Consider the following 57,671-nt stretch of genomic DNA (forward strand, 5'->3'; position numbering starts at 1 on the left):
GCAACATCTTCATCATCATATTTTGAAATGGAATTACATCCGGCTAAAAGAATCAAACAGCTAAGAAACAAAACACCTGCAAACTTCCTCATTGACTCCACCCCTTTTAGAACATTCCCCATTTATACACAAACAACTACTTGTCGTTTAAACGTCCCCTTTTTCGCTACACAACGATCAATAATCTTAAATCCCGCTTCTGCAATCATATGATCCAATGGCGCAATCGTCACGACAACCAATCTCGACGTAATCCGTCTAGCATTTTTCAAAATGTCTAGTTGTCCTTCATCGGTAATATGTGTAAATAGATTATAAGGCATGTCGATAATCGCCGCATCATATGTATCTGTCACTTCGGCAATAGGCCCTTTTACAACTTCCCCCTCCAACCCGAAATGAGCGAGGTTCTTCCGGGAGCCAAGACAGACAAGAGGGTTGATATCTCTGCCGACGATGTCGATTCCCATTGAGCGTGCCTCTACCAAAACAGTTCCGATTCCGCAGCACGGATCGATTGCGCGAACCCCTTCTGGATGCGGAACAGCAATATTAGTGACGGCTCTAGCAACTCGTGTGCTCAGTGCAGTGGAATACATATGCGGTTTTTTCATATGATAGCGCCAAATCGGTTCGCTTTCCTGAAGAATTCCAAAATGCCATATCCCTTCTAGCAAGACGATTCCAAAGTTCACTTCGGGCTCCAGTAATTCTGCTTCCCCTTGAATCGCTTCACCGATTTGCCGCACCATGCTGCGCCTTTCTGGTTGGCGTAGTTTAGCAGTCGTATCGAGGGCTATCGAGTTTAGGCAAGTCACCTTAAATGTTTTATGGGTTACAAATTCAGCTGCTTGCCTTATTAATTCGTCTATATCGTTTCCGGAAAACAGAACTTCGAGACGCTCCTTCATGAATGGGCTTCTGCTCGGATCGATTTTTACGTTGCTTCTGATGACGTTTGACGGACTGTCATACCCGAAAAAAGCTCTCATTTCCAAACGACAAAGATCATGCTCGTCCATTTGCCGGACGTATGTGTAGATGAATTCCTGAGTTTCCACTTCGAATGCGTGCTTCAATTTGCTGCCTCAATCGCTTCAAGCAATTTGAAGATGAATTGATAGGCAAGATCTATTGTATCTGTTAAAGGCATTTCTTTTTGGAAACCTTCCAAGTTATCGAGCGGTACATTGATGTCCCATAGACCGTCCTTGTCGGAAAACATCGCACTAAATGTTTTCGAGCCGACGTTCGCTTCTACATAATCTTTCAGAAAAGATCCCCACTTCTTTTGCACTTTTAATCCGAATAGGATCGTGTGCGTCTCAAAAACATCATCCATTTCGAAGGCGATTCCATCGACGCCGATCGTTTCGAAAGCATCCGATTCTACATACAAAAACTCTTCGGGATTTTTGGAGAAATAAGAGGCGGGCTTACTCATGAACGACTCGTTTTCTTCCTTAATTACTTCCTCAGTCTCTTTTAAGCATCTTTCAATGACTGGGAAACTCCATTCTTTATCTTTAATATCCTTTTGATCAGTAATCAGTCCTTGTTTGACGGCGTATTCCTTCTCAATCGGGAAGAGGGGAACGGACGCATTTTCCGCCACTTGCTTTGCAATTTTCTCTTTCAACATAAAAGACACTCCTTTTCATTCACCAGTATACCTCAATTCATGCTCCCCATGCCTGTTATTCATGAGTTGAAAATACCAGATTTCATTGCAATTGAATGGTAAATTTATTATAATACAATGTATTGAATAAAAATACATTAGTGAGGTTGATTATACATGAAGCTTTGGGGAGGACGTTTTACAAGTCGTGCAGATGAAATAATGGAGCAGTTCAACACATCGCTACCTGTTGATTATAGATTATACAAAGAAGATATCGCAGGGAGCTTGGCGCATGTAACGATGCTTGTCCACACAGATTTGCTGACACCTGAGGAAGGGGAATTGCTCGTTCAAGGGCTGAAATCTATCGAGCATGATATCGACAGTGGCAAGCTTGTCATTGAAGGGGACTACGAGGATATCCACTCCTTCGTCGAGATGCACTTGACGGAAAGAATCGGAGAAACGGGGAAGAAACTACATACCGCACGAAGCCGGAATGACCAAGTGGCGGTCGATATGCGACTGTATGCAAAGAATAAAGCGGTCGAAGTAATGGACGGGCTCCAGGGGCTGATCGATTCGTTGCATGCAAAAGCAAAAGCGAATAATGTCATCATGCCTGGCTACACACATTTGCAACGTGCACAAGTCGTCACATTTGGACATCATTTAGGCGCTTATGAGCAAATGTTCAAGCGTGATAAAAAACGTATCGCCAATGCACTCGAGCTGCTCGATGAAAATCCGTTAGGCTGCGGTGCACTTGCCGGAACGACGCATGCGATTGATCGCGAGATTACGACGTCTCTATTAGGATTCTCGAAACCGGTCGATAATTTCCTCGACGGTGTGAGCGACAGGGATTATATGCTAGAACTCATGTCCGACTTCTCCATTATCATGATGCATATGAGCCGTTTAAGCGAAGAGCTCATTTTATGGAGCAGCCAAGAATTCAAATTCATTACGATGGCAGATGCGTACTCGACAGGGAGCAGCATCATGCCGCAGAAAAAGAATCCGGATGCTGCGGAATTGATTCGTGGGAAAACGGGGAGAGTGTACGGTTCCTTATTTGCTTTATTAACGACATTGAAAGGGTTGCCGCTTACGTATAACAAAGACATGCAGGAAGATAAAGAGCAGTTTTTCGACGCGCTCGACACAGTGTTGGATTGCATGGAAATCATGTCAAAAATGATCGATACATTACACGTGAATGCGGACAATATGAAAGCAGCGATTAAAGCCGGTTTCCTGAATGCAACGGAAGTGGCCGATTATTTAGTAGCGAAAGGCACACCGTTCCGCGATGCTCATGAAATCGTCGGGAAGATCATCATTTATTGCGAAGCGGAGAAGAAGGCAATCGAAGATTTGACAGTAAAAGAACTGTCAACGTTCAGTGATAAGATTTCGGATGATATTTACGACTATATCGATTACGAAAACATTTTGACAAAAGGGAATAAGGGGTTAATGAAGGAAATTTGAGAATGAAGTTGGTGTGAATTTGTAAGGAATGCTTCCGCGCCCAAAGTGAGGCGTTCCGCGCCCAAAGCAAGGCTGACTGCTCTCAAAATAATTCATTCCAAGCAAATAACATTCTAAAGCCAGAGGAAAATGCCTCTGGCTTTCTTTATGAATGATAAATTCTATAATCAATCGTCAAAAATGGTATCGAAAAAATCCACATTTCATGCTTTGCCATCAACGAACCATCTACCTCTTCCCGAACGACAAAGTTTTCCTCAAGCGGCAGTCTAAAATACTTTCCTAGCTTTGAAGACAAATAAATTCCTGCATCTGATGCCGAATCGGTTTTCTTGCTCGTCAGTTGTAAGTCTTCTCCTTGTTCAATCAACTCCAAAACGCCGGTCATTGTTGAAAAAGGTAAGGGCAGTGCGATATTCATGAACTCCTTGTCAGTACTCGATCGATGGTGCGAATAAAGGGCAATGAATGCATAGCTATTTTCCACCTTTCGGATCCATGCGCGGACGGCAGGTCTTCCATCTACCTCAGTGTCAAGCGTAATAATGTCACCTGTCATTTCGACCTCTCTTTGATGGATCGGCAAATTGATCTGCTCCGTTTTCCTGCTGATAAATGAATAAAGAAAAGCAAATGGCATAAACCATTTACGCCAACGAACAGTGGCATACAACCGGTATTCTATCGTGTTCTCATAAAAATCAATTATTCGAGGAGATACCTCGCGAATCCCATAATGTTTCATGTCATCGACAAGTCCACTATGTCTGCCTGATATGCCAAGCTCATCAACACGCTGTTTACCTTTTATCCGACTGATTGGAAAACTAGGTTCTTCGTAAACGGAAGCAGGAATGGACAAAGACCATCCAACAATACCGATTAACGCAAAGACGATGCAATTCAAAATGCCATGAAAGCGGAGCATAAAGTCGATCGTAACGGAAGTGAGCCCAAAGCCATTCCCGAGTACATACAGGACAGAGAACAAAATCGTCACACCTAAAGATGAGAATGAAATGCCAACGAGCCATTTTTGGAGCCTGTTCGGGAAGCGAGTTCGCCAGGCAAGCGAAATTATTCCAGCCAATCCGACGATGTATAAGATGACCGAAAACAACTCAATCCAACGTGAAAATGTAATGCCGATTGCAACAACCATCGGCGCAGCCAATAATAGGACGCTATAAATCGAATAGGAACGCGGTTTATTGAGCCTGCCAAGAAGTCCAATAAAGACAGGCAATAGAAATGCAGAGTAATGGAAGTGAATCGCCGTAAGCCACGTCAATAACGGGGTGAAGCCAGTATCGATATCCGCAACATAGGCAAAATACCAACCACCGCCGAGCGCTATGTACATTAACCCGAGATCAATTGAAAATTCTTCGATATTTGTAAACCCTCGTTGTAAAAACCGGGACAAACCGTTTAGCGCAATTACTACTGTGAACGCGTAATAAATAAATGCCGGATAGGCGGCCCATTCAGGTGAAAATAGTTGGACGCTTGCAACTGAAATATAAGCAGGAATCGCCAAGTATAAATAGTATTTAGCTAACCAATCTGTACGGCGCATTACGAAACGCAAAGCAATCGGTACATAGGCTATCTGTGCAACGGTGAGCATTAAGAAAGGCCATGGATGTTTGCTGAAAACAGCGATAATCAAAAATAATAAAAAGTGAATAAGTACAAATTTACGCATCCTCGACAAACTCCCCTTCGTAGGAAAACAGATGCCCTATTAATGGATTCCGGACAGTCACATGTATACGATAGACGGCTTTTGCCTCATCAAAACGTTCTGTCACCGTTGCTAAACCATGGAAAAGTTTCAGCAGCGGCACTTCAATTTTCCCGAGAACAAGGCGTTGATTCAATGAATGAATTGTCAGTGAGCCATCTTCCGGCACATCGAAAGCCAAGTCTGAATAAACCAAAGGAGGCTCCCCGAGATAGTCTTTAATGACACCGCGTGTCTCATCCAAACTCATCAACGCATTGAAAAAACGTTTCTTATTTCCAAAATGAAAAATGCGTTCCCAATGAATTTGACTCTCGCCATTTATCCCAAGCCGAGACGTATTTTTAATTGAAAAAGGAATATTCTTACCCCGTTCTGGAAACAGCAGCTTCCAGTTGACACCAAGCCGGAAAAGGGGATAGAGCCATTTAGGTCCGCCTTTGATTTCCCTCATGATACCTGTTGCTTTAAATGAACTATCAACGTCAAGGGCATAACGCTTTTGTAACATCGGATGTAAACGATTAAAGTCATTGCCAAGCACTTTTTTATAAATAGACAACTTGCTCACCTTTTCCTTTTGCAACTTTTAGCCGTCGGTACGTCATCGCTACTAAAATACCCGATGAGTGATAGGACAAACAAAGATAGATTGAACGTCAAAGGGTTGAAAGGATGGATGGCCGCTTCGGGAGCAGCAATAAGCGCTTCAATAGTGAGCAATGGAAAAACGACTAGCTGTAGGGCAAATAAATGTTTTTTCTTCTTATAAACAAGCCAAAGAGCACCGAACAGCATTTCGACGATTCCGATGCCATTTATGATTGCTGTTACTTGAGAATCGTCTATGGGAAGTGCTCCAGCTAACATCCGCCCCTCTTCAGGGTGCCTGCCGATGATTTTTGGAATGAGTCCATGATAGAGCCAGATGAATGCAAACAAGATCATAAGCCCATATGTCGTGAAAAACCGTAAGTATTGGGAACGCGGAGCCTCACCTTTTTCTAGCCATCTTTTCAGCACATCGAAGCTGATGGCGGTACTCCAGCCAATGAGCGGGCGGAAGATGAACGCATCGAACACTTTTCCGAACGAACCGAAATTTGCTTCGTAATCATATTGAGTCAGGAATTTTGTCCCCCTTTGGAGGGGTGCATATTTCCAATACCCTTTTCCTTCCTTGATCGGCGAAATCCATTGCTTTGTTCCAAAGTGGAGGGAAGATGAACGGGTACCATCTTCTTTATTAATTGTCCCCGTACTTTTCCCCCAGCCTTCCACTGTAAAGAGGGGAGGGACGCTCCGTTTGTATGTAAACTTCTGTGGCTCATCGTCTTTTTTCGGCAAATAAGTAATGGAGGAAAACCGTAAGTCCCATTGCGAATGTAAGTCCGGGTCTTGTGAAGCATTCCAAACTTCATCAACACTAGCATCAATCTCAATTTCGACATAAATCGGCTTCTTTTTCAAATGGCTTCACCTCATTAGTAAGACGATTTTGAAAAAAGAATGTTTCGTAACAAAAAAAAGGAGCCGCTAAGCTCCTTTTTTTATCCCATTATATGATAGCCACCATCAACGTAAATAATTTCACCGGTTACTCCGCTTGAAAGATCGCTTAACATCGCAATTGACATTTTCGCGACTTCTTCGTTTGTAATATTGCGTTTCAGAGGGGCTTTTTCTTCGATTTGCCCTAAAATCGTATTGAAGGAAGGTACGCCTTTCGCAGAAAGAGTGCGGACAGCACCCGCAGAAATCGCATTGACACGGATTGCATCTTTTCCTAGATCATTTGCTAAGTAGCGGACGGAAGCTTCAAGTGCAGCTTTCGCCACTCCCATGACGTTATAGCCATCGAGAACACGTTCAGCGCCTAAGTAAGTCATCGTAATGATCGATCCGCCTTCTGTCATGAACCGACGTGCTTCTCTTGCTGTTGCTACTAATGAATACGAGCTCGAATCTTGTGCGAATGCATAGCCGCTTCTCGTCGTTTCCACAAATTCATTTTTCAAATCTTCCGCATGCGCAAATGCGATTGAATGGACAATCCCGTGGATTGTTCCAAACTTTTCACCGATCAATGTAAATGCATTACGGATGCTCTCGTCTTCATTGACATCACATTGAACAATCATCTTCGGCTCAAGTCCGTTGCTTTCCAATGCTTTTTCAAGCTTCGCTAGTGACCGTTCCTTACGATACGTGAAAATAACGTTCGCCCCGACGTCAAAAAGGGACTTCGCTACTCCCCATGCAATACTGCGCTCATTTGCTACACCCATAACAACTATGTTTTTGCCTTTCAGCTTCAATAAATCTTCCATAGTAACCTCCTCCATCGGTAGAAAACTATTACCTTATATTAGTACCTGATAATAAACCAATTATAGCACACTCTGCTGTAATTCAAAACTCCAATTCCTCGGCGTAGAATTAAATCCATGTAACTATTTATAAAAATGCAGTTGACTTTATATTTATACATACGTATACTACTTTTAACGACAAAAGGGGTGGAGACATGAAGATAGGAATCATCGGTGCTTCCGGATATGGTGGACTTGAATTGATCCGCTTGCTACATAATCACCCGGAAGTGGAGCAAATCGATTTATACACATCATCTGACGAAGGGACATTGTTTTCTACCAAGTTTCCGCACTTGAAAAACTTGTATGATCAACCTCTTCTCAAAATCGATCCAGGTCAATTGCTTGGCTATGATGTATTATTTGCTAGCACACCAGCAGGGGTGACGAGCCGTTTATTGCCGCAGCTCCTCGGGGAAGGACCGAAGCTAATCGATTTGTCTGGAGATTTCCGGTTGAAGAATGCTGGTGAATACGAAACGTGGTATAAGAAAACACCTGCTCCTGAGGATGCATTGATTCAAAGTGCTTACGGTTTAACGGAGTGGAATTCTGAGACAATCAAAAATGCTCAGCTCATCGCCAATCCTGGCTGCTATCCGACCGCTGCGCTTCTCCCTATATTGCCATTGATCAAAGAAGGCCTCATTGATGCATCACAACTGATAATCGATGCGAAAAGCGGAGTGTCGGGGGCAGGGAATACGCCTGGACCGATGACGCATTTCAGTGAAACGAATGAAAACTTCTCGATATATAAAATCAATGAGCATCAGCACATCCCTGAAATTGAGCAAGGTATTCACCTATTTGGAGGTCAACAAACAACAGTGACCTTTACGACACATCTTGTGCCCATGACGAGAGGGATTATGGCGACGAGCTACGCGCCAGTCAATGCTGGCGTTACGGAAACAAATCTTGTTGATTGTTTACAAGACTATTATTCAACACATTCCTTTGTGAGGATTATGAATGAAGCGACGAAATTTTGCACGAAACAAGTGTCCGGCACGAACTATTGTGATATCCATGTAAAAGTCGATCCACGGACGAATCGGGCGACGATTGTTTCTGTTATTGATAACTTGGTGAAAGGGGCTGCCGGGCAGGCGGTCCAAAATATGAATGTGCAATTCGGGTTGGATGAAACGACTGGTTTGACCCAAGTGCCATTATTCATTTAAAGGAGGAATTGGTATGGCGGTAGCTGTTCAGCAATTGAAACGTATTTCAGGGAATAATATTGCAACACCTAAAGGGTTTAAAGCGGTAGGCATCCACTGCGGATTGAAGCATAAGAAATACGATTTGGCGGTATTGCTCAGTGAAGTTCCCGCAAGCGTGGCGGGCGTTTTCACGACGAACGCCATCCAAGCAGCTCCTCTAGTTGTGACGAAGGATGTTGTGAAAAAGACCGGTCAAATGCAGGCGGTCATCATCAATTCCGGCAACGCCAACGCTGTGACAGGGAAGCAAGGCATGCTTGACGCGCTCACGATGCAGGAGAAAACAGCTCAAAAATTCGGCATTGCACCTAATTTGGTCGGCGTCGCGTCAACTGGAGTCATTGGGGAAAAATTGAATATGGAACCTGTGCTTAAAGGGATCGAAAACTTAAACCCTACAAGTACATTGGAAGGATCTATCCAATTTTCTCAAGCGATTTTGACGACAGATACAGTTACGAAAAATACCGCCTACCGTGTGGAAGTCGATGGCAAGGAAATTACGATTGCAGGAACTGCCAAAGGTTCGGGAATGATCGAACCGAATATGGCAACGATGCTCGGCTTCATAACGACAGACGCCAAAGTCGACACTGGACATTTGCAAGATGCATTGAAAACTGTGACCGATTTGACTTTCAATTCCATAACAGTCGATGGAGATACTTCGACTAATGATATGGTCCTCGTCCTAGCGAACGGAATGGCAGAAAATGAACCTTTATGTCCGGATCATCCTGACTGGGGTGTATTCATGCAAGCGTTGCATGCCGTTGCACAAGACCTTGCAAAGATGATTGCAAAGGATGGCGAAGGGGCTACGAAACTTGTTGAAGTTGAAGTGAGCGGGGCAGTCACAGACGAGGAAGCTAGAAAAATTGCGAAGACGGTTGTCGGATCTCCCCTCGTTAAAACGGCGATTTTCGGTTGCGACGCAAACTGGGGTAGGATTATTGCGGCAGTTGGATATAGTGGGGCGTCCATCGATCCTCTAGGAATCTCGATTAAAATTGGGGATACAACTGTTGTAAAAGATGGCGAGCCAGTTGGCTTTTCAGAAGAGGAACTGCTTCTTTATTTAAAACAGCCCGAAGTGAAAATTTTCGTCGAGCTGAATAAAGGAAGCGGTCAAGGAATAGCATGGGGGTGCGATTTGACATATGACTACGTCCAAATCAATGCTTCATACAGATCGTAATCGAATTGTCATTAAACTCGGGGGCAGTATGCTCGAAGGGTTGAAAAGCGCTTTTTTTAAGGAACTCCACAAATTACAAAGTGAAGGCAATGACATTGTCATCGTCCATGGAGGGGGTCCTTCCATCAATGCGGCACTAGTGAAGAACTCCATTGATTCCACTATCGATAATGGTATACGAGTGACTTGTGAAAAGGCAATTTCGGTCGTGAGAGATGTATTAATTGGGGAAGTTAACCCATTGCTCGTCCATCAGCTAAACCGTGAAGGCATCGAGGCAATTGGTCTAAGCGGTTTCGATGGTAAACTAATGACGTGTACACTACTCGATGAAAATAGATACGGTTTCGTTGGTGATATCCAGGCTGTGAATGAATGCTTGCTAGAGAAATTGATAGCTGCAGGTGTGGTTCCTGTCGTATCTTGCATTGGAGCAACTGAAGTTGGAGAACCACTCAATATAAATGCAGATACAGTCGCAAGTAAGATTGCACTCGCGATTCATGCGACTAGCCTCATCTTTGTAACGGATACACCTGGCATCAAGATTGAAAATGAAGTTAAAACGGCCGTCTCTCCGGTTGAAATTGCGAATTGGATTGAAGCTGGCGATATTTATGGTGGAATGATTCCGAAAGTGAATGCCGCTATGGACTGCCTCGATGCAGGGGTCCCTTCCGTCCAAATCGTTGATCAGCATTTGGGAGGCACGACGATCGGATTTGAGGAGGTATTCAGTTGAGTTCTTTATTCAACAATTATGCAAGACGACCCGTGCATCTTGTAAAAGGCAAAGGTACAGTCGTAGAAGATGAGAACGGCAAACAATATCTTGATTTTACAAGCGGCATTGCTGTCGTCAGTCTCGGGCATGCGCATCCTGCAATCGTCAAGGCCATCCAGCTTCAAAGCGAAAAGCTTTGGCATGTTTCGAATTTATTCGAAAGTCCGGAGCAGGAGAAGCTTGCAGCAACTCTAACGAAAGACACTCATTTTTCCCATAGTTTCTTTTGCAACAGCGGAGCGGAAGCGAATGAAGCAGCGATTAAACTCGCAAGGAAACATACGAGCAAATCGACCATTATTACATTCAGTCAATCGTTTCATGGCCGGACATTTGGAGCGATGGCAGCGACGGGTCAAGATAAAATTAAGCAAGGTTTCGGCCCAATGCTCGCAACGTTCAAGACGGTTCCGTTCAATGATCCGGAAGCATTGGAAGCTGCGATTGATAATGATGTAGCGGCCATCATGCTTGAAGTGATCCAAGGCGAGGGGGGAATCCACGCTGTCACTCCCGAGTTCGCATCAGTCATTACAGACATTTGCAAGTCGAAAGGAATTCTATGCATCGTCGATGAAGTGCAAACAGGCATCGGAAGAACAGGCACTCGTTACGCATACGAACAGACTGGATTGCAACCGGACATTATGACTCTTGCCAAAGGATTGGGAGGAGGATTTCCTATCGGAGCGATGCTCGGAACAGCCGATTTATTCGACTCATTCGGACCTGGATCACATGGCACAACATTTGGAGGAAATCCGCTTGCGGTAGCGGTTGCTAAAACTGTTGTAGATCATGTTTTTGAGGAAGAGTTTTTGAAGGAAGTCAGTTCAAAGTCTGAAGCTTTGAGTCAAAAGTTGAAGAAGACCTTGCCAAGCGACAAGTTTGACATCCGTGGCGAAGGACTCCTCATCGGCATAGATTGCAAGGAAGACGTTACGCCTTACGTTCGCCAAGCGGAAGAAGCAGGATTGCTCGTCGTTCAAGCAGGTACCGATGTCATCCGATTGCTTCCTCCATTAACTGTAACTGAACAGGAAATCGATCAAGCGGTTGATATCTTGACTTCGATTTTGCTCTCGCCAATCACTATATAAATACGAATAAATAAACAAAAGCGGATCTCTATAACTGATGAGATCCGTTTTGTCATACTAATAATGAAACTATTTCCAATGATCTCCGTCTCATTCATTGAAAACTCGAAATGAGGAGAGAGAATATGAAAAAATTCGGAGCGGTAGCATTAACAGTATTCTTGGCAGGAAGCGTATGGTCCCCATATGCTGTTCTGGCGAACGATAAGGTCACTCAAGTGGAAAGCGAAAAAGTGCAGGATCCTTCCGAATTTGTAAGAGCTGCAGGGGTGATTACAAGTATCGAAAATAAGGAAAATGAACGGATGGTTACTGTTGAAAACGATCAAGAGCTAATTACCATTTTCCGCATTCACGATGAAACACTGCTTTTCAACAGCGGAACAGCTAACAAAATGAAACAAGGTGAGTTGAAAGAGGGGATGAAAGTCGAGGCTTATTACGATAAAAATAAGCCGATGATTTTAATCTATCCGGCTCAAATCACTCCAGAGTTGTTCATCGTCATTGATGAAGAAAAGCCAGGCAGTGTGAAAGTCGGTAAATTCGATGATGACTTCCTCAGCTTGGACAAAGAATTAAAACTTAACATTGGTGATGATACCGCGTTATTGAACCAACAAGGCGAGGAAATTGAATTGGAGGATTTGAAAGGAAAAGAGCTTGTCGTGTTTTACTCGATGACAACGAAAAGCTTGCCTCCAAAAACTTCTCCAACGAAAATCATCGCATTAGATCCATTGACGGATGAGGGAACGGTTGAAGAGGAAGATAATCACCAAATTCCTGAGACAGTGCTAGACATCATTGAAAACGATCATTATATGAAAGATGGCGTCAAGATGATTCCATTACGAAAAGTGTCAGAGGAGCTCGGTTACTTCGTACTTTCCCAGCCAAAAACGAATGGTGCACTTCTTACTAAAGGGAACCTCTCCATTACAATTTCCCGTGGAGAAAAGAGTTATGAAATTAATAAGAGTGTCCAACATTTCATCATTGCACCAGAGTTGATCGGTGGCAATAAAACGTATGTATCCGAGGAATTACTCGAAACACTTCTTGGTAATCAATAATAGTACTATCCCCGGGAGCTACTTAGAAAAAGTAGTATTCCGGGTTTTTTGTCACTATTTCAATTAGTCAAAACATCCAAGGGATTGAGATAATGGACATAACGTTCTAATAAATTATGGAAGGTGGATGGCTATGTTCATTCCAAAGTATTTTAAGGTCTCTAGTGTTGACGAAGTGTGGGACTTTATACAAGAAAACTCGTTTGGCATCCTTATCACAACAGAAAAAGGAAAACCGATTGCTACTCATTTGCCTTTGCAGCTAATGAAAGAAGGAGAGACTTACTTTCTAACGGGGCATATGGCGAATGCGAACCCGCAATGGAAAACGTTAGAGGATGAGAATGTCCTTGTGATCTTTCAAGGTCCACACGCCTATATTTCATCCTCATGGTATGACCATGAAAATGTACCAACTTGGAATTACCAAGCAGTGCACGTATATGGAGCAGCTTCTGTTCTGAGTGAGGAAGAGTTGGAAAAAGATCTTGCATTCTTATTGCAAAAATACGAGCATCATCGAGAGGGTGCGGTTTTATGGGAAACGCTATCTACTCAAACGAAAAAACAAATAAAAGGGATTGTTGGTTTCAAAATTAAGGTCCAAGAAGTTCAAGCTGCCTATAAATTAAGCCAAAATCGAAATGACGAAGACTATAACAACATAATCGATAAGCTGAATGAGGAAGAAGACTGCAATTCGCGTCAAATGGCGAAAGTGATGAAGAACAGGAAGTCATAGAAAAAGCTGCCCAATTTAGCAGGCAGCTTTAATTTTGATTATGATAATCGTTCTTTAAAATCCTCATAACCAAATTCTTTTATGATTTTAGGGCCATTCTCCACAGTATTTAATACAATCGCCGGCAATTCCATCCCGTTGAAAGTGTTATTCTTCACCATGGAATAATGGGCCATGTCACCGAAGACAAGCTTATCGCCAGGCTTTAACGGCTGATCGAATGAGTAATCGCCGATAACGTCACCTGCAAGGCATGTGGGTCCTCCTAATCGGTACGTGAGGGTCTTCTCATTCGGCATGCCTGCATTAGCAATTTCAGGGCGGTATGGCATTTCCAGCACGTCAGGCATATGGCAGGAAGCCGATGTATCCAAAATAGCGATTGGCATGCCGTTATGCATCGTATCGAGCACGGTCGAAACAAGGAAACCAGTGTTCAATGCAATCGCTTCACCCGGTTCTAAATAAACTTGAAGTCCATATTTGTTCTTCATGAACATAATCGAGTCAATTAGTGAGTCAAGATCATAATCGGGACGGGTAATATGATGGCCGCCGCCAAAATTGATCCACTTCATGTTTTTCAAATACTTGCCGAACTTTTCATCGACGACTTGAATCGTCCGAGCCAGTGTATCAGAGTTCTGCTCGCACATCGTATGGAAATGTAAACCGCTAATCCCTTCCAGCTCATCTGGTTCAAAATTCTCTAGCGTCACTCCAAAGCGTGAAAAAGTGTAGCAAGGATTATACATATCAACTTCAATTTCCGAGTATTCGGGATTAATCCGAATGCCGCATTCAATTTGCTTCGGATAGCTTTTCACTCTGTCCCTGAATCGTCTCCATTGATCGAACGAGTTGAATACGAGGTGGTCGGAATAGGACATGATCTCTTCAAAATCATTTTCTGAGAATGCCGGAGAGTACGTATGGACTTCTTTCCCCATTTCTTCAAAACCTAATTTAGCTTCCAATAATCCGCTCGATGTGACTCCGTCCAAGTATTGGCCAATCAACGGATAAACTGAAAACATCGAAAACCCTTTTTGGGCTAGTAAAATTTTGCAGTCTGTCCGGTCGATTACCGATTTCAGCACTTCCAAGTTTTTAATTAACAGCCCTTCATCGACTACATAGGAAGGGGAGGGGACTGCGTTCGGATCGAAATTTAACTTCATTTGTCGCATACCTCCTATCAATCGATCAGCTCTGGGTTGAAATCTTCTTGCCAAGGCAGACCGTATTCGTTCAATGCTTCCATGAATGGATCCGGATTAAACTCCTCGACGTTGTATACGCCAGGCTTTTTCCATTCACCTTTCAGTAAGAGCATCGCACCGATCATCGCTGGTACGCCAGTCGTATAGGAAATCGCTTGGGAACCGACTTCGCGGTAGCACTCTTGATGGTCGGATACGTTATAGACGTAATAAGTCTTCTCTTTGCCATCTTTCGTACCCTGGAAAATACAACCGATGTTCGTTTTTCCTTTTGTGCGCGGTCCAAGGGAAGCAGGGTCAGGAAGAACCGCCTTCAGGAATTGCAATGGCACGATTTCCTGTCCTTCGAAATTGATCGGCTCGATGGATGTCATGCCTACATTTTCGAGCACTTTCAAATGAGTCAAATATTTTTCGGAGAATGTCATCCAGAAACGGATTTTCTTTATGCCTTTAATGTTCTGTGCAAGCGACTCCAACTCTTCGTGATAGAGAAGGTATACATCTTTTGGACCGATTTCAGGCAAATCGTAAACGCGTTTTTCGGAAAGTGGTGGTGTTTCGATGAACTCTCCATTTTCCCAGTAGCGGCCGTTTGCCGTGATTTCACGGATGTTGATCTCTGGGTTGAAGTTTGTCGCGAAAGGATAACCATGGTCACCCGCATTGGCGTCCACAATATCAATCTGATGGATTTCATCGAAATAATGCTTCTGCGCATAAGCGGAGAAGACGCCTGTGACGCCTGGATCGAAGCCGCAGCCTAGGATTGCAGTAAGTCCTGCTTCTTCGAATTTCTCACGGTATGCCCATTGCCATTTATATTCAAACTTCGCCGTGTCGAGCGGCTCATAGTTTGCTGTATCTAAATAGTGGACACCTGTTGCAAGGCAAGCATCCATGATTGTCAAGTCTTGGTAAGGTAACGCGACGTTGATGACGATATCAGGCTTGAAGCTGTTGATCAGTTCAACCAATTCATCCACATTGTCCGCATCGACTTGCGCAGTTTGGATTTTCGTCCGGCCTCCGTCAAGCTTTTCCTTTAACGCATCACATTTCGATTTCGTACGACTCGCGATGCAAATTTCTTCAAACACATCTGGAACTTGTACACATTTATGCACAACTACACTTGCTACTCCACCTGCTCCGATAATTAACCCTTTACCCAATCAAAACACCACCCATTAATATTTTTGTATCCTACTTTTAATTATGAATTGCCAATAAAAGCTCTCTAAGAACTTTACAAGCAACTGCTGTCGATACACCGCTTTGATCATAAATAGGTGACAGCTCATTGACGTCACAGCCGACAATATTGAGATCGCTCACTGTCAATATTGCTTGCAATAATTCTAAGAAACTCACGCCGCCAGCTTCAGGTGTGCCAGTGCCAGGGAAGACGGATGGATCTAACACATCCAAATCGATCGTCAAATATACCGGTTTCCCTTGTAATCTTTCAACGACTTCTTCAAGTCCATTAAAGTCGAATTTATTCGTGAAGACTCGATCTTTGCCCCATTCAAACTCGCTCCGGTCACCCGAGCGAATGCCGAATTGGAAGATACGGTCATCACCAAGAATATCCCATACACGATGGATGACTGTCGCATGTGACAGTTTTTCATCGAGATAATGGTCACGCAAATCTGCATGGGCGTCGAATTGGATAATGTGTAAATCGGGGAATTGATCTGCGACTGCCCGAACAGACCCGAGTGTAACCAAATGCTCACCGCCAATCATACAAGGGATCTTGCCGGCTTGGACGATTTTTTTGGTATACTCCGTAATTTGTCCTAAAGCCCTTTCCGTATTTCCGAAACTCAACTCGAGGTCTCCTCCGTCATAAACGGAGATGTCTTCCAAATCTTTATCCTGATAAGGACTGTACGTCTCGATTCCGAATGATTCACCGCGCATCACTTTACTTGCGAATCTTGTGCCCGGACGATATGAAGTCGTCGAATCAAAAGGAGCGCCGAAAACGACGATACCCGATTCTTCATATTCATTGTCACATCCGATGAACGTCTCGATATTTTTATTCAGCATCTTTCAATTGCTCCTTTACGTAGTTCGGCAATGCAAATGAGCCGACGTGGATGTCGGTGTTATAATACTTTGTTTGCAATCCGAGCTGATTCCAAGCATCCGCATTCAAATCTTTGATTGGATCGTATTTTTTAGATGCGAAACCGAATAGCCAGTGTCCTGAGGGATACGTCGGTATATGCAATTGGTACACACGGCAAATAGGGAAGAACCCCATGATCCGCTTATGTGCCCGTTGCATGCCGAGTGCGTCCTCCTCGTAGAAAGGGCTCTCATGCTGATTGACAAGTATTCCTTCATCATTTAGGGCCTTATAGCAATTGCCGTAAAATTCTCTCGTGAACAAGCCCTCTCCCGGTCCAAATGGATCCGTCGAATCGACGATGATCAAATCGTATTCATCATTTCTGGAGCGCACGAATTTCAATCCGTCCTCAAAATGAAGATGGACACGAGGGTCATCAAGCTTGCTTGCGGTTTGAGGGAGGTATTTCCGACATACATCAACGACCATCTCGTCAATTTCAACCATATCAATATGCTCGATTGAATCATATTTCGTCAGTTCACGAATTGTGCCGCCATCCCCGGCCCCAATGACGAGCACTTTCTTAATGTTGGGATTGGTAGCCATCGGTACGTGAGTAATCATGTCATGATAAATGAATTCATCTTTCTCCGTAACCATGACTAAGCCATCCAAGGTCAGGACACGCCCGAACTCGGCAGTTTGTAGCACATCAATTTTTTGAAATTCACTTTTTCCTGTGTACAGGTGTTCAATGACTTTCATCGAAAATTGGACATTCGGCGAATGATTTTCTACAAACCATAGTTTCATTACTCAACCTCCTTCAAAACATTGATATGCTCGATTTTGCTATCTTCCGTACCTGTCATGAAGCTCCCTTTATCTTTACAGTATTGGATATATTCCAAAATTTCGGGAGTGATTCGTTCACCTGGAGCCAAAATCGGAATACCTGGAGGGTAGGCCATGACGAATTCACTTGAGATACGGCCAGCGCTTTCATTAATAGGAAGTGTTTCCTTTTCCGCATAGAACGCTTTTTGAGGCGTATAGACGACATGGGGAGTAATGTATTCATGATCGAATAATCCACTTTTGTCCTGACTATATCGTCTTTTAATCTCAGCAAGGGCTGCAACGAGTCGTTCAAGATCTAAACGGCGGTCTCCGACTGAAATATAGGCAAGAATATTACCGATATCCCCAAACTCGATTTGGATGTCATATTCATCCCTCAGAATGTCATACACTTCGACGCCTGCAAGTCCAATATCACGTGTATGGACGGAAAGCTTTGTCGTATCGAAATCAAAGATCGTATCCCCATTCTTCAACTCTTCGGAAAATGCATAATATCCTCCGATTTTATTGATTTCATCACGAGTATATTTTGCCATCTCCCCAACCTTTTGGAAGATTTCCTTACCATTCAAGGCTAGATTTTTCCGTGAGATGTCGAGGGAAGAAAGAAGCAAATACGACCCGCTTGTCGTTTGCGTCAAATTGATAATCTGCCTCGTGTACCCTTCACTCACTTCGTTATTGATCAGAAGAAAAGAGCTTTGGGTCAATGAACCACCGGATTTGTGCATGCTGATGGAAGCCATATCCGCACCGACCGACATTGCAGAAGCAGGGAGGTCATCACTGAAATAAAAGTGGGTTCCATGCGCTTCGTCCACTAGGACAAGCATTCCGTGACGATGGGCAAGATCGGTGATCGCTTGCAAATTCGAACAGACGCCGTAATAGGTTGGGTTATTAATGAGAATCGCTTTCGCTTCAGGATGCGCAAGAATTGTATTCTCCACTTCTTGTACAGACATACCTAAAGGGATCCCAAGGTCAGTGTTCACACCTGGATTGACATAGACCGGAACAGCTCCGCTTAAGATAAGCGCATTGATGGCGCTTCGGTGAACATTGCGCGGCATGATGATTTTATCTCCTGCCTTGCACGCTGTCATCACCATCGCTTGAACAGCTGACGTCGTTCCGTTCACCATGAAGAAAGCATGCTTTGCCCCAAAAGCCTCGGCTGCAAGCTCTTCTGCTTCTCGAATGACGGAAACAGGGTGGATGAGATTATCTAATGGTTTCATTGAATTGACGTCCACTGACATGCAATTCTCACCTAAAAAAGAGGTCAGCTCCTCATTTCCTCTGCCACGTTTATGGCCGGGAACATCAAAAGGAACGACCCGCATTTTTTTATAATTGTTGAGAGCCTCCATAATCGGGGCTTTATCTTGTGAAAGAATGTTCAACACCGTCCTCTCACTGTTCATATATATTGGAACCGCTAAAGATTTCAATCATCTCTTTGCGTAAATTGTTTGTAATATACAGCCTTTCTTTCGGAGGTATTTCATACACATCCGTATTGAAGAGGTAATTTTGCAAATTGATGTCTTTGATTAGCAGTTTTGTATGAAAAATATTTGACTGATATACATTCACATCGATGGCGTCATATTTCTGCAACGTTTCACTATCGATATAATCTTGGATCGATGTCATCTTATGGTCCATAAATAACTTCTTCCCTGAATCATCCCGAGTAAACCCCCGGACCCGGTAATCGGTTGTAATGATGTCCGAATCGAAGCTGCCAATTAGATAATCCAAGGCGTTTAATGGTGAGATTTCCCCACACGTCGATACTTCGATATCAACACGGAAAGTGGCAATCGAATTATCTGGGTGATATTCAGGATACGTATGGACGGTGACATGACTTTTATCCAAATGTCCAACAACGGAATCCCGGGTTTTTAATATTTCAATTTCCCCCCGATTGCAAGACTCATCGATCAGTGCAACCGGTAGTGTCTCTTCCGTAATTAGGATGGTGACACTTGCGCCTTGTGGATCATAATCCTGTTTGCTCACGTTCAACACATGGGCTCCGATGATTTCTGTTACATGATAGAGAATGTTCGTCAATCGTTCAGAGTTGTACTGCTCATCGATATAAGCAATGTAGTCTTTTTGTTCCCGCTCACTTTTCGCATAGCTCACATCATAGATGTTGAAGCTAAGTGTTTTGGTGAGGTTGTTAAAGCCGTACAACTTCAGCTTATTTTCCAACCCGAATATCACTCCTTTTTTCGAGAAAATCATTTTAATTATAGAGTAAAAAAATACCTAGTCAAGATAAATTATTTCCTCTTTGCACTCAAGTCAAACAACCTATATAGTAGTAGGAAAATAAAGGTGTTTATTTACTTTTAACGTTAGTATATGTTCAATGAGATAGCAAGTAATTGTAAATTTCAAATATGAGGGAGTGGGAGAAAAAATGTACGAGCAAAAAACGACGGAAACGGATGCCAGTGTCATTGAATTCATCGAAGCGGTAGATAGCCCGAAAAAACGGGAGGACGCGTATCGATTATTGGAGATCTTTACAGAGACGGCAGGCTTCAAAGCGAAAATGTGGGGGCCGAGCATTATCGGCTTCGGATCGTATCATTATGTTTATAAAACGGGGCATGAAGGGGATGCGCCGTTAGTCGGATTTTCGCCCCGCAAAGCGAAAATCAGCCTTTATTTTGCGCCGGGTGATGAAGAACGGGAAACGCTTCTCGCCAAATTCGGGAAGCATACGACAGGAAAAGCGTGCGTGTACATTAATAAAGTAGATGATATTGATATCGAAGTGCTGAAACAGCTCATCACCCAATCCATTCAATTTCTAAGAAAAACATATCCAGAGAACTAATCATGGTGGCAAAACGAATATATATTCGTTTTGCCGCTTTTTTGTATGCTTCATCTTATAGAGCTTCCTCGCATACAATGATTGAAACCACGCCCTGAATGGAGGGAAACGAATGGATATTTTACGGAAGTTGGAGCATTTCCGTGAAGAGGAAAGCAAGCTGAAGTGGGAAGGCACCTTCGCCGAGTATCTAGACATTTTAAAAGAACGTAAAGAAGTTGCACAAACGGCACATTCGAGAGTGTTTGAGATGATTAAAAGCCATGGTGAAACGAAAGAAAACGGGTATACAAAATTTCGCTTTTTTGAAAATGAAATTTATGGTCTTGAGGACACAATCGAGAAGCTTGTCAATGAATACTTTCATCCTGCGGCGAAACGACTCGATGTTCGAAAAAGGATCCTGTTGCTCATGGGTCCCGTCAGCGGCGGAAAATCGACGATCGTCACCTTGTTGAAACGTGGACTGGAACAATATTCAAGGACGGATGAAGGTGCGGTATATGCCATAAAAGGATGTCCGATGCATGAAGATCCATTGCATTTGATTCCAGAATATTTACGAGATGATTTTTACGAACAGTTTGGTATCAGGATTGAAGGTAGCCTTTCACCGTTAAATACGATGCGCCTTGAAAAAGAATACAACGGACGGATTGAAGACGTACTAGTTGAAAGGATTTTCTTCTCGGAAGACAAAAGGGTAGGGATTGGAACGTTCACACCTTCCGACCCGAAATCACAGGATATTGCAGATTTGACAGGGAGTATTGACTTTTCGACAATTGCCGAATATGGCTCCGAGTCTGATCCTCGTGCGTACCGTTTCGACGGCGAACTCAACAAGGCCAATCGCGGAATGATGGAATTTCAGGAGATGTTGAAACTCGATGAAAAGTTCCTTTGGCATCTTTTGTCATTAACGCAAGAAGGGAATTTCAAGGCTGGTAGATTTGCATTGATCAGTGCGGATGAACTGATCGTCGCCCATACGAATGAAACCGAGTATCGGGCATTCATTTCAAATAAAAAGAATGAGGCGCTCCATTCAAGAATTATTGTCATGCCGATCCCTTATAACTTGAAAGTGAGCCAAGAAGAAAAAATTTATGAAAAAATGATACGGGAGAGCGACATGGCCCATATCCATATTGCACCGCATGCCCTTCGAGTTGCTGCCATTTTCTCTGTGTTAACTCGCTTAAAAATATCGAAAAAGCAAGGGATCGATATTGTGAAGAAGATGCGATTGTATGACGGTGAAAGTGTAGAAGGGTTCAACTCTGCTGATTTGGAAGAGCTGAAAAAAGAATTTCCGAATGAAGGTATGGACGGCATTGATCCAAGATATGTCATCAATCGGATCTCGTCAGCCATCATCCGAAAAGAAGTAGATGCGATTAATGCACTCGACGTGCTCCGTTCCTTAAAAGAAGGGCTGGATCAGCACCCTTCCATCTCAAAAGAGAATAAAGAAGAATATTTGAATTATATATCGATCGCACGTAAAGAGTTCGATGAGATTGCGAAGAAAGAAGTGCAGAAGGCATTCGTCTATTCCTATGAGGAATCAGCCAGAACCATGATGGATAATTACTTGGATAACGTCGAAGCCTTTTGCAATAAACATAAAATGAAAGACCCTCTAACGGGTGAAGAGATGAATCCGGACGAAAAGCTCATGCGCTCGATCGAAGAGCAAATTGGTATATCTGAAAATGCGAAAAGGGCTTTCCGTGAAGAGATTCTTATTCGGATTTCTGCATATGCAAGAAAGGGGAAACGGTTCGAATACAATTCACATGAGCGGCTGCGTGAGGCAATCCAGAAGAAGCTGTTCGCCGACTTGAAGGATGTCGTCAAAATTACAACGTCATCCACGACACCTGACGAGACACATTTGAAAAAAATCAACGAAGTCGTTGCAAGGCTCATTGATGAATATGGCTATAATTCTATTTCTGCAAATGAATTACTAAGGTACGTCGGCAGTTTGTTGAACAGGTAATTAAATCCACCCATATCAAGAACGACCAGTCGTTGCATATACTAAAAATAATGAGTGGACTGGAGTAGGTGAATAGAAATGCATGAAGAGCAGAGCGAATCATTTGTCGTCTCCCAGGAAAACTGGTCGCTTCACCGAAAAGGATATCAGGATCAGCAACGTCATTTGGATAAAGTGAAGAAAGCAATCCACAACAATCTGCCCGAATTGATCAGTGAAGAAAGTATTGTTATGTCGGATGGCAAAGACGTCATAAAAATTCCAATACGTTCTTTGGATGAATACAAAATTCGATATAACCACAATAAGTCGAAGCATGTCGGCCAGGGAACCGGGGATAGCCAGGTGGGGGACGTTATTGCAAGCGACGGAAGTCAAAGTACCGGAAAAGGGAAACAGGCCGGTGATAAGCCGGGGCAAGATTATTATGAAGCGGAAGTTTCGATTGCGGAAATCGAAGAGACGTTATTTAAAGAGCTTGAACTGCCGAACCTCGAGAAAAGGGAACAAGCAGACATCATTGAAGAGGATATTACGTTCAATGACATTCGGAAAAAAGGGCTTATCGGGAATATAGATAAGAAGCGGACGATCATCGCAGCCTTCAAACGGAATGCAATGGAAGGCAAAGCTGAAATTATGCCAATCCATCAAGATGACTTACGTTTCAAAACTTGGGATGAAATTGTTAAGCCACAATCGAAAGCGGTCGTTCTCATGATGATGGATACGAGCGCATCAATGGGCAATTTTGAAAAATATATGGCAAGAAGTTTCTATTTTTGGATGGCAAGATTTTTGCGGACGAAGTATGAAAAAGTGGATATTGAATTCATTGCGCATCATACGATGGCGAAAGTCGTCTCGGAAGCAGACTTCTTTTCAAAAGGTGAAAGCGGAGGAACGATTTGCTCCACTGCGTATGAAAAGGCGCTTGAGCTCATATCGAAAAAATACAATCCATCACGATACAATATATACCCATTCCATTTCTCGGATGGGGAAAATATGTCCTCCGATAACGGAAAGTGCATGAAGTTAGTGGAAGAGCTTATGGATGTATCGAATATGTTCGGTTATGGGGAAGTGAATGCGCATAGCCGATATTCGACTTTGATGAATACGTATCAAAAAATCGAAAATCCCAAATTCAGGCATTATGTGCTCAAGGAAAATAAGGATGTCTACTACGCTTTAAAGAAATTTTTCCAAAAACGGCTGGAGGAATCCGTATGACGACGGATCATAAGGCACTTTCATATGCTGTTGAGGAAATTACGGAAATTGCAAAAGGGTTCGGGTTGGATTTTTATCCAATGCGCTATGAAATTTGTCCAGCGGATATCATTTATACATTTGGTGCGTACGGAATGCCGACACGGTTTTCGCATTGGAGTTTTGGAAAACAGTTCCATAAAATGAAGCTGCAATACGATTTAGGACTCAGCCAAATTTATGAGCTCGTCATTAATTCCAATCCATGTTATGCGTTTTTACTTGAAAGCAATACACTTATACAAAATAAGCTGATCATCGCACACGTTCTTGCCCATTGTGATTTTTTCAAAAACAACGCCCGATTTGCCAATACGAGGCGTGATATGGTTGAAAGCATGACAGCGACGGCAGAACGGATTGCCCATTATGAGATGGTTCATGGCAATGAAGAGGTCGAAAGCTTTTTAGATGCAGTTCTTGCGATCCAAGAACATATTGACCCTTCGCTTGTCAGATGGCGTCATGGAAATGAAGAAGTCGAACATGAAGACAATGATCCGATCAGTCGGAAGACGGAATACGATGATTTGTGGGAAATGGATTATAAAAAGCTGAAGCCGCCGGCGGAAACAAGGCGGAAAAAGATACCGCCTTCCCCTGAAAAGGACTTATTGCTATTCATCTTGGAAAACAGTCGGGAATTGGATGAATGGCAAAGAGATATATTAACGATGGTTCGTGAAGAAATGCTTTATTTCTGGCCGCAACTCGAAACAAAAATAATGAATGAAGGTTGGGCCACGTACTGGCACCAGCGGATCCTCAGGGAAATGGATCTAACGTCCGATGAAACAATCGAATTTGCAAAACTGAATGCAAATGTCATCCAGCCTTCGAGAACATCCATCAATCCGTATTATTTAGGGTTGAAAATCTTTGAGGATATCGAATACCGCTATAATAATCCAACAGAAGAGATGCTTGAATTGGGGGTTAAGCCTAATTCAGGAAGAGAGAAAATATTTGAAGTGAGAGAAATGGATTCGGATATTTCATTTATCCGAAACTATTTGACGAAAGAGCTTATCCAAAAAGAAGACTTGTATATCTTTGAGAAAAAAGGAACCCTCTATAAAATATCCGATAAAGAATTTCAGAATGTGCAAAATCGTCTTATTGCCCAGCGAGTAAACGGGGGATTCCCGTATATTGTCGTACATGACGGGGATTATGTCCGAAATGGGGAGCTCTACTTAGTGCATAAATACGAAGAAACCGAGCTGGATGTCCCGTATTTGGAAAACGTCCTTCCGTTTATTCATCAGCTTTGGGGTCGCATCGTCCATTTGGAGACGTACGTGGATAATAAACAAGTCGTGTTTTCGTACGATGGAAAGAAAGTACACCGGAGATTTGCATAAAGTTTGCCGCCACATGGAATGTGGCGGTTTTTATATTCTATTATTTCACTAAATACTGTAAACTAAATAGAATAGTGTCAGAGGGGGAATGAACGTGAAAATTAGAGTGGCTGTAATGAATGACGCGGAAGGAATCGCCCGTGTTCATGTTGATAGCTGGAGGACAACTTACAAGGGAATTGTATCTGAATCAGTTCTTCAAAATTTATCGTATGAGCAGCGTGCAGAAAATTGGCGGAGAGGAATCGGGAAAAACGCTTTATATGTTGCAGAAGACGAAAACGGCAAGATTATCGGCTTTGCAACGGGAGGTAAAGAACGGACAGGTAACTATGAGGCAGACGGGGAGTTATATGCAATTTACTTGCTGCAAGAAGCACAAGGCCAGGGAATCGGGAAGAAATTGACGCAATTAATTGCCCAAAGCCTGAAAGAACAAGGGTTTACATCGATGCTAGTATGGGTCCTTGAACAAAATCCGTCAAAAATGTTCTATGAATCACTCGGTGGACAACCTATTGCTGAGGCGATGATCGATATAGGAGGAGAGGAATTCAAGGAGATTGCATATTACTGGGGGAACATCGAGGAGATAGGGAGATGAGTAAATGATACTTCATACAAATGTATACGGAAATGGGGAGCCTGTAATCTTCTTGCACACGGGACTACAGACTGGGGAAACAGATTTCGTATATCAACGAAATAAGTTACAAGAATCATATAAAGTCATTCTTCCCGATTTGCGGGGGCATGGCAAATCTAAAATTGAGGAATTTGAGATCCAAAGTTATTTTGAAGATGCGGCAAATGACTTGCATAAAACAATGCTACATTTAAACATCAACCAAGCTCATGTTGTCGGATGTTCATTAGGAGCGCTTGTCGGACTACTATTTGCGAAGAGATTTCCAAGTTTCGTCACAAGCCTCACATTATCGGGCATTATTCCGCAGAAACCATCTAATTGGAATAAATTAAGACAATCTGATATAGCGATGCAAAATGGAATACTCGAAAATGTAGACGCAATCCAATATTTTAATTCCATCCATCAATCAGACTGGCAAAGCTTCCTTAGAAAAACAATCGAACAGGATTGGTATCTATTTGACGAAACAGGGAATATAGAGGAGCTGCGTTGCAGGACGCTATTCATTGTTGGAGAAGAGAAAGAACATGAAGTGCTTGGCGTAACTATTTATCCAAAACAAAATCAACAAGTGCATATTGCAGTCGTGCCGTTTGCTGGACACCTTGTCCATAATGAGCAACCTGAACTTTATACAAAAATCCTCGAACGGTTTTTAAATGAAAGAAGGTATTTCCATTGAAAATTAGACAAGTAAAACCATCGGATGCGGAACAATTGGCAGAACTAATTAAACATGTTGAGAGCACATCAGACTTTATGTTGTTTGGGCCAGGGGAGAGTAAATTATCAGTGGATCAATTACGGAAAAGAATCGAATCTTTTGGAGACGATTCCTCAACGATTCTTGTATCAGAAGATGGAGGGGCTTTGAACGGATATTTAATGGTGAATGCTGGGGGTGCCAATAGAAATAAGCATTCCGCGTATTTGGTTATAGGAATAGCCCAAAAGTATAGAGGAAAAGGGGTTGGTAAAGCACTTTTTGAAGCGCTGGACAATTGGGCAAAGACCTGCCAACTTCACCGCCTCGAATTGACTGTGGTGAAAACGAATGCTGCAGGCATCGCCTTATATGAAAAAGCAGGCTTCCAAATAGAGGGCTTGAAGAAAGATTCATTATTGATCAATGGTGAATATGTCGACGAATATTACATGGGGAAAATAATATGAAGAAAATGGACATACCTATTTCATTCGAAGAAAAGATCATCAACTGTTTTGGGGAACCAGGGAAGGAATGGCTCCAATCATTGGATGAGAAAGTACACAGCATTGCGGACAACTGGGGATTGAAAGTGGAGGGCCCAGTCTCGAATCTTTCCTATAATTATGTCCTAAATGTAATAGACGGGAACAACATCCCTTATATATTGAAAATAGGTTTGCCTGGATTTGATTTTGAAAACGAAATTCGGACATTACAACTCTATGATGGAAAAGGCTGTGCAAGATTAGTAATAGCAGACGCGGAACAGGGGGCGTTGCTGCTTGAAAAGCTCCAACCCGGAACGATGCTTTCCACTGAACCAGACGAAAGGGTTGTCATTGAAAACTTCTGTCACGTTTGGAAACAGATCCGGCGACCTTTGCCGAAAGACGGCGATTTTCCAACGGTTCTTCATTGGGCAAAAGCCTTCTCCAGATATCATAGCAATTATCCCGAAAACGACGGTCCAATTCCGAACGAATGGGTCAAGATGGCGGTAGACTATTTGCATGAAATCCAGCAAACGTCCTTAGAAAGCGAGTTACTGCATGGTGATTTGCATCATGAGAATATATTATATTCTGCTGAGCAGGGGTGGCTAGCGATCGATCCGAAAGGCGTCGGGGGCAGTCCATACTTCGACGTTGTTTCATTCATGATCAATCATCTTTTCACAAAACCTGATCCAAAAGCGCTACTAAAGCTACGTGTCGATCTGATCAGTGAAACATTGCAATTGGAGCGTGAACAATTATTGAAAGCTGCAGTATCGATGACGACATTGTATGCTTGCTGGTCTGTGGAAGACAAAGATCCTGATTGGGATAAAACCTTTCAATGCGCGAAGTGGTTCCATGAATTCTTATGAAAGAATAAGCTTGGGCAAATGAATCATCTCATACCCTCCCGCATAACATAGTTTGAGGAGTGATGAGATTTGGAACGACCGTCATACCGGGGAAGCTTCGAACCATGGATCTCCCCACTTGACCCGTGTCCACCTATTAGGGTGAAAACGTTTGTATTGCCACCTCAACTGTTCATTGGTTTTCAACCGCCCGGACTTCCACAGTTCACGCCAGAGCAGGCGCTACGCCACGGAACACTATGGCCGATACTTGCCGATGGATTCTCTCGCGAGGAGGGTATTTCGTGAATGCATTCGAAGAAGAACGTCAGATGATGAAGCTCGTGCAAGAAGCTGATTTTGTCGTCGTCGAACTGACATTGTACACGAATACGCATCCGAACGATCAAGAAGCGTTAGCCCAATGGAGGGAAGCCATTAAAGAGGCTGCACGCCTCAGACGCCAATACGAAAGTCGATACGGACCCCTTTCATTGCACTCTATTCCTTCTGAACAGGCAATCGAAGCAGGCTGGCGTTGGAATCAACCACCGTGGCCATGGCAAAAGTGAAAGGGGGAGACTGAATGTGGGTCTATGAGAAAAAGCTTCTTTATCCAGTGGAAGTGACGACGTGCAATCCGAAATTGGCAAGGTACATTATGGAACAATACGGCGGAGCGGACGGCGAGCTCGCAGCAGCCTTGCGCTATATGAATCAGCGATATACTGTTCCTGATAAAGTGATTGGAGTTTTAAATGACATTGCTACGGAAGAGTTCTCCCACTTGGAAATGCTCGCAACGATGATCTATAAATTGACGAAAGACGCCTCACCTCAACAATTGGAAGAAGCGGGTCTAGCAGGGCATTTTGCAAACCACGGCCACGCACTATTCTATGAAAATGCGAACGGCGTCCCGTTTACAACGACATATATCCAAGCAAAAGGCGATCCGATCGCCGATTTATATGAAGATATTGCTGCAGAAGAGAAAGCACGGGCAACGTATCAATGGCTTATTGATCTGTCAGATGACCCGGGGTTAACCGATGCACTGAGGTTCCTTCGGGAACGCGAAAATGTCCATTCGTTACGTTTTAGGGAGTCTGTTGAGATTTTAAAAGAAGAGAGAGATCGAAAGAAAATCTTCTAACTTAATTCGGTGGAGCTGAATTAAGTTAGTGCCTCCGGCGGATGTCACGGATTTTTAGGGGAGTTTATCGAGCTAGCTCGATAAAAATCCGGACGCAATTACGCCGAGGCGTAATTGATTAATATAATAGCCTGTGTCTAATTGAGACGCAGGTTTTTTGCATGCCATCTTATATTTTCAATAAAAACAGGGTAGTACATAAGAAATGAATCCTATCGCCATACTTTCCGTATATATAGGAAGTGATAAAAACGAATACAAAAGAGAAAGGTGATCTTTATGAATAAACAATGGATGTCTGATGAAGAGTTTGACAGCATATTCGAAGAGAAATCAGCGGAAATCAACGAACAATTGGAAAGTGAAATCCTGATCGCCATGATCGGTGATGTGAATGCGGGGAAATCATCAACGATCAATCGCCTCATGGGCGACGAGGTTGCACAAGTCGGTGCAAAGCCAGGAGAAACGCAGCAAATTAAGAAATTCAATTTCAAAGATAAAATCATCTTCGTCGACACACCGGGTTTAGACGATATTTATAGTGAGCACTCCGAGGAAACGATGAATTTTTATAAACAGGCAGACCTCATTTTATTCTTTTTAAATGCGGCAGGAACGGTTCTATCAGATACAGAGCTCAAATCGTTAAAGAGAATCGCAAAAGTGAATAAAGATCTGATACTCGTTTTGAATAAAATTGATGCAGCTGACGATATACCGACCCTCGTGAAGTATGTTCAAGATCATACAGGATACGAATACCCTGTTACGCCAATCTCCTCGCGAACAGGGGAAAACATCGGAATGCTGCAAAAAGAAGTGCTCACATTATTGGAAAGCAAAAAAAAAGATATTTTAATGGCGGCAAATATGGCGGATAAATCTGCCATCGCCAATCGATGGATACTCGCAGCGGGTGCATCCGCAGCAACAATCGGAGCCGTCCCGATTCCGGGGTCTGACTTTGTACCGTTGACTGCCCTGCAGGTCAGTCTCATGCTGAAGCTCTCTACGCTTTACGGAAAACCGATTTCCAAAGACAACGCCAAGGAACTCATTATCGCAACAATTGTCGGCAATATAGGAAAGACCGTATTCAGACAAATTGTAAAGTTCGTTCCTGGTGCAGGCATGGTGGCCGGAGCGAGTGTTGCAGGTGGAATGACGATCGCACTAGGACATGCCGTCAAGTATGCACATGAAAACAATATCGAGTTAACGCCGAAATCGTTAAAACCGATTTATAATATGTTCTTAAAAAAAGCGAATGAAAAAAGAGAATGAAATAAAGAAAGGATAGATTAGGAAGCGAAAAAAAGATTTGGATTCATGGGCAAAGCTTGATTTGATAATAATATATGTTTCTTTTAAAGAGAAGAATAGATATAAAAATCTATTAAAATGCCGTAGATGTTTGATAGACTGGTACTTCACCCGTATTTTTCCACTATCAATTTATAAAAATATGATTAATAATGTTTAGCGAGGGTATACATATATGGGATGCATTGCTCTCAAACAGTATTAAACATCTCGAGGAGGAAATTTAATTATGGGTAACAACCAACCTAACAAATATCGTAAATTCATCGTCGGTGCAGCTTCTGCAGCATTGGTCGCATCAGCAGTCGCACCAGTAGCGAGCGCAGCACAGTTTTCCGATGTTAATGAAGGAAACTCACACGCACCAGCAATCAACGCATTAGTAGAAGCAGGAGTTATCAACGGTTATCCTGACGGTACATTCAAACCGAATAAAACATTGACTCGCTCTGACGTTGTTAAAATGATGGGTAAATGGCTTGTGTCACTAGGCTATGAAGTTCCAACAGATTACAAGACAAACCCACGCTTCACAGATCACACGTCTAAAACAAATGACGAACTCCTTAAATACTCTGCATTGGTAAAAGACAATGGCGTATTTAACGGTTATCCAGATGGCTCACTCGGAGCAGGACTCGATATTACACGTGAAAACATGGCGATCGTTCTTGTAAGAGCATATGATGCTATCAATAAAACTGATCTAGTAACTCTAGTAAAAGAACAAGAATTTGATAAAGACGTAACAGACCGTGCAACAGCAAAAGCTGAAGCTCGTCCATACATCGATGTACTTGACTACTACGATATTACGAATCCAGTTGCACCACAATTCAACCCTAAAAACACAACAACACGTGCGCAGTTCGCTTCATTCCTCTACAAAACTTCTAACGTAGAAGTAGGAGAAGTAGAAGACAAAGAAGCACCTAAACTAGTGTACACTGGCGAAAAAACACTTAACGTCGCATACGGCGCAGAATTCACAGTTCCAACTGTAACTGCAACTGACAACGTTGACGAAAAAGTCGAAGTCACTACAGTTATCACAAACGAAGCTGGCGAAAGACTAACTGCGATCGACACTAAAGAATATGGCACATACAAAATTACTTACAGCGCTGTTGACGCAGCAGGAAACAACGCTGAGGAATTAGTACTTACAGTAGTAGTTGCAGAACCTACTAACCTTGAAGTTGCTTCCGTAGCAGGAATTAACGCAACACAAGTTGAGGTGAAATTCAATCTACCAGTAGACAAAGCAACTTTGTTTGAAGATGGAAACAGCGGAGCGTTCAAATCGAATGTCGTCAAGCTAACTTCTCTTGACGGTGTTAACCCTGGTGCTCTTACGGGCGAATTGTCGAATGACGGTAAAACATTGACAATTACTGCGAAAAACGTACTTTCTAAACGTTATGATGTAGTAATTGACGGTTTAAAATCATACAATGGTAAAAATATCGTGAAGTATGAAGAAATGGTTACAATTGCAGAAGATAAAACTGCACCAACAGTTGTAAAAACAGATAGAGTTTCTGCTAGCACGTTCAAAGTCACTTTCTCTGAACCTCTTAAATCTCTAGGAAATGTTAGCTATAAACTAACGAACGGTACGGCTGTTGCGGCTTCTAATAAAGGTGTTACACACAACTTTAGAGCAGGGGCTAAAGAAGTCACTTTCACTCTAGGTTCAGACGTTGCAGCTAACCAAGATGTAATTGCTACATTCATTGGTACACAAGACCAAGCTGGCAACTTGATTTCACCTAACCCGACAACAGTTACTTTCCAAAAAGGCGACAAAGATGGAGTGAAACCAGCAGTAACGTCTGTTACTCAAACTGGCGCAAAATCTTTTGCTATCAAATTCACTGAGGAATTGCAAACAGCTCCGGCTGTAACAATCGGCGGTTCAGCAGCTTCTAATGTTGAAAAAGATGCGAACGATCCAACTGTTTACAACGTAACTACATCAGCTGTTCTTGACGATGCGAAAACTGTCGTAATTAGCGGTTATGTAGACCTTAGCGGTGAAACAGGAGAAACTGTTAGCAGAGTAGTTAGCTTTGTAAAAGATATTAACGCTCCTAAAGTTGCATCCAGTGCAGTTGTTGCAGACGAAACTAACGGAAAAGAATATCTTGAAATTACATTCGATAAGAATGTTGTTCTAGGCAATGCTCCTACAGTAGACGGTGTAGGATCGTATGTTAAAGACTTTGTAACTACACGAGTAACTGCTGATAGTCTGTCTGCTACTCCGGTTAGCTACAAAAACGCTTCAAATAAAAAAGTCGTACGTGTTGAGCTTGATACGTTCCTTGGTACTACATTTGATGTACAAGGTGCAACGTATACTCTTGACTTGACATTTGCGAATGTTGCAAGTGAATCAGGAGTTACTGCTGATACAGCTAAAGTAACATTTACACGTGGACAAGACGTTACACCTGCAAGCGATGCAATCGTTGAAGTAGAATCTGTAGTACAGGATGAAGAAGATAACAATAAAGTATATGTAACATTCGATAAAGCAGTTGACGGAGCATCTGCTACTACAGTTTCTAATTATCGAATTGATGGTGCAGTAGTTGAATCTGTTGAGTTAAATCCTGTATCTAATGACAAGCAAGTTGCAGTTCTTACTCTACAACAAGATTCCAATAACTTCACAGGAACACGCAACATCAACATTGCGAACGTGAAAGCATTAGGTTCAACTAAAGCAATGGAGCCTTTCTTCGCAAACACTGTATCTCTTAAAGAAAATGTTGCACCAAAAGTAACATCTGCTAAATTAGTAGGAACAGATCAAGTTATTGTTACTTTCAGTGAAGCAGTTACTGCAACTGAAGGAACAGGTGACTTTGAACTACTAATTGGTGGATCTACAGTTGCAACTAAATCAGTTGTGACAACTCCTAATGCATCAGGTGTTACTACTGTAACATTCACATTGGGCGCAGATCTTTCAAATGCTGATTTGGAAAAAGTGTTGGAGTTGAAAGCAAAAAGCACTCTAACTATTGAAGATGCTGCTGGAAATAATCTTGCAGTTCCTGCAAACATCACTATTTCTAGATAATAGTGAAGTAAGTTTAACCCCTTGGCCAAAGCCAAGGGGTTTTCCTGTATACTTAACTAAAAAGCGAAAGGACTGATCCCCATCAAAATAGGTCTAATCGGTAAAGGTAATCTCGGTACATATCTCCTTCAAAAAATAAACAAAGAACAACTCCTACCAAACACTAGCATCATCGCTATTTTGGATGAAAGAGAAAAAGCTAGAGTCGAGCTGCCTGCAATTGCAGCCGAATACGAGTGTTTGGCTTTTCATGACATCCAATCATTCTTACAATCTGACATCGATATCGTAGTCGAATGCTCCAATATCGAAACGGCCAAAACGTATGCATTTGACGTCATCCAAGAGAAGGATTTGATGGTCATTAGCATTGGCGCGTTTGCCGATCTATCCTTTGCAACTCAATTAACGCAAGCTGCTCAAGAAAGCAGACACCGCATTTACTTGCCATCCGGTGCGATTGGCGGCTTAGATGCGTTGAAGGCAGCTGCACTAGATGGGGGATTGGAGTCTGTCACTCTAACGACTAGAAAGCCAGCTCATTCATTAACCGCAGAAGAAATGACTGCGGAGCAAACGCTGTTTGAAGGCTCAGCCCGTGACGCAATTGAACAATTCCCGAAAAACGCAAATGTTGCCATTGTTTTGTCGTTGGCTGGTATGGGTGTTGAGAAAACGAACGTCCAAATTATCGCCGATCCAGCCGTTACGCAAAACATCCATCATATTGAAGCGAAAGGTGCTTTCGGTGAATTTGAGATGACAATAAAAAACAACCCGTCTCCGGACAATCCGAAGACGAGCCATATAACGGGTGCTAGCATTTTAGCTGCGCTTGCAAATAGTAAGAGTGCAGTGGTAGTAGGTTCATAGCCTAATACCCCTGTACTCTCTCTTTGCGGGATTGCAATAGGGATCTGGAGTTCCCGCGGATTCTGCAAGTTTCATTAAATAATAGCATTCCTCGCGTGCCATATGATCGGCCATCAGTGGAGTGAAAACTCCTAGATTCTCTTTATTCAGACCCATTTCCTCAAGTTCACCTAAAAACGTTTTGAAGATCGTCATTTCCAAGTAAACATCGTTATGGAATTTATCCAGTGCGGGGAATTTTGTTACATTTGTCCGCAAAAAACCTGCCAGTTCAATGGCCTTCAAGTAAAACGCTTCCCAATCCTTCACAAACTTCCTGCTTTTCTTTTTCAATTGTTTTTCCACGCGGTCCATATTTGCGTCAATCGCCCCGGCATGACCGGCGGCATCTAACAGCCATAATAGATCATGGTGAAGGGGATGGACTAGGGGAGGGGACTCTCCTTTTTCCAAGAAGGAAAGAATCCGAATTGCTTCCTCTACTTCATTGACCATGTGATTCACGAATGGGGGAGGTAATGATATTTTAATGTTGCCTACTAACTGCTCCTTAAGAATCGCCAACTTAAATTCCCGAATCGCTTCACTTTCTGTTTTTGACAGACTGGCCAATGATAGCCATTCTTCTTGATTCAACGATTGTTTAGAACGATCCAATAATGTATCGAACCGATCTCTGAAAGCCGCGGCGGTGTCAATGAAGGCCGTTTGTCCGGGCGCTAATGAATCGTGAATGAATCGGCTATGATCGCCTAATATTTGCAACCAGAATTGCAGTTCTTCCGAAGCCTCTTGCTGAAACGATTTAACCAAAGCTCCACCTCCTGGTTTACTACTTACCATCCTATGAGGAGGATTGCTATTTTAGAATGTACAATAAAAATATCCAAGGTATTCCACTTCGCAGTTGACTATGATTAAATAGTAATAGGTCCTACTATTCAAAATAATAGTAAAAAGTCAGTGCGTGCCGGAGGGGGAAACAGGATGAAACAGGTAGTTGAACAAGTAACGGATGATCATGTCGTAAAAGCGTTAGAGAAGAATCTTGCCATCATTCGGTATGATTTGGATCATAAAATTGTATATGTGAATGAAATTTTTGCGAATGCCATGGGCTATTCGAAAGAAGAAATGCTCGGTGTACGTCATGAAGATCTTTGTTTCAAAGAATATGTCAATAGTATCGAGTACGACAAGTTTTGGCGGGAGCTGCTTCGGGGCATTAGCCAATTTGGGAAGATTGAAATGAAAGATAAGAACGGCGAAAAAGTTTGGCTTGAGGCAACATACATGCCCGTTTTTAGTCATGACGGCAGAAAGGTTATCAGCATTTCTAAAGTCGCTTCAAACATTACGAAACGGCAAACACTGATTACTTCTGTTGTAAAAGAGTTGAGGCAAATGGCGGAAGGATTGACGGAGCGCGCCGATATCGGAATTGAACGTAGCAAAGAATTATTAGTGATCATTGAAGATATTGCGGCAATTTCTCATGACAATACAAAAACATTAGGGAATTTACAAGTTCATGCGGAGAGCATCCAGCATATCGTCAAGACCATTCGGGAAATAGCGGCGCAAACGAATTTGCTTGCCTTAAATGCAGCGATTGAAGCCGCACGGGCAGGGGAGCACGGAAGAGGCTTTGACGTCGTTGCGAAAGAGGTCCGTAAACTATCTGCGAATGTGGAAAAATCCATCGTGGAAGTGCGGGAAGGGGTCGAAGCGATTACAACCGAAATTAAAAACATTTCCAAAGGCACGACGTTAGCCCAAGAAAATGTGGACCGTTGCCAGCAGCGGATCGAAGTAGCAATGGAAGATTTTCTCGCCATCGCTTCATCGGCGGCCGAGTTGGACAATCAATCGAAAAAAGTTTCGAGTATCGTGTAAAGAATGAAGACAGGTGGGGGAGATGTGCATTGCAATCTCCTCCACCTGTTGTGCTTACCGCATATATTGAGAACCTCTTCATAGATTCCCTGCACTAAATGTATCTCCTTCGTCTAGATTGCCCGCCTCAAAACCTCGATAAAACCAAGCCTTCCTCTGTTCGGACGTGCCATGTGTGAAGCTTTCAGGCACGACATAGCCACGAGCTCTTTTTTGAATCGTATCGTCTCCAACGGCGCTCGCTGCATTCAGTGCTTCTTCCAAATCACCTTTTTCTAAGACACCCATCCCTTGCGCATGATGCGCCCATACGCCTGCAAGATAATCCGCTTGCAATTCAAGTCGTACGGAGTATTTATTATATTCTTCTTCACTTACCTGCCTCCTTATTCTTGCCATTTCCTCGGTAGTGCCTAATAGCTTTTGTACATGGTGGCCGACTTCGTGGGCAATGACGTAGGCCATCGCGAAGTCGCCAGGTGCCTTGAATTGTGTTTGCAGTTCATCATAAAAACTTAAATCGATATACAATCTCTCGTCAGCGGGGCAATAAAACGGCCCAACCGCGGCCCCTGCCATCCCGCAAGCTGATTGAACGCTTCCTGAATAGAGAACGAGAATGGGCTCCCGATACACCATGCCTTCCTGTTCGAAGATTTCTTTCCATACCTCTTCCGTATCTGCTAAAACGACTGAAACAAATTCAGCGAGTTCTTTGTCCTGTTCCGTTTCCACATATTCGGTATTGGCAGGAGACGTCGAAAGATTGGATAGGATATCACCTGGGTCGCCGCCGAGAAACATGACAAGGAGCACGATGACGATACCCCCGAGACCACCGCCAACGAGTGTTTTTCCTCCCATGCCTCTTCGATCTTCGACGTTCCTGCTGCCTCTTCTTCCTTTCCATTCCATGAGAATGCCTCCTCCAGCTCGTCTTGTCGATTCAATTGATATACCTATGCAATACCCTTATTTATCGATTTATAGGCCGACATAGAAAAAGATATCGAAAACCATTTCGGTATTCGATATCCATTCGTTATTTGGAGAACATAATTTCCTTGGGGTCATGACCCTTGAATGTGATTTCAAGGCGCATCATTTTATAATCTTTAACTTCAAATGCCTCGGCGGTGCTTTTAATCAATTCCGTTTCGTCAGCTTCCGGGTCAGGCGCCATTTTATCAAACGCTTCCCTTATTTTTTCGAGTGCCTTTTTACCGTGCAACGCGATTCCTTGCTTTTTATTCAAATATTCCGCTTCAGATCTTTCCTTCTTTTCCGTGAAGCTGGCTTTCAGCGCCTCATTTTCTCCCTTCGTATCGATCGTTACGGTAAATGAAGTGATGCCATATGTATCGACGATGTCGCTTGCTTCGGATTTTGGGACAAGATTTTGGTTACTACATCCACTGACGATAATGAAACAACATACGATTAAGAACGAAGTCCAATGCTTCATATCCGATCATTCATCCTTTCGCTTCCACTATTTCTAACATAACCGGCAATCTGTTCATCTATACGATGTTCGGATAAAGTGAAACTAATATTCGCGTGCATCGTTGACAGTGTAGGATATTTACGACAAAGACAAATTGCGGTTTACTTCATCCAGTCAGTCGAATGATGAATATTCCGAAAAAATACATACTATTGATATATTACTTTAGTGTGTATATAGTAGAAATTGGAATATTATTTTGAAATAAAAGAAAATATTAAGAAGTAATCTAAAGGGGAAGCTGGGATGAATCGAAATTATTTAAAGCATGAATTTTTAATTACGGCAAGAAGCAGGCGTACGATTCCATTTGTTTTCTTCGTGACGGTATTATTGTTTAGCTACTGTTTAATTTTATGGCCGTTTGCCAATACGAAGGAAGCGTTTAATAAAAAGGAGACAGAAGAGTATTTAGCTTACTTGGAAGACCAGCAAAAACTATGGGAAAGTATCGGGAATACCGGCCTTGTTTATCCTTGGCATAGCTTTTCCTATGATCGTCAGGTAGGTTCACCCGTTTATGCGACGAATGACCATAATTATGATTTGTTTTCTGGAATGTTGCAGTCTTTTGAGGATCGAAACTTTGCACGCTTGCTCAAATTAAGAACATTTTATTTGCAATATAATCCAGGTGAATATTTAGAGGATCGGTATTTATTTCAGACCGTGCCATTTCCTGAAAAGGATAGGCAGCATGCCTATTACCAAACGATGATCAAGTATGAGGATTATCTCAATAAGGATCATCCCATCACATTCGGTTTGATGTATGAGAAAACGGGGTTGCAAACATTACAGAATTTCCTGCAGAACTACGGGGTTTACTTCCTGTTATTTTGCGTCATTTATTTTAGTAGTGATGTTCTTTCAAGGGATCGAAAATATCAGGCGGTCCTCCAAGGCTTACCATTATCTTGGTATCGCCAACTGAATTTAAAATCACTGTCGGCATTTCTTTATTCAATGGCGTTCATTCTTAGCGTTATCGTTGTCGGAGTACTTGTCATGACGATTCAGTTTGGGTTCGGGTATTTCGATTTGAACGTTCCGATTATGATTAAGCAACAAACATTTACACTCGAGGAATATAGTGTCACTTCACTAGCAACCTATTTAGGAAAGACGCTTGTTGTCGTACCGTTGTTAGTCATGCTTTTTGTCAGGTTGAATGTCGTCCTAAGCTTACTTTTTAAAAATGAATGGATTGTCTTATTTATTAGCAGTTTGATACTGTTCTCAGAACGACTTTATTATGCGCGCTCTACGCAAGAATTGTTCGGCAAGGACATCAGCCTGTTCCCACAGACTTATTTTGACTTTGGGAAAATAGTTGATGGGGAAAAGAATTTTTTATTGAACACGGAAACGATAACCTATGCAAAAGGCGTCCTTGTACTACTTATTACGTACTTCATCATTGAAGTCATCCTGTTTATCGTTTCTCATGTTATTAATAAACGCCGATTCTATCAAGCAAGTTAAAAGCTGGAAAGGAGGAAGTTTACAATCATGTTTTGGAAATATTTAATATTTGAAACGAAGTTATTACTATTAAATAAGAAAAATTGGTTGTTAGGTGTTGCATTGATTCTCTTTTTCCCGCTTTATTACTCTCATTACAGTAAATTGGATATGGTTGACTTAAGGGAAGAGAAGAATGAGGAAGCAGAGAATTTCCCTAAGATTCTTGACAAGTTTCCAGGTTCTGTTTGGCAAACCGAAGAGGGAAAAGAAATTCGTAGCAATTTAATACAACAATCTTCATTGCTTAATATGCAAAGGCTTTACTTACGAAATGAAGAACAAGGAATCTTTCATGGTTTTTTTGGTGCAGGACCTAACTTGCATAAGTTTTTTGATGCTGGACTTCAGCTAAATGAATTGCGTCTTGAGTTGCATCGACGAGGGAATAAAGGGATACAAAAGGAGTATATTGTTCCAATTGAGGAAATCCAAAAAGAAAATGCACTCTATCGGTATCACCTAGAGCATGAACTTTCCCTCATCCAAGATCAATTTAAAGCTAGTAATTACATACCGGTGGCATTGCGCCAAATAAGTGGTGTCATGTTTTGCCTGCTCGTATTATTTGCGGGAAGCAGCATGCTATTAAATGATCAACAGCATCCTTCTGTCGTGAATGGGTTTCCCATTTCGTTCATGCAAAAAGCAGCTAGTAAAGTAGGGGTTCATTTCGTACAAATTATGCTCTTCCTATCTGCAAGTATTTTAATAGGCAGTTATTATGTATCGAGAAAAACCGGGTGGGGAGACTTTAGAACTCCTGTACTCATATATCAGGACGCGGATTTTATCGCAATATCCATGTTGCGCTATTTATTTCTCATGTTCGTCGCGTTTGGCTTGATTGCACTTTTGCTTTTATTTACTTTCCTGTTACTTAATCTCGTAACGAAAAACTTGTACGCAGCAATTGTCATATTGCTATTTATATTGCTGTCCCCACAACTTCTTCTAGCTGTGGGAGTGGAGACAAATTGGCTATATCCACTGGAATTCATTGATATCGGCGCAGTTTTAAGTGGGGAAACGGCTAAGGAATTCGGGATTGAAAAACTTGATTTCAAGCATGCGTATAGTTGGCTTGTCGTCCTTAATTTGATTGTCATCTTCGTCTTATATGGAAGAAATAAGCTAATTCATATTCAGAAAGTAGAGACAGTACCAATACAATCTAGTTGAAAGGATGTGGAAAGATCATGTTAAAATTATCGAATGTATCTATTGCCTATAATGATAAAATCGTGTTGGATTCTTTGGATTTAACAGCGAATAAAGGAGAAATTATCGGTGTTGCTGCGCCGAATGGAACAGGTAAGACGACGATGTTCAATGTAATGGCGAATTTTGTGAAACCTGATTCTGGACATGTGTTTTTTGATGGAAAATATACGTACCGGAATGAAAAAGAAGAATTGCACATTCATCGTATGTTGGCGACATTCCCGGAACAAAAGGACCTATTTGAGGAGTTATCCGGCGTCGATCATTTAAAACTGTATGCAAATATGTGGAAAGGATCGACGAAGCATGTGTCATCCATCATCGAGCGCCTTCGTATGGGGCATTATGTGAAACGGAAAGTTCGGACGTATTCATTAGGAATGCGGCAACGGTTATGCTTCGCGATGATGATGGCAGCCGACACGCCTATGATGCTGATGGATGAAGTTATGAATGGCCTGGATGTCGAGAATGTCGCGCTCATTTCAGAGTGTTTAATGGAAATGAAGAAGGATAAGCTCATATTTGTCGCTTCGCATTTGTTAGGAAACTTGGATCTTTACGCAGACAGAGTTCTTTTCTTGAAAGATGGAAAGTTTGTACATGAACTAAAATTTACGGGTGATAACGATACATTCCTCAAAGTGGAAGTAAGTGTTGAACAGTATGAAACGCTTCAAGCGGAAGTAGATTTACCAGCAGGCCATATGTATATTGCCAATTACTTGTTATGTATTCCTATAAGTGGGATGAGTGAGTCGGAACAATCAAAATGGATGGGCCGGATGCTTAAATATAATAAGGAAATGACAATCGGGCCATTGGGGACGGTGGAGTATTATGAAAAATATTATGGAAAAACGGTTTAATGCCAAGGGAATATTAATTGGAATTTTTATTTGTATGTTATTTTTGTCAGGTTGTCATAATTTACAAGGAAAGAAGTCAGAAATGATAAGCGTATATGCTGACAACTATGAAATTACAGGAACTACAAGAGATGAAATCATCGGAAAGATTCATCCGGCCATTTTTACGACAGTAGATCGGAGTAATACTGGAGCAACAAGAAAGTACGGACCGATGCCTACAAAAAAAGGAGCAAAGGTAACTCTCGAGACTGGAAGGTATGCATTGACTGGTTATCCATCAGGGAATATTTATGTTTACGATGAAGATGATAACTTGCTCTTTCGGGAAATCGTAGGAGAGAAGGTCGGTATGCCTACATTAACCGCTGATATCGATTCATCGTTCTCAATTGTATTTGACGGTGGCTATAATACAGTAACGATCTTACCTGTGAAGACAGAGCTATCCACAGAGTTGACTGCAGGCATATGGGATGTCGGATTAGACATTGAGCCGGGGAATTATACAATAAGCATCCCCTATGGGTATGGCTTTGTACAAATTTTAGAAGAAGGAAAAGACCCTCAACTATTTGAATTGATGGGAGGAGAATTGACAGGTTCCCAAAGTCAAGTGCAGTTGAAAGAAGGGCAGAAAGTGCGTGTAACAAAGGTTTCGATGGTTAAATTCGAACCATTGATTGAATAGACTGGGATATAAATGAAACAGCGGGTAAGGGTGTATCCGCTGTTTTTTATATGAATATAGGTTACTGTAGATGTTTTTTTGACAATACGTTACTGTAGTAGGGGGTGAAAAGTATGCAAACAGAAAAACAGATGACATTGAAAGATTGGATTTTGACGTTAATCCTCCTCTTTATTCCGATTGTTGGACTTATTATGTTAATCATTTGGGCTACGGATAAACAAGATCCACGGAACATTTTTGCAAAAGCTTATTTAATCGTATCAGCTGGAATGCTCGCGATCGTCTTCATTTTTTATGTACTCATTTTCTTGTTTATCTTATTCATAGGTGTTATGGCGGCTTGATAAGCAGGGTCCTTAGACATTTGAATAAATTGTGTCGAAGTTGAACAAAAATCCGGTGAAATTCCGAAGAAAAAACGATAAACCTGCAAAAATTCGAGAATGAAATGATATGATAAAAGGGAGGAAACATTGCAGAAATACCTCTAAGGAGGGTGAGAAATATGACGAAAGACATTGAAATTTCATACAAGGAAAATGGCGCAATCATAGATCAGGAAAAGTCTACTACGTTTCTTGCGGATTTAAAATTGCTATTTAAAGGTCCTGTACTTTTAGCCAATGCATTGCCAGTGTTTGTCGGCTTTTGGCTTGCCCTTTATTTCACGGGTGGATCATTACTTGCGAACAGCAAATTGTTTTGGCTTACGATTATTGGAAGTACAATTTTGATGGGCGGTGCGCTCGTCCTCAACAACTGGTACGATGTCGATATCGACACGGTTATGAAAAGGACTCAAAAACGGCCTACCGTAACCGGCAATATATCATTGAAAACTGTTTTAGGAATTGGCATCTCTTTGTCAGTAGCCGGAATGGTTTTACTGCTGTTTACGACGATAGAAGCGGCGATATACGGTTTCATCGGTTGGTTTACGTATGTAATCATGTATACGATGTGGACAAAACGTAAATACACATTGAACACCGTCATTGGCAGCGTTTCAGGCGCCGTGACGCCGATGATTGGATGGGCAGCGATCGCGCCGACATGGCATATCGTTCCGATTATGCTCTTCATCATTTTGTTCATTTGGCAAATGCCGCATACGTTTGCCATCGCGATGAGGAAGTACAATGAATACAAAGCGGCTAATGTAGCAATGCTACCAGTTGTCCATGGATTCAAAATGACGAAACGACAAATGTTCGTTTACATTGCGTGCCTACTACCATTGCCATTTTATTTAGGAACATTGGGCATGACATTCATCGTGCTTGCAACAATTTTGAATTTAGGCTTCTTGATTGTTTCCATCCGTGGATTTTTCACGAAAGATGACGATCGATGGGCATATATCATGTTCATTTACTCCGTCAATTATATTGCGATTTTATTCTTACTAATGGTAGCGGTCACGTTGCCAATCTTCGCCTAAAGAATAGATCATTACTCCGTTCGTCGATATTCGACAGCGGAGTTTTTTTATACTGGATTGATAGAAATTTCCCTTTTGCTCATTAATTTGCAATATTCGTTGTTAGTGTAAGCGTTTTCGTATATAATCAATTAAAGTATCGATTTATTCAGTAAATTAGTAGGGTAAAGGGGGAGTCATTATGGAGAGATCACTAAGGCGTTATTTCCTAGGGGCAGTATTGGCGTGCCTATCCATTATGCTTATTGGATGTGGGGCCAGCTCAACAAATTCAAGTAGTTCGGATGGGGGAACTACAGAGGGGAAAAGGAAATTGATCGTCGGAACAGACGCGACATATGCACCGATGGAGTATATGGATGAAAAGGGGAATATTGTCGGTATCGATATAGATATCGTCAATGCGATCGCGGAAGCTGCCGGTTTTGAAGTTGAATACAAAAACTATGGATGGGAGCCGTTATTCCCTGCGCTTAAAAATGGAGAAATTGATTTTGCTGTATCTTCAATAACGATTACAGATGAAAGAAAGGAATCATATGATTTCACGAATCCGTATTTTGTTGCTAACCAATTAATTCTCGTACTAGAAGACTCTGATATTGAAAGCTTTGAAGAATTAAAAGACAAAAGAGTTGCGGTCCAAATTAATACAACTGGACATAAGGTTGTCGAAGGTCTTTTAGGAAAGACAAACAAAAATATACTCGCTCCTGAAACAATGCCTCTTGCCATCAGTGAAATGATTAATGGTAATGCAGATGCAGCCGTGGGTGATAATGCGGTTATCATTGAATACCAGGCGCAAAATCCGAACGTCAAATTAAAAACAATTGAGGATGACAGCTTCGAGAAAGAATATTATGGACTTATGGTGAAAAAAGGGAATAAGGAAATTGTAGATTTATTAAATGAGGGAATTGAAAAAATCAAAGCGAATGGAAAATTGAAAGAGATCACCGACCAAGACTTGGAGTAATTGTTGACTATACGCAACTACGCACACATCTTGGAGGTGAAAATTGTGGAGTTCTTAGGTTTACGCATTGATATGTTCGAAAACATTTGGAGCTACAGGGAGCTTTTCATCCGGGGGCTATGGGTCACTCTCGGTTTGACGGCTGTAGGTTATATTGGGGGATTCATCTTAGGATTAGTCGTCGGGATCGGTAAACTATCGAAACGAAAGTGGATTCATTACCCTGCAAAAATATATGTTGATTTTTTCCGGGGAACTCCGTTATTAGTGCAAATTCTATTGATTCATACAGCGTTGATCCCAAGTATGTTTGGGCATTCCTTAGGTTTCTTTGTATCGGGTTCGTTGGCGCTTATGCTCAACAGTGCAGCCTATAACGCGGAAATTATTCGAGCCGGAATTCAATCGCTCGATAAAGGGCAAATGGAGGCGGCTCGTTCGCTCGGCATGCCACATAATACTGCTATGAAATTGATCATTCTACCACAAGCATTCAGAAGAATGATCCCTCCCCTTGGCAACGAATTGATTGCTTTGTTAAAGGATTCTTCACTTGTTACTGTCATTGCAGCTACAGATTTGCTTTATGCAGGTAAAGTAGTCGCGGGAGCCTATTTTAGATTTTGGGAACCTTATTTAACTGTCGCTATTCTTTATCTGATTTTGACATTTATTTGTGGGAAGCTCATCGCATATATAGAAAACAGATTCAGCAACAGTTACGTGCCATCCCCTAGAAAGTCATTGAGACGTTCGGAACCGGGAGTGAGATTGTGATGATAAAAGTAAGAAATTTACACAAATCGTTCGGACAATTGAATGTGCTGAGGGGCATTAACTACGACATTAAAGAGAAGGAAGTCATCTGTGTCATTGGTCCAAGTGGATCGGGGAAGAGTACATTTCTGAGATGTATCAACCTACTTGAAGAAATTACTGCGGGCGAAGTGTTTATAGATGGGGTAAAAATTAATGACCCGAAGACGGATATAAATGAAATCCGGCGTGAAGTCGGGATGGTCTTCCAACAATTCAACCTGTTTCCTCACATGCGTGTCATCGATAATATTACAATTGCACCAATCAAGATTCGAAAAATGAGCCAACGAGATGCGGAGGAGTTGGCGCGGCAGCTTCTTGAAAAGGTCGGACTTTCCGATAAGGCGAATGCGTATCCGGAACAATTGTCCGGTGGGCAAATGCAGCGAGTTGCAATCGCAAGGGCGCTTGCAATGAAGCCGAAAGTTATGTTATTCGATGAACCGACGTCCGCATTGGATCCGGAAATGGTGAAGGAAGTATTGGATGTCATGAAACAACTAGCCGTCGAAGGGATGACAATGGTTGTCGTCACTCATGAAATGGGATTCGCAAAGGAAATGGGAGATCGGGTGTTATTTATGGACCAAGGATTATTAGTCGAAGAAGGAACACCTGAAGAAATCTTTTCGAATCCAAAACATGAAAGGACGAAGGCTTTTTTCAGTAAAATTTTATAGTCAACAGAAGGGCTGTCCAGAAAGTCTGAAAACGACTTTCTGTGACAGTCTTTATTTGTAATAAATATGGCTCGCGCCCGAGGTAATGCCTCCCGCGCCCGAAGTGATGCCTCCCGCGCTCGAAGTGATACCTCCCGCGCCCGAAGTGATACCTCCTGCGCCCGAAGTGATACCTCCCGCGCCCGAAGTGATGCCTCCCGCGCCCGAAGTGATAGCTCCCGCGCCCGAAGTGATGCCTCCCGCGTTCAAAACGAGGTCTCCCTGCGCCGAAAGCGAGTCCTCCAGTATTAATTTTCATACCGAACTATGCATATAATAAAAGATGAACAGCATAGGAGGGGAACTATGTACTATCCATACATCCGTCAGCAGGTGGGGCGGGCATCCCGGTCCATAACAGTAGTGGGTCACGGTGAAGTTTTTGTTGAACCGGACATCGCAACGATCCAATTAGAGGTTCAGACGATTAGTGAACGTCTTCGTGAAGCGCAACAAGAAAATGCGAGGATCATGAACAATGTCCTCCAGTCTTTATATCAATTAGGCATTCCGAGAGAAAATATTCAAACGGCAGCTTACACAATATTCCCTAGATACGATTTTATAAATGGTGAGCAAGTATTTAGAGGATATGAAGTGACGAATTCAATCTCAGTGAAGATTTCTGATATTCTACAAGTAGGAACTGTAATCGATACAGCGGTCAAGAATGGAGCAAACCGGGTTACGAGTATACAATTTGCAGTGGAAGATGTTGAGCGACCAAAACAGGAGGCGATTGTCAAAGCTTTAGAGAACGCACAAGTGAAAGCTCGTACAATTGCTAATGCATTGAACCTGCAAATCGATCCTCAACCTGTAAAAATCATTGAAGTCGAGAACGGTGGTCAGCCCATTCCTTTACTGAAAGCGGTAGCGTTTGAAAGTGTCACGACACCGATTGAAGGAGGGCAAATTAGTATCCGCTCCACGATGAGGGTGCAATATGAATATTGAGTAAATGCCAGATTCCGAAACGAACTGGCTTTTTTTTATTGAGACGAAAATTGGGAACTAGCAGGTTTTTCAATTGCCACTGTTGAATATATACAAAAGATACTAAATAAGGGGGAGAGCAAATGGATTACTCTGTTGAACGGGTTGAAGACTTGCATTCATGTGATATCACAAAGTTGCTCCAAGAAAGTGAGAAGGAAGGCTACCGGTTTGTCTCTCGGCTCGTTCAAGAATATAAGGAAGGCTCCAATACATTTTCAAAACCCGGAGAAGCATTATTTTCTGTTGTGGATAAAGAAGGTGAGGTTGTCGCCATCGGAGGCATCAACCAATCGCCATTTGAGCATGACGGTGTTGGCCGTCTTCGTAGATTTTACGTGTTGGATAAAGTTCGTCGCCAAGGCGTTGGAACAATACTGCAACAAGCGATTATTGATCATGCTAGAAAACATTTCAACCAAATCACTGTACGAACAGATTCAGCAAAGGCGGATGCATTTTATCGTGCTTGCGGTTTTTTATTCGATGATACAGCTTCTGAAACTACACATATTATGAAGTTATAAGATACGGAGTGAATATAAAAATGTACATCTTAGAATACGGAAATCAGGAAGAACCTATCCTCGTTTTTTTACATGGGGGTGGAGTTGGAGGATGGATGTGGAATCAGCAAGTGGACTATTTTAAAAATTATCATGTGCTGATTCCCACCCTTCAAGGCCATGGCGATAGAAGTGAGGAGACCGATTTTTCCATAAGGGGAAACGCAATTGAAGTGATTGAGTTGATTCAGCAAAAGAAAAATGAGAAGGACATACATATTATCGGCTTTTCAATAGGGGCTCAAATTTGTTTAGAAATCATAAGTCTTGCACCAAACCTCATCAAATCCGCGATGATCAACAGCGCAGTTGTCATTCCGATGATGTCAATGATTCCATTCATCTCCCCGACCATAAAGATGACATATCCACTGACGAAAAATAAAAAGTTCGCAAAGGCGCAGGCAAAGCAGCTATATATGGATGGCGATTATTTTGAGAAATACTATGAAGATAGTTTGAAAATAAAGCCAACCACATTAATCAACATCCTAAAAGAAAACATGTCTTATACACTTCCGGAAAATTTTGCAGAAAGCACAGCCCGGATTTTAGTGACAGTTGGAGACAAGGAAAAGGGACTTGTGAAGAAGTCCGTCCAGCGCATTGTAGATGGCAATGACCGTTGTGAGGCGCTTTTCGTTCCTAATATCGGTCACGGTTTTCCTGTAGCTCAGCCGGATTTATTCAATAAAGTGCTGCAAGATTGGATTGAACATCAAAAAGTATATTCATTGTAATGGAGGGGAAGCAGTTGGGGAAATGGGAAGTACTGAACAGTAATTATGTGTACCAATCACCGTTCGGTAATCTGCGAAAAGATACATGTAAAATGTCCGATGGAACAGTTATTGAAGATTACTATGTAAATGAATATGCAGATTGGGTCAACGCAATTGTGCTAACAAAGGATGAAGAAATCGTTCTTGTTAAACAATATCGCCACCCTGGAAACGATTATTATCTTGAAATACCCGCTGGGAAAATTGAAGATGGGGAGACATATGAAGAAGGCATCATTCGTGAGGTACGTGAAGAGACTGGATACATTTCAGATCAAAGACCAATTTTACTTGGCGAATTCATGGTCAATCCTGCGACACAAACAAACAAGGTAATCTCCTTTCTAATTAATGATGCTTATCTTGCGTATGAACAACAATTGGATGAAACCGAAGTTTTGGAAGTAAAAAATTTCCCTTTCGAAAAAATAGGAGAAATGATTCGCAACAAGGAGATCACGCAATTGTTTACTGTGAACGCCTATCATTTAGCGAAAGATCTCATGAGAAATGGCAGAGATGGACAATGAAAAAGAATCACGCACTTGTCATTGGCGGCACAGGTATGCTCGCGGGTGTTTCGCTGTTTTTGGCGGAGGAAGGGTATGTTGTTTCGGTCATTGGTCGAACAGCTGCAAAGTTTGAACGATTGAAAGCAGATAGTCCTCCGAATTCAATCTTTCCGGTCAGTGTTAATTATTATTCGAAAGAGCTTTTTTCTGAAGTAGGAAAAGCGATCGCAGAACGAGGTCCTTTTGATTTAATCGTAAGCTGGACGCCTAATTATCGTGCGCTTGAAAAAATTTGCGAAATGAATGATCGAGCAACGTCGTTCCGGCTCATTCATGTCAAAGGAAGTCGACGGTATTTTGAAGATGAGGAAATTCGAATTACCGCTAATTGTATATATGAAAAAGTATTCCTTGGGTTTGTGAAAGAGAATGGAAATTCGAGATGGTTGACACATGAGGAAATTGCTGGTGGGGTCATCCAACAAATTGCCGATAAAACGGAAGATAGGATCATTGGTCAACTCCACCCATACAGTGAGAGACCGAGGTAGAACGGAGAGTGCTGCAACAATGCTGAAACGCAAATATGGCAGTCGATATGATTGGAAACGGATTGTGAAAAGAAGAAACGCAGAAAAATATATTTCATCAACACAATTTAAAGGATATGTAACGATGCTTCAAATGGACGATGTGTCAGAGGCTCTCTATATGACATATAACGGAAGGTCAGTTTGCATTGCTGATAAGGGGTACAGCTGGCTGCAGCATTTTCCGGATGAAAAGCATTTCTCAGTGACGACCGTATTTGATTCATCTAACCATATTGTTCAATGGTATATCGATATATGTAGAGAGAATGGCTATTGTCATACGAACGGGCCGTGGATGGATGATTTGTTTTTAGATTTGATTGTGTTGCCTACTGGGGAAGTTATTGAGAAAGATCTTGATGAAATAGAAGTAGCACATCACACCCAATTAATAACAGACGATGAGTTTGCACTTGCTTGGTCGGAGTTTAATCGAATTAAAATGAGGTTAGCAAACAACAGTTTTGACCTTCTTACATTGACCAAACAGCATTTACAAATGCTGAAAGAAGACCTGGGGGTGTTGGAACATGATTGAACTAGCGAAAGCTATCAAGTTACGTGGTGATGGAAAACTCCATGAGTCAAATGAAATTCTCAAGGACTTAGCAAAAAACAACCCGGACGATGCCGTGATTAATTATCAATGTGCATGGAGTTTTGATGTTTTAGGAAAGGAAGCGGAAGCCGTCCCTTACTATGAAAAAGCACTTCAAATAGGGTTGAATGACGAAGATGCGTTAGGTGCTTACATTGGCCTTGGAAGCACATACCGGGCGTTAGGTAGCTATCAAAAGTCGAAGGCTATCTTCGAAAGAGGGCTTGTACGTTTCCCCGAAAACAATGCGTTGAAAACGTTCTATGCCATGACGTTATATAACTTGGAGGAACATATAAAGGCGATGGAGATTCTCCTCACTTGCCTTGTCCAAACTTCTAACGATCCGGACATTACATCTTATAAGAGAGCAATTGGATTCTATGCAGATAAGTTGGACAAGACATGGTAATAAGTACAAGAAATGCAAAGGAATGATTGAGTTGGAAGAAAGATTTCAAGTTACAGAAATGGAAAGAGAGAAAGTGTTGAAAAGTTATTTCAGAAAGGGATTAGATGGTCCGCTTGACACGTTTCCTAGCAAGGATAAAAGGAAGTATATCATTGCCCAAGAAATAATAAAGCGATTTGAAGTAGGGAAAGTGTATTTAGAAAAAGAGGTCAACGCGATCCTAAAAGAAATACATCCTGATTTTGCAACCATTCGTCGTTTTTTCATCGATTATGGCTTCATGAATCGCAGTGATGATGGGAAGGAGTATTGGATTGAACATAAGGAAATTGGATAAAAGTAAGGAGAATGACTTGAGCATAGTAACCAATTTTACCGATAAAGTATTTTCGGAGAATAGTGATTTGAAGACAGAGATATGCAGAAGTATTTTTAGCAAGCTCCATAAAGATATTATTATGGTCTGCAATGAAAAAGAAATTCTAGTCCTCGCATCCACTCATAAATCATATTGGCATCCGCATTGTATATATGTCCGACTTGCCTATAACTTGGATGCAGTCGATGAACAAGCACTTCAATCCATAATTTCCGAACTGAAAAGTACATACGATCAACCATTGTTTTTCCTGCTAGACGACAGATTTAATCAATTAAAGGAAATGTTAGCTCGAAACAAGTTCAAGATGATTAGAAAAACGGCGATCATACATATTGATCCAACACAGTCAGTTGGAAAAACAGAACGGGATGAACGGATTTTATCAATTAGACAGATACGAGATAACAAGGCAAGAATGGATTGCTTCGTTCAGCTTTGTAAGAAGACGTATACAGAAACACATACAGACAACCCAGTTGCAAATTTACCGATTGAGAGCTGGAAAGATGCTGCATTGGACGGTCTGATGGACGAACATAGCTATGTCATAGTAGATGGTCTGGAGATTACTGCCTTTAGTCTACTGTATGAATCCGATGAGAAAAGTTGGGAGTTGGGTTGGATAGGTGTGAATGACCTCGCACGAATAACCGATTTGGATAGGTTGATCCATAGGCAAATAGAAGATGCGGTAAAGCAAGGCATTTCATTTATCGAGAAAGAAGTAGATTCAACATGTCCATACTCCCTTCATATTTGCGAATCATTGAAGTATGAAGTGGCAGAGACATTATATGCATATTTGAAATGAGGAAAAGAGATGAACATTGTAATAGAAGCACCGAGAAGTTATAGCGATTTGGCTGCATTTCTAGCGAAAATGAATAAAGAGACGTACCAGCATATCGGTTATTGCGGGGAATCAAAAGAGGAAATATACGATACGTTGACAAATGAATTTTCTGATCTAGCGTTAGAAAAATCTTTTATCGTTGCCTATAAAAATGAAGACATTGCAGCTGCTATTGGATTGGATATCAATTTGGAAGACAGAAGTGCGGAAGTCTGGGGTCCTTTTGTGAGTGAAGCATATTTACATACGAGTCTCGGCAATGAACTATGGGAGAAAGTTACTGCTCTTTCAGCACCGCAAGTGGATCAGTATAGTTTTTTCTTTAATCTCGACAACCTGTTTGCAAGAGAATTTGCTAATTCGCATGGTGGACAACTCAAAGGTTTCCATACCGTTTTAGTAGCCAAAAAGAGTGAATGGAACGAAGTTGTGATTGAACAAATAAAAGAGTACAACTCTACTTATCAAAATGGATTTGCGGAATTGCATGGACATGAATTTCCTTCAACTTATTATAGCGCGAAAACGATTCTTAAGAGATTAAGTGAAGAGAATCAGTTGTTCATTTCCACTAGTGATAACGAGCTGACTGGCTATGTCTATATTGAAGCTGACCCCCTACATGGAGATGGCTCGATTGAATACATTGCGGTATCTGAACAATTCCGTAAACAAGGCATTGGCAAAAAGTTACTGACTTTTGCCGTGAACAAATTATTCGCTTATGAGGAAATAGAAGAGATAACGTTAAGTGTTAATAACAAAGATGAGGGTGCAATTAAACTATATCAAGCTGTTGGATTTAAAGTGAAGCATAAGCTTATTCATTATGAAATTGACAAAAAGGAAGTCTTATTATGATTCATAGCAAGCAGGATGTCATCCATTTAATTTCCGAAGATGAGTGGATGATGGATATTTTAAGGAGTGCACAGTCTTTATATTTACCGGATTGGTGGGTGTGCGCGGGCTTCGTGCGATCGAAAATTTGGGATATGCTTCATGAGTTCAACGAAAGAACACCTTTACCGGATATCGATGTGATTTATTTTGATCCATCCAACGTAGATGAAGAGATAGAAAAAAGGTATGAAAATAAACTAAAGCAGATTCAGCCTACTATTCCCTGGTCTGTAAAAAATCAGGCAAGAATGCATACTGTGAACAATGATCGTCCCTATTCGTCATCCACTGAAGCAATAGCCAAATTTCCTGAAACAGCTACTGCATTAGGCGTGAAACTCGATGAAGACGGAAAGATCGTGTTGACTGCTCCGTATGGAATTGAAGATGTCATCAACTTCCACATAAGACCAACGCCTTACTTTAGTGAAACAAAAGAGCGGATGCAATATTATCATCAACGCGTTAGCAAGAAGAATTGGAAGTCAGTATGGCATAAGGTGAAGTTATAGGGAGAGAACAATTACCGGATTATCTTTCATTAAATTCACTATAAAGATCCAATAATTTGGAAAAGGGGTATGGGAATGGTCCTTGTTCTATTGGTGCTTCTATTAGTGGTTATCGGGGGTTTATACACTTATAACAAGTCACAAGTTAAAAAGGCAGAGGAGTTATATCCGCCTAATGGGGAATTCGTAACGGTTGATAATTGTTCATTACACTATATATCCGAAGGATCTGGCAATCCAATTGTGTTTCTTCATGGGGGCATTCTTTCTAGCAGTGATTTTAAAGAGGTTGTTCAGTTAGCTGCGAAACAAGGATATCATGCCTTAGCGTTTGACAGACCTGGTTATGGATATAGTGATAGACCTAGACATGTGGAAGTTACCCCTATTGATCAAGCAAAAATTATTCATTCAGCAATAAAACAGCTGGGTGTCGATAAACCTATTATTCTAGTTGGACATTCTTGGAGTGGCACCATGACCCTTTCCTATGCTTTACAATTCCCCAATGAAGTGGCTGGGATTGTATTGTTAGGACCTGCCAAGTACAAAGAAGGCTATCCAGCAGAAAATGGCGACCCTCTTTCTAAAATGATCACTACTCCTATTTTGGGGGATTTAATGGTAAAGACATTACTAAAAACACCCTTAGGTAAAAGAATATCGAACTCAATGGTAAAGGCAACTTTCACGCCTGAACTTCCACCTGAAGGCTATAAAGAAGAGGTATTTGCTATAGGTTTTCGTCCGAGACATTTTAAAGCCAATCGCGAAGATGTTCTTGCCTTCCCTGGAACTTCGAAACAGTTAAGTGAAAAATATAAAGAAATTAAAACACCAATCAAAATTGTTGTTGGAGAGAAGGATCCATTTGGCACAATTGAACAAGCACAACGGTTAAAAAGAGATATTCCCCATGCAACATATACCCTTATCCCTAATGTAGGACATATGATACCTGAACTTCATCCAAAATTAGTTATGGATTATGTTGATGATATTTACACTCAATCTACTAAAACGCTATCACCCGAGTATATATAAGGAGCATTTCCATGAAATTTACTATAAAAAACTCATTATTTACAGCGATTGTTTCTGAATTGCATAAGATATGTTCGAGTAAAAGTCTGCTCCCGATCCTGTCAGGAATAAAGATCGAAGCAAACAAAGATGGCATAGTTCTAACTGGCGGCAACTCAGAACTATTCATTGAAAAGAAAATCCCCTTACAAATAAAAGGGGAAACAGTCGTTGAAGTACAAGAAGGTGGAAGCGTTGTTGTATTGGCAAAGCATTTTATGAACCTTCTAAAAAAACTACCTGATGACATTGAAATATCATCAGACGATATGCAATTGGTCATCATCAAGTCGGGTAGTATTGTAACGAGGATGAATGGCTTAGCCGCGGTTGACTATCCAAAACTACCAGAAATTAAAATTTTGCATTCAGTTGAGGTAGATTTGACCTCATTGAAAGACGTGATCAAACAAACAATATTCGCTGTCTCCAAAAATGAAACAAAGCCGGTGCTTACTGGTGTGAAGATGGAGTTTGAAAGAAATAAATTAACTTGTACCGCAACCGACTCCCATCGGCTATCGTCTAGAGAGATACAAATCAATTTCCCAGGAGGGGCTCATGCAGTCATTGTCCCAAGTAAAAGCTTGACGGAGCTATTACATTTAAAGGAAGTCAGCCACGCATCAGTACATATTTCAATTGCGAATAATATGATTGTATTTTCAACAGAAAATACAATTTTGTATTCCGTATTAATTGAAGGGAATTACCCGTATACCCAATCATTAATTCCAACCGACTTTGTGACGAAGATTACGATGAATACCAAAGCATTGATAGCAGGGATTGAACGGGCTTGTGTTTTTTCCGAAGAATGGAAGCATAATAATGTACACTTGGCGATGATTGATAATAGCAATTTAAAGATAACAACAAATTCAGCAGGAATCGGAATGATCGAAGAACTACAAAGAGTAATCAGGGTGGAAGGGGTAACCACTATCGATATGACCTTCGATGGTCGACTTTTACTTGAAGCGTTAAAAGGGATACGGGAAGAACAGGTGACCATCAGTTTTTGTGGTGTGATGAAACCGGCTGTTATTAGGCCGGAAAATGATGACTCTTATGTGCAATTGATTTCACCACTTCGAACATAAATAGAGGAGGTTTAGACATGGGATATATTGAAGAATTGAGGAAGCTAGTTGGACATCGGCCATTGATATTCGTCGGCTCGGTCGTAGTCGTTGTTGATGAAGAGGGAAGGCTATTGTTGCAACAACGGAAATTTCCGGAAGGTGCTTGGGGAATTCCCGGTGGGTTAATGGAATTAGGGGAATCCACGGAAGATGTAGCGAGGCGCGAACTATATGAGGAGACGCAGCTGCAAGTGGATGAACTGACATTGATCAATGTGTACTCTGGATCCGAATATTTCATTCGAGCTGCAAATGGTGATGAATTCTATGTTGTGACAACTGCTTATTATGCGGAATATGCAAAGGGGGATTTAGTGGTCGATCAAGCTGAATCCATTACATTTAAATACTTTCATCCCCATGAGTTGCCTGAAAATATCGTTAGAAGTCATAAGGAAATATTGGATGAATTTCTATTGAAGTATTATTCCTCTTTAGCTACGGTTACTAGTATTCGAGAAAAGGGGATTTATGTATGAAGCAGTGGACGAATGAAATTGAAATTGATGCACCAATTGAACACGTTTGGAAGTACTTAAATGGAACATTGGAGGACATGCAAAAGATTATGCCGCAAGTCGTTTCAAATGAACCTGTCACCATTACAGAAGAAAAGGTCGGAAGTATCTATTTGCAGAAGTATAAAGAAGGCAAGCGAGTCATGGAGTACGAGGTCGAAACACTGGACTTTTTAGATACGCCAAATGAAAAAAAGATGAAAGTTGGCTTCACGCTTGGTGGGATGTTTGAGATCACGGCTGGATATAAACTATCCCGAATAAATGATGCAAAAACACGATTCATTTATACAACTACAAATAAACCACTTAAGTGGTTCGTCAAATTATTCTTGTTATTTGCAAATGATAAAGTAGTTGTCGAATTTGTTGAGCGAGTGAAAAGGGTTGCGGAAGAAGAAAACTAACAAAAAGGAGATGACATATGATGTGTGGGATTTGAATCTAGGCATAGGGAAAGAGATTTACAATTACCAGTTCAACGTGAAAAATTATTAAAAAACGCATTACAAGATTTAGCTGATGATCCATATGTTGAAGCAATTTTTGAAGGTGGGTCACTTGCGAGAGGTGATTTTGATAGGTACTCGGATATCGATCTGCACGTAATTGTGGCTCCTCATATGAAGACGAAATATATTGAGGAAAAACGTTCGCGGGCGGAGAAATGGGGAAATGTCTTGTTTTTTGAGGAATCTTCACCTACTTCACCTGTCATCGTGACTCATTATGATTGTTTTGTAAAAGTGGACTCTTGGTATCAAGCTGCGGATGATTATCAACCTTCCATTTGGTTGCAAGGACTGAAGATTTATTTCGACAAAAAAGGGGTCATTACAAAGCGATTTGAGAAATCGGAAAAAATCGTGTACAAGCCAACGAAACAAGAGGTTGAACGTTGGCGTGGGAAGGTTTTAGCATTTGTTCATGAAACATATCGTGCCGCTATGAGAGAAGAATTTTACTATGCAATATCAAATCTAGACCGGGTTAGATGGTTGATTGCCTACGGTTGGTATATGGAGATGGGGCGCCATTTGAACAGTTCCTATGGAGTATGGTCGAAAATTGAAGGTGACCGTAGTCAATTGGATAAGGGGCAGTTAGCTGATTTGGCAAGTTGGGATTGTGGAAGAAATCAACATGACATCATGACAACAGTAAAGAAAATTGTTCCCGAATTTTATCGGGTAAATAAAGTCTTGAGTGACGAACTTGAAATGGATTCAGACGAAGAGAAGTGTCGGAAGATTATTGAAATGGTTTTATAGGAGGATATTTGAATGAATCAAGCAGCAAAGAGTTACTGGGAGAATTATTGGGGTGACAAAGAACGTCCAGCTTCAGTAAGCGCTTGGATGTTTGGTGATACACCTGACGAGCTTGCACAGTTGGTCATTGAGGAAAAGAAGACAGCAACATGTTCAGCTCATGTGCTGTATGAATTGGAAAATGAACCGCTCCCGACAACAGAAGATTATAGTATCATTCTGAACAGTAAAGAAGAACCCGTTGCCATCATTAAGACAACTGCTGTGTCGATTGTCCCTATGAATGAAGTAACGGAGGAGTTTGCGTTGGCAGAAGGTGAAGGGTCCTATGAAGAATGGAAAGAGATTCATGACCGTTACTTCAGATCAGAATTATTGCCACGTGGAATTGAATTTTCTGAGGACATGCTCCTCGTTTGTGAAAGGTTTACATTGATTGACGTGAAAAAATGAGAGGGACAAGTGATGAGTACAAAACTTTTGAGGGTTGGCACTACGTATATACCTGTAAGCAATGTTGAGCAAGCAGCTCAGTGGTACGTGGATAAGCTGGACGCACAATTAAATTATCAGGATCAAGACAAGGCTATCTTGAACTTGGCAGATCAAAGTTTCTTTCTTGTAAAAGCGAAAGAAAATGAAACGGCTAATTTTTAC

The 57,671-nt window shown here is 41.7% G+C and carries 66 protein-coding genes (2 of these 66 only partly in view); 49 read left to right on the top strand and 17 right to left on the bottom strand.

Annotated features, from left to right (window positions below; translation table 11 throughout):
- The 3 genes in view from MHZ92_RS00415 to MHZ92_RS00425 are tightly spaced (at most 53 nt apart) and all read right to left on the bottom strand, a layout consistent with a single transcriptional unit that may run on beyond the window.
- A protein-coding gene (locus MHZ92_RS00415; protein ID WP_239429519.1) for a hypothetical protein crosses the window boundary here: on the bottom strand, positions 1–92 show its 5' portion. The gene continues 475 nt to the left of window position 1, outside the view; the window shows 92 of its 567 coding nt (coding positions 1–92); it begins with the start codon at positions 90–92; the stop codon falls past the left edge of the window.
- A gap of 30 nt (positions 93–122) precedes the next feature.
- Positions 123–1,022, bottom strand: a complete 900-nt coding sequence (locus tag MHZ92_RS00420; RefSeq protein ID WP_239430051.1) for a TRM11 family SAM-dependent methyltransferase — start codon at positions 1,020–1,022, stop codon at positions 123–125.
- A 53-nt stretch (positions 1,023–1,075) separates the two neighbouring features.
- Complete coding sequence (locus MHZ92_RS00425; protein ID WP_239429520.1) at positions 1,076–1,642, bottom strand: branched-chain amino acid aminotransferase; 567 nt, start codon at positions 1,640–1,642, stop codon at positions 1,076–1,078.
- Positions 1,643–1,798: 156 nt separating this feature from the next.
- On the opposite strand from MHZ92_RS00425, the gene argH reads away from it, so the two are divergent.
- Complete coding sequence (argH, locus tag MHZ92_RS00430; RefSeq protein ID WP_239429521.1) at positions 1,799–3,121, top strand: argininosuccinate lyase; 1,323 nt, start codon at positions 1,799–1,801, stop codon at positions 3,119–3,121.
- Positions 3,122–3,266: 145 nt separating this feature from the next.
- On the opposite strand, the gene MHZ92_RS00435 is transcribed toward argH, so the two are convergent.
- From MHZ92_RS00435 to fabI, 4 genes are all read right to left on the bottom strand, one after another.
- Complete coding sequence (locus MHZ92_RS00435) at positions 3,267–4,829, bottom strand: YndJ family protein (protein WP_239429522.1); 1,563 nt, start codon at positions 4,827–4,829, stop codon at positions 3,267–3,269.
- The gene (locus MHZ92_RS00440; RefSeq protein WP_239429523.1) at positions 4,822–5,379 is read right to left on the bottom strand and encodes a DUF4166 domain-containing protein; all 558 of its coding nucleotides are present in this window, start codon (positions 5,377–5,379) and stop codon (positions 4,822–4,824) included. Before MHZ92_RS00440 ends, MHZ92_RS00435 begins: the two co-directional genes overlap by 8 nt.
- Before the next feature lie 56 nt (positions 5,380–5,435).
- Positions 5,436–6,338 carry a DoxX-like family protein gene (locus MHZ92_RS00445; RefSeq protein WP_239429524.1) on the bottom strand — a complete coding sequence of 301 codons (903 nt, stop codon included), beginning with the start codon at positions 6,336–6,338 and terminating at the stop codon, positions 5,436–5,438.
- An 80-nt stretch (positions 6,339–6,418) separates the two neighbouring features.
- Positions 6,419–7,198: an enoyl-ACP reductase FabI gene (fabI, locus tag MHZ92_RS00450; protein WP_239429525.1), complete on the bottom strand. Its 780-nt coding sequence runs from the start codon at positions 7,196–7,198 to the stop codon at positions 6,419–6,421.
- 197 nt (positions 7,199–7,395) lie between these two features.
- On the opposite strand from fabI, the gene argC reads away from it, so the two are divergent.
- From argC to MHZ92_RS00480, 6 genes are all read left to right on the top strand, one after another.
- Positions 7,396–8,430, top strand: a complete 1,035-nt coding sequence (gene argC / locus MHZ92_RS00455) for an N-acetyl-gamma-glutamyl-phosphate reductase (protein ID WP_239429526.1) — start codon at positions 7,396–7,398, stop codon at positions 8,428–8,430.
- 13 nt (positions 8,431–8,443) lie between these two features.
- Complete coding sequence (argJ, locus tag MHZ92_RS00460) at positions 8,444–9,670, top strand: bifunctional ornithine acetyltransferase/N-acetylglutamate synthase (RefSeq protein WP_239429527.1); 1,227 nt, start codon at positions 8,444–8,446, stop codon at positions 9,668–9,670.
- Entirely contained in the window at positions 9,633–10,412 is a 780-nt protein-coding gene (gene argB, locus MHZ92_RS00465; RefSeq protein ID WP_239429528.1) for an acetylglutamate kinase, read from the top strand. Before argJ ends, argB begins: the two co-directional genes overlap by 38 nt.
- Positions 10,409–11,554, top strand: a complete 1,146-nt coding sequence (locus MHZ92_RS00470) for an acetylornithine transaminase (RefSeq protein ID WP_239429529.1) — start codon at positions 10,409–10,411, stop codon at positions 11,552–11,554. Before argB ends, MHZ92_RS00470 begins: the two co-directional genes overlap by 4 nt.
- Positions 11,555–11,679: 125 nt before the next feature.
- Positions 11,680–12,630, top strand: coding sequence for a stalk domain-containing protein (locus MHZ92_RS00475; RefSeq protein WP_239429530.1), 951 nt, complete (start codon positions 11,680–11,682; stop codon positions 12,628–12,630).
- Between the two features lie 133 nt (positions 12,631–12,763).
- Positions 12,764–13,372 (top strand): FMN-binding negative transcriptional regulator, encoded by a 609-nt coding sequence (locus tag MHZ92_RS00480; protein WP_239429531.1) that lies wholly within the window; start codon positions 12,764–12,766, stop codon positions 13,370–13,372.
- A 38-nt stretch (positions 13,373–13,410) separates the two neighbouring features.
- Here the strand turns inward: MHZ92_RS00480 and nspC are convergent, their stop codons facing one another.
- The 6 genes from nspC to speD are packed head-to-tail and all read right to left on the bottom strand — an operon-like array spanning position 13,411 to position 19,780.
- The gene (nspC, locus tag MHZ92_RS00485) at positions 13,411–14,553 is read right to left on the bottom strand and encodes a carboxynorspermidine decarboxylase (protein WP_239429532.1); all 1,143 of its coding nucleotides are present in this window, start codon (positions 14,551–14,553) and stop codon (positions 13,411–13,413) included.
- Positions 14,554–14,570: 17 nt separating this feature from the next.
- Positions 14,571–15,770 (bottom strand): saccharopine dehydrogenase family protein, encoded by a 1,200-nt coding sequence (locus MHZ92_RS00490; RefSeq protein ID WP_239429533.1) that lies wholly within the window; start codon positions 15,768–15,770, stop codon positions 14,571–14,573.
- 37 nt (positions 15,771–15,807) lie between these two features.
- A complete protein-coding gene (gene speB / locus MHZ92_RS00495; protein WP_239429534.1) occupies positions 15,808–16,659 on the bottom strand; it encodes an agmatinase in 852 nt (283 codons plus the stop codon).
- Positions 16,649–17,500, bottom strand: coding sequence for a polyamine aminopropyltransferase (gene speE / locus MHZ92_RS00500; RefSeq protein WP_239429535.1), 852 nt, complete (start codon positions 17,498–17,500; stop codon positions 16,649–16,651). Before speE ends, speB begins: the two co-directional genes overlap by 11 nt.
- Positions 17,500–18,978, bottom strand: coding sequence for an aminotransferase class I/II-fold pyridoxal phosphate-dependent enzyme (locus MHZ92_RS00505; RefSeq protein WP_239429536.1), 1,479 nt, complete (start codon positions 18,976–18,978; stop codon positions 17,500–17,502). Before MHZ92_RS00505 ends, speE begins: the two co-directional genes overlap by 1 nt.
- Complete coding sequence (speD, locus tag MHZ92_RS00510) at positions 18,968–19,780, bottom strand: adenosylmethionine decarboxylase (RefSeq protein WP_239429537.1); 813 nt, start codon at positions 19,778–19,780, stop codon at positions 18,968–18,970. The genes MHZ92_RS00505 and speD overlap by 11 nt, the downstream gene beginning before the upstream one ends.
- Before the next feature lie 211 nt (positions 19,781–19,991).
- Between speD and MHZ92_RS00515 the strand changes: the two genes are divergently transcribed.
- The 14 genes from MHZ92_RS00515 to nadX all read left to right on the top strand — a co-directional run bounded on the left by MHZ92_RS00515 (position 19,992) and on the right by nadX (position 34,216).
- Positions 19,992–20,414: a DUF1801 domain-containing protein gene (locus tag MHZ92_RS00515; protein WP_239429538.1), complete on the top strand. Its 423-nt coding sequence runs from the start codon at positions 19,992–19,994 to the stop codon at positions 20,412–20,414.
- A gap of 112 nt (positions 20,415–20,526) precedes the next feature.
- Complete coding sequence (locus MHZ92_RS00520) at positions 20,527–22,422, top strand: PrkA family serine protein kinase (protein WP_239429539.1); 1,896 nt, start codon at positions 20,527–20,529, stop codon at positions 22,420–22,422.
- Between the two features lie 78 nt (positions 22,423–22,500).
- Positions 22,501–23,658 (top strand): sporulation protein YhbH, encoded by a 1,158-nt coding sequence (gene yhbH, locus MHZ92_RS00525; protein ID WP_239429540.1) that lies wholly within the window; start codon positions 22,501–22,503, stop codon positions 23,656–23,658.
- Positions 23,655–25,061, top strand: a complete 1,407-nt coding sequence (locus MHZ92_RS00530) for a SpoVR family protein (protein WP_239429541.1) — start codon at positions 23,655–23,657, stop codon at positions 25,059–25,061. The genes yhbH and MHZ92_RS00530 overlap by 4 nt, the downstream gene beginning before the upstream one ends.
- 88 nt (positions 25,062–25,149) lie before the next feature.
- Positions 25,150–25,665: a GNAT family N-acetyltransferase gene (locus MHZ92_RS00535; RefSeq protein WP_255723302.1), complete on the top strand. Its 516-nt coding sequence runs from the start codon at positions 25,150–25,152 to the stop codon at positions 25,663–25,665.
- 4 nt (positions 25,666–25,669) lie between these two features.
- Positions 25,670–26,395, top strand: a complete 726-nt coding sequence (locus MHZ92_RS00540) for an alpha/beta fold hydrolase (RefSeq protein ID WP_239429543.1) — start codon at positions 25,670–25,672, stop codon at positions 26,393–26,395.
- A complete protein-coding gene (locus tag MHZ92_RS00545) occupies positions 26,392–26,886 on the top strand; it encodes a GNAT family N-acetyltransferase (protein ID WP_239429544.1) in 495 nt (164 codons plus the stop codon). The genes MHZ92_RS00540 and MHZ92_RS00545 overlap by 4 nt, the downstream gene beginning before the upstream one ends.
- Complete coding sequence (locus tag MHZ92_RS00550) at positions 26,883–27,791, top strand: aminoglycoside phosphotransferase family protein (RefSeq protein ID WP_239429545.1); 909 nt, start codon at positions 26,883–26,885, stop codon at positions 27,789–27,791. The genes MHZ92_RS00545 and MHZ92_RS00550 overlap by 4 nt, the downstream gene beginning before the upstream one ends.
- Before the next feature lie 69 nt (positions 27,792–27,860).
- Positions 27,861–28,079, top strand: a complete 219-nt coding sequence (locus MHZ92_RS00555) for a spore coat associated protein CotJA (RefSeq protein ID WP_239429546.1) — start codon at positions 27,861–27,863, stop codon at positions 28,077–28,079.
- The gene (locus MHZ92_RS00560) at positions 28,076–28,342 is read left to right on the top strand and encodes a spore coat protein CotJB (RefSeq protein WP_239429547.1); all 267 of its coding nucleotides are present in this window, start codon (positions 28,076–28,078) and stop codon (positions 28,340–28,342) included. The genes MHZ92_RS00555 and MHZ92_RS00560 overlap by 4 nt, the downstream gene beginning before the upstream one ends.
- A gap of 14 nt (positions 28,343–28,356) precedes the next feature.
- Positions 28,357–28,926, top strand: a complete 570-nt coding sequence (locus MHZ92_RS00565; protein ID WP_239429548.1) for a manganese catalase family protein — start codon at positions 28,357–28,359, stop codon at positions 28,924–28,926.
- Positions 28,927–29,205: 279 nt separating this feature from the next.
- Positions 29,206–30,213 (top strand): YcjF family protein, encoded by a 1,008-nt coding sequence (locus MHZ92_RS00570; protein WP_239429549.1) that lies wholly within the window; start codon positions 29,206–29,208, stop codon positions 30,211–30,213.
- Positions 30,214–30,481: 268 nt separating this feature from the next.
- Positions 30,482–33,343 carry an S-layer homology domain-containing protein gene (locus tag MHZ92_RS00575; protein ID WP_239429550.1) on the top strand — a complete coding sequence of 954 codons (2,862 nt, stop codon included), beginning with the start codon at positions 30,482–30,484 and terminating at the stop codon, positions 33,341–33,343.
- A 96-nt stretch (positions 33,344–33,439) separates the two neighbouring features.
- On the top strand, positions 33,440–34,216 hold the full coding sequence (gene nadX / locus MHZ92_RS00580) for an aspartate dehydrogenase (RefSeq protein WP_370644601.1): 777 nt from the start codon (positions 33,440–33,442) through the stop codon (positions 34,214–34,216).
- Here the strand turns inward: nadX and MHZ92_RS00585 are convergent.
- A complete protein-coding gene (locus tag MHZ92_RS00585) occupies positions 34,211–35,029 on the bottom strand; it encodes a DUF2935 domain-containing protein (protein WP_239429551.1) in 819 nt (272 codons plus the stop codon). The genes nadX and MHZ92_RS00585 overlap by 6 nt on opposite strands.
- A gap of 174 nt (positions 35,030–35,203) precedes the next feature.
- Between MHZ92_RS00585 and MHZ92_RS00590 the strand changes: the two genes are divergently transcribed.
- Complete coding sequence (locus MHZ92_RS00590) at positions 35,204–36,112, top strand: methyl-accepting chemotaxis protein (RefSeq protein WP_239429552.1); 909 nt, start codon at positions 35,204–35,206, stop codon at positions 36,110–36,112.
- 78 nt (positions 36,113–36,190) lie between these two features.
- Here MHZ92_RS00590 and ypfJ read toward each other — a convergent pair whose 3' ends face one another.
- Positions 36,191–37,027 carry a KPN_02809 family neutral zinc metallopeptidase gene (gene ypfJ / locus MHZ92_RS00595; protein WP_239429553.1) on the bottom strand — a complete coding sequence of 279 codons (837 nt, stop codon included), beginning with the start codon at positions 37,025–37,027 and terminating at the stop codon, positions 36,191–36,193.
- A gap of 127 nt (positions 37,028–37,154) precedes the next feature.
- A complete protein-coding gene (locus MHZ92_RS00600; RefSeq protein WP_239429554.1) occupies positions 37,155–37,577 on the bottom strand; it encodes a YusW family protein in 423 nt (140 codons plus the stop codon).
- 288 nt (positions 37,578–37,865) lie between these two features.
- On the opposite strand from MHZ92_RS00600, the gene MHZ92_RS00605 reads away from it, so the two are divergent.
- From MHZ92_RS00605 to MHZ92_RS00645, 9 genes are all read left to right on the top strand, one after another.
- Positions 37,866–39,104: a hypothetical protein gene (locus MHZ92_RS00605; protein WP_239429555.1), complete on the top strand. Its 1,239-nt coding sequence runs from the start codon at positions 37,866–37,868 to the stop codon at positions 39,102–39,104.
- 27 nt (positions 39,105–39,131) lie between these two features.
- Positions 39,132–40,325: a hypothetical protein gene (locus MHZ92_RS00610; protein ID WP_239429556.1), complete on the top strand. Its 1,194-nt coding sequence runs from the start codon at positions 39,132–39,134 to the stop codon at positions 40,323–40,325.
- 17 nt (positions 40,326–40,342) lie between these two features.
- Positions 40,343–41,236 carry an ATP-binding cassette domain-containing protein gene (locus tag MHZ92_RS00615; RefSeq protein ID WP_239429557.1) on the top strand — a complete coding sequence of 298 codons (894 nt, stop codon included), beginning with the start codon at positions 40,343–40,345 and terminating at the stop codon, positions 41,234–41,236.
- A 34-nt stretch (positions 41,237–41,270) separates the two neighbouring features.
- Positions 41,271–41,927, top strand: coding sequence for a hypothetical protein (locus MHZ92_RS00620; protein ID WP_239429558.1), 657 nt, complete (start codon positions 41,271–41,273; stop codon positions 41,925–41,927).
- Positions 41,928–42,040: 113 nt separating this feature from the next.
- Entirely contained in the window at positions 42,041–42,274 is a 234-nt protein-coding gene (locus tag MHZ92_RS00625) for a hypothetical protein (RefSeq protein ID WP_239429559.1), read from the top strand.
- Positions 42,275–42,435: 161 nt separating this feature from the next.
- Positions 42,436–43,371 carry a heme o synthase gene (cyoE, locus tag MHZ92_RS00630; RefSeq protein ID WP_239429560.1) on the top strand — a complete coding sequence of 312 codons (936 nt, stop codon included), beginning with the start codon at positions 42,436–42,438 and terminating at the stop codon, positions 43,369–43,371.
- 181 nt (positions 43,372–43,552) lie between these two features.
- Positions 43,553–44,350, top strand: a complete 798-nt coding sequence (locus tag MHZ92_RS00635; protein ID WP_239429561.1) for a basic amino acid ABC transporter substrate-binding protein — start codon at positions 43,553–43,555, stop codon at positions 44,348–44,350.
- Between the two features lie 72 nt (positions 44,351–44,422).
- Positions 44,423–45,127 carry an amino acid ABC transporter permease gene (locus tag MHZ92_RS00640; protein WP_239429562.1) on the top strand — a complete coding sequence of 235 codons (705 nt, stop codon included), beginning with the start codon at positions 44,423–44,425 and terminating at the stop codon, positions 45,125–45,127.
- A complete protein-coding gene (locus tag MHZ92_RS00645; protein WP_239429563.1) occupies positions 45,127–45,849 on the top strand; it encodes an amino acid ABC transporter ATP-binding protein in 723 nt (240 codons plus the stop codon). The genes MHZ92_RS00640 and MHZ92_RS00645 overlap by 1 nt, the downstream gene beginning before the upstream one ends.
- A 51-nt stretch (positions 45,850–45,900) precedes the next feature.
- On the opposite strand, the gene MHZ92_RS00650 is transcribed toward MHZ92_RS00645, so the two are convergent.
- Positions 45,901–46,098, bottom strand: a complete 198-nt coding sequence (locus MHZ92_RS00650) for a hypothetical protein (protein ID WP_239429564.1) — start codon at positions 46,096–46,098, stop codon at positions 45,901–45,903.
- Positions 46,099–46,194: 96 nt separating this feature from the next.
- On the opposite strand from MHZ92_RS00650, the gene MHZ92_RS00655 reads away from it, so the two are divergent.
- The 18 genes from MHZ92_RS00655 to MHZ92_RS00740 all read left to right on the top strand — a co-directional run.
- Positions 46,195–46,845 carry an SIMPL domain-containing protein gene (locus MHZ92_RS00655; protein WP_239429565.1) on the top strand — a complete coding sequence of 217 codons (651 nt, stop codon included), beginning with the start codon at positions 46,195–46,197 and terminating at the stop codon, positions 46,843–46,845.
- Between the two features lie 122 nt (positions 46,846–46,967).
- Entirely contained in the window at positions 46,968–47,411 is a 444-nt protein-coding gene (locus tag MHZ92_RS00660; RefSeq protein ID WP_239429566.1) for a GNAT family N-acetyltransferase, read from the top strand.
- Positions 47,412–47,431: 20 nt separating this feature from the next.
- Positions 47,432–48,190 carry an alpha/beta fold hydrolase gene (locus tag MHZ92_RS00665; protein WP_239429567.1) on the top strand — a complete coding sequence of 253 codons (759 nt, stop codon included), beginning with the start codon at positions 47,432–47,434 and terminating at the stop codon, positions 48,188–48,190.
- A gap of 14 nt (positions 48,191–48,204) precedes the next feature.
- Positions 48,205–48,762 carry an NUDIX hydrolase gene (locus MHZ92_RS00670; RefSeq protein ID WP_239429568.1) on the top strand — a complete coding sequence of 186 codons (558 nt, stop codon included), beginning with the start codon at positions 48,205–48,207 and terminating at the stop codon, positions 48,760–48,762.
- Positions 48,759–49,295, top strand: a complete 537-nt coding sequence (locus MHZ92_RS00675) for a short-chain dehydrogenase (RefSeq protein ID WP_239429569.1) — start codon at positions 48,759–48,761, stop codon at positions 49,293–49,295. The genes MHZ92_RS00670 and MHZ92_RS00675 overlap by 4 nt, the downstream gene beginning before the upstream one ends.
- 19 nt (positions 49,296–49,314) lie before the next feature.
- Complete coding sequence (locus MHZ92_RS00680; protein WP_239429570.1) at positions 49,315–49,875, top strand: DUF402 domain-containing protein; 561 nt, start codon at positions 49,315–49,317, stop codon at positions 49,873–49,875.
- Positions 49,868–50,347, top strand: coding sequence for a tetratricopeptide repeat protein (locus MHZ92_RS00685; protein WP_239429571.1), 480 nt, complete (start codon positions 49,868–49,870; stop codon positions 50,345–50,347). The genes MHZ92_RS00680 and MHZ92_RS00685 overlap by 8 nt, the downstream gene beginning before the upstream one ends.
- 22 nt (positions 50,348–50,369) lie before the next feature.
- A complete protein-coding gene (locus tag MHZ92_RS00690; RefSeq protein ID WP_239429572.1) occupies positions 50,370–50,684 on the top strand; it encodes a DUF2087 domain-containing protein in 315 nt (104 codons plus the stop codon).
- Positions 50,662–51,540: a hypothetical protein gene (locus tag MHZ92_RS00695; protein ID WP_239429573.1), complete on the top strand. Its 879-nt coding sequence runs from the start codon at positions 50,662–50,664 to the stop codon at positions 51,538–51,540. Before MHZ92_RS00690 ends, MHZ92_RS00695 begins: the two co-directional genes overlap by 23 nt.
- A gap of 9 nt (positions 51,541–51,549) precedes the next feature.
- Positions 51,550–52,443 (top strand): GNAT family N-acetyltransferase, encoded by an 894-nt coding sequence (locus MHZ92_RS00700; protein ID WP_239429574.1) that lies wholly within the window; start codon positions 51,550–51,552, stop codon positions 52,441–52,443.
- Positions 52,440–52,997 (top strand): nucleotidyltransferase family protein, encoded by a 558-nt coding sequence (locus MHZ92_RS00705; RefSeq protein WP_255723303.1) that lies wholly within the window; start codon positions 52,440–52,442, stop codon positions 52,995–52,997. Before MHZ92_RS00700 ends, MHZ92_RS00705 begins: the two co-directional genes overlap by 4 nt.
- Before the next feature lie 75 nt (positions 52,998–53,072).
- Positions 53,073–54,041 (top strand): alpha/beta fold hydrolase, encoded by a 969-nt coding sequence (locus MHZ92_RS00710; RefSeq protein WP_239429575.1) that lies wholly within the window; start codon positions 53,073–53,075, stop codon positions 54,039–54,041.
- 11 nt (positions 54,042–54,052) lie between these two features.
- Complete coding sequence (gene dnaN / locus MHZ92_RS00715) at positions 54,053–55,183, top strand: DNA polymerase III subunit beta (RefSeq protein WP_239429576.1); 1,131 nt, start codon at positions 54,053–54,055, stop codon at positions 55,181–55,183.
- A gap of 17 nt (positions 55,184–55,200) precedes the next feature.
- Positions 55,201–55,704, top strand: a complete 504-nt coding sequence (locus MHZ92_RS00720; protein ID WP_239429577.1) for an NUDIX hydrolase — start codon at positions 55,201–55,203, stop codon at positions 55,702–55,704.
- Positions 55,701–56,150, top strand: a complete 450-nt coding sequence (locus tag MHZ92_RS00725) for an SRPBCC family protein (RefSeq protein ID WP_239429578.1) — start codon at positions 55,701–55,703, stop codon at positions 56,148–56,150. Before MHZ92_RS00720 ends, MHZ92_RS00725 begins: the two co-directional genes overlap by 4 nt.
- Before the next feature lie 24 nt (positions 56,151–56,174).
- The gene (locus MHZ92_RS00730; RefSeq protein ID WP_239429579.1) at positions 56,175–57,014 is read left to right on the top strand and encodes a nucleotidyltransferase domain-containing protein; all 840 of its coding nucleotides are present in this window, start codon (positions 56,175–56,177) and stop codon (positions 57,012–57,014) included.
- 12 nt (positions 57,015–57,026) lie between these two features.
- Positions 57,027–57,467 carry an ASCH domain-containing protein gene (locus tag MHZ92_RS00735; protein WP_239429580.1) on the top strand — a complete coding sequence of 147 codons (441 nt, stop codon included), beginning with the start codon at positions 57,027–57,029 and terminating at the stop codon, positions 57,465–57,467.
- 12 nt (positions 57,468–57,479) lie between these two features.
- On the top strand, positions 57,480–57,671 hold the start of the coding sequence (locus MHZ92_RS00740) for a VOC family protein (protein WP_239429581.1). 219 nt of this gene lie beyond the right edge of the window; the window shows 192 of its 411 coding nt (coding positions 1–192); the start codon lies at positions 57,480–57,482; its stop codon lies beyond the right edge, outside the window.

The sequence above is a fragment of the Sporosarcina sp. ACRSL genome, from assembly GCF_022346605.1.
GTDB lineage: Bacteria > Bacillota > Bacilli > Bacillales_A > Planococcaceae > Sporosarcina.

Coding starts and splice junctions, on each gene's coding strand:
- MHZ92_RS00420 (WP_239430051.1), bottom strand. CDS start 1,022: ATGGACGAGCATGATCTTTGTCGTTTGGAAATGAGAGCTTTTTTCGGG.
- MHZ92_RS00425 (WP_239429520.1), bottom strand. CDS start 1,642: ATGTTGAAAGAGAAAATTGCAAAGCAAGTGGCGGAAAATGCGTCCGTT.
- argH (WP_239429521.1), top strand. CDS start 1,799: ATGAAGCTTTGGGGAGGACGTTTTACAAGTCGTGCAGATGAAATAATG.
- MHZ92_RS00435 (WP_239429522.1), bottom strand. CDS start 4,829: ATGCGTAAATTTGTACTTATTCACTTTTTATTATTTTTGATTATCGCT.
- MHZ92_RS00440 (WP_239429523.1), bottom strand. CDS start 5,379: ATGTTACAAAAGCGTTATGCCCTTGACGTTGATAGTTCATTTAAAGCA.
- fabI (WP_239429525.1), bottom strand. CDS start 7,198: ATGGAAGATTTATTGAAGCTGAAAGGCAAAAACATAGTTGTTATGGGT.
- argC (WP_239429526.1), top strand. CDS start 7,396: ATGAAGATAGGAATCATCGGTGCTTCCGGATATGGTGGACTTGAATTG.
- argJ (WP_239429527.1), top strand. CDS start 8,444: ATGGCGGTAGCTGTTCAGCAATTGAAACGTATTTCAGGGAATAATATT.
- argB (WP_239429528.1), top strand. CDS start 9,633: ATGACTACGTCCAAATCAATGCTTCATACAGATCGTAATCGAATTGTC.
- MHZ92_RS00475 (WP_239429530.1), top strand. CDS start 11,680: ATGAAAAAATTCGGAGCGGTAGCATTAACAGTATTCTTGGCAGGAAGC.
- MHZ92_RS00480 (WP_239429531.1), top strand. CDS start 12,764: ATGTTCATTCCAAAGTATTTTAAGGTCTCTAGTGTTGACGAAGTGTGG.
- nspC (WP_239429532.1), bottom strand. CDS start 14,553: ATGAAGTTAAATTTCGATCCGAACGCAGTCCCCTCCCCTTCCTATGTA.
- speB (WP_239429534.1), bottom strand. CDS start 16,659: ATGCTGAATAAAAATATCGAGACGTTCATCGGATGTGACAATGAATAT.
- speE (WP_239429535.1), bottom strand. CDS start 17,500: ATGAAACTATGGTTTGTAGAAAATCATTCGCCGAATGTCCAATTTTCG.
- MHZ92_RS00505 (WP_239429536.1), bottom strand. CDS start 18,978: ATGAACAGTGAGAGGACGGTGTTGAACATTCTTTCACAAGATAAAGCC.
- MHZ92_RS00515 (WP_239429538.1), top strand. CDS start 19,992: ATGTACGAGCAAAAAACGACGGAAACGGATGCCAGTGTCATTGAATTC.
- MHZ92_RS00520 (WP_239429539.1), top strand. CDS start 20,527: ATGGATATTTTACGGAAGTTGGAGCATTTCCGTGAAGAGGAAAGCAAG.
- yhbH (WP_239429540.1), top strand. CDS start 22,501: ATGCATGAAGAGCAGAGCGAATCATTTGTCGTCTCCCAGGAAAACTGG.
- MHZ92_RS00530 (WP_239429541.1), top strand. CDS start 23,655: ATGACGACGGATCATAAGGCACTTTCATATGCTGTTGAGGAAATTACG.
- MHZ92_RS00535 (WP_255723302.1), top strand. CDS start 25,150: ATGAACGTGAAAATTAGAGTGGCTGTAATGAATGACGCGGAAGGAATC.
- MHZ92_RS00540 (WP_239429543.1), top strand. CDS start 25,670: ATGATACTTCATACAAATGTATACGGAAATGGGGAGCCTGTAATCTTC.
- MHZ92_RS00550 (WP_239429545.1), top strand. CDS start 26,883: ATGAAGAAAATGGACATACCTATTTCATTCGAAGAAAAGATCATCAAC.
- MHZ92_RS00565 (WP_239429548.1), top strand. CDS start 28,357: ATGTGGGTCTATGAGAAAAAGCTTCTTTATCCAGTGGAAGTGACGACG.
- MHZ92_RS00570 (WP_239429549.1), top strand. CDS start 29,206: ATGAATAAACAATGGATGTCTGATGAAGAGTTTGACAGCATATTCGAA.
- MHZ92_RS00575 (WP_239429550.1), top strand. CDS start 30,482: ATGGGTAACAACCAACCTAACAAATATCGTAAATTCATCGTCGGTGCA.
- MHZ92_RS00590 (WP_239429552.1), top strand. CDS start 35,204: ATGAAACAGGTAGTTGAACAAGTAACGGATGATCATGTCGTAAAAGCG.
- ypfJ (WP_239429553.1), bottom strand. CDS start 37,027: ATGGAATGGAAAGGAAGAAGAGGCAGCAGGAACGTCGAAGATCGAAGA.
- MHZ92_RS00600 (WP_239429554.1), bottom strand. CDS start 37,577: ATGAAGCATTGGACTTCGTTCTTAATCGTATGTTGTTTCATTATCGTC.
- MHZ92_RS00605 (WP_239429555.1), top strand. CDS start 37,866: ATGAATCGAAATTATTTAAAGCATGAATTTTTAATTACGGCAAGAAGC.
- MHZ92_RS00610 (WP_239429556.1), top strand. CDS start 39,132: ATGTTTTGGAAATATTTAATATTTGAAACGAAGTTATTACTATTAAAT.
- MHZ92_RS00615 (WP_239429557.1), top strand. CDS start 40,343: ATGTTAAAATTATCGAATGTATCTATTGCCTATAATGATAAAATCGTG.
- MHZ92_RS00620 (WP_239429558.1), top strand. CDS start 41,271: ATGTTATTTTTGTCAGGTTGTCATAATTTACAAGGAAAGAAGTCAGAA.
- MHZ92_RS00625 (WP_239429559.1), top strand. CDS start 42,041: ATGCAAACAGAAAAACAGATGACATTGAAAGATTGGATTTTGACGTTA.
- cyoE (WP_239429560.1), top strand. CDS start 42,436: ATGACGAAAGACATTGAAATTTCATACAAGGAAAATGGCGCAATCATA.
- MHZ92_RS00635 (WP_239429561.1), top strand. CDS start 43,553: ATGGAGAGATCACTAAGGCGTTATTTCCTAGGGGCAGTATTGGCGTGC.
- MHZ92_RS00640 (WP_239429562.1), top strand. CDS start 44,423: ATGTTCGAAAACATTTGGAGCTACAGGGAGCTTTTCATCCGGGGGCTA.
- MHZ92_RS00645 (WP_239429563.1), top strand. CDS start 45,127: ATGATAAAAGTAAGAAATTTACACAAATCGTTCGGACAATTGAATGTG.
- MHZ92_RS00655 (WP_239429565.1), top strand. CDS start 46,195: ATGTACTATCCATACATCCGTCAGCAGGTGGGGCGGGCATCCCGGTCC.
- MHZ92_RS00660 (WP_239429566.1), top strand. CDS start 46,968: ATGGATTACTCTGTTGAACGGGTTGAAGACTTGCATTCATGTGATATC.
- MHZ92_RS00665 (WP_239429567.1), top strand. CDS start 47,432: ATGTACATCTTAGAATACGGAAATCAGGAAGAACCTATCCTCGTTTTT.
- MHZ92_RS00675 (WP_239429569.1), top strand. CDS start 48,759: ATGAAAAAGAATCACGCACTTGTCATTGGCGGCACAGGTATGCTCGCG.
- MHZ92_RS00680 (WP_239429570.1), top strand. CDS start 49,315: ATGCTGAAACGCAAATATGGCAGTCGATATGATTGGAAACGGATTGTG.
- MHZ92_RS00685 (WP_239429571.1), top strand. CDS start 49,868: ATGATTGAACTAGCGAAAGCTATCAAGTTACGTGGTGATGGAAAACTC.
- MHZ92_RS00690 (WP_239429572.1), top strand. CDS start 50,370: ATGATTGAGTTGGAAGAAAGATTTCAAGTTACAGAAATGGAAAGAGAG.
- MHZ92_RS00700 (WP_239429574.1), top strand. CDS start 51,550: ATGAACATTGTAATAGAAGCACCGAGAAGTTATAGCGATTTGGCTGCA.
- MHZ92_RS00705 (WP_255723303.1), top strand. CDS start 52,440: ATGATTCATAGCAAGCAGGATGTCATCCATTTAATTTCCGAAGATGAG.
- MHZ92_RS00710 (WP_239429575.1), top strand. CDS start 53,073: ATGGTCCTTGTTCTATTGGTGCTTCTATTAGTGGTTATCGGGGGTTTA.
- dnaN (WP_239429576.1), top strand. CDS start 54,053: ATGAAATTTACTATAAAAAACTCATTATTTACAGCGATTGTTTCTGAA.
- MHZ92_RS00720 (WP_239429577.1), top strand. CDS start 55,201: ATGGGATATATTGAAGAATTGAGGAAGCTAGTTGGACATCGGCCATTG.
- MHZ92_RS00725 (WP_239429578.1), top strand. CDS start 55,701: ATGAAGCAGTGGACGAATGAAATTGAAATTGATGCACCAATTGAACAC.
- MHZ92_RS00735 (WP_239429580.1), top strand. CDS start 57,027: ATGAATCAAGCAGCAAAGAGTTACTGGGAGAATTATTGGGGTGACAAA.